Consider the following 56,823-nt stretch of genomic DNA (forward strand, 5'->3'; position numbering starts at 1 on the left):
TTAACATATTTTGGGCTGTTTTTATCGGATTTCTCTTAACATTCAACACTTTTGCACCCGTACCAACGGGGATACGAGCAAGCAGGAGGTCAGCACTGCTTTTAACATTACTATTTGGCTCATTAAATAAAGCTTTAGGGTCACGTCCGTCGATAACAGAAACTAAATCTGATAAACGCTGTGTACCAAAGATATATTCTCCCGTTGCTTCGAGTTGAATTTCATTACTTTCAAGCTTAATTTCTCTCTTGATTGGCACAGGGCCAACTCGGTCGATAGTGTTCCTTATCGCTAGAACTAATCGTTTCAACTTCACCAACACTTGTAACGTCTACCCCCCTCGCTCTCAATGCTTTGATAAATCGCTGATCCATTGAGTCTTCATCAATAAATAATCGAATTTGACTCATATTGCTTGCCCCATTTCTGTGGCTAATCGCTTGTAATCTGCTTTTTCAGTGGAAATATACGTCTCAATTTCTTCTCGATTAGCGTGATAATAAGTTAGAGCAGCATAGACTTGTGTAAGATTTACATTTCCCATGCGTTCAGCAATTTCTTCTGCATTCAGCACAAGTTTATACCAAGCTGTAATGCGTTGAACAGAAACTCTAGTACCAGCAATGCGAGGACGACCCCCTAGAGTTTCAGGTGACTTAACAATCAGTGTTCCAATATCAGTAGCCGACATAAATATCTTAATGGGTTTATTTGGATGATTTTTCACCTATAAATCATAGCAAATTATTTAAAACTGGTATGATTCATCAGTAAATTTAACTTTGTTTATAAACCATTTCCATTCTCAACTTTTCAACCTCCAATCTCAACTTATCATTCTCCATCCTCAACTTAGCATTTTCCTCCCTAATCAACTCAACCTCATTTCTCTTACTTAAAGCCTGATTAATCGCCAACTTTCGCATATCTAGCGAAAACCAACGCTGATAAGTTTGGGTATGAACTTGCACACTATGACCCAAATTATCCGCCGCCGCTTTAATTGGTATTCCCAAAATATGCGCCCGAATTGCCCAAGCGTGACGCAAATCATACGGTTTAAAATCCAATCCTATCTTGCGAAACCACCAACTAACTCGCTGTGTTAACGCCGTTATATCAGCATGATTAGTGTTATCTTTTTTAGCGATCGCACCCCTTAACATCTCTACATATTTAGGATTCCTCAAATCAAAGTCATCAATCCATTGCCGATGTAATGGCAATGCTTGTCTCTCACCAGTCTTAGAATCCTTATGAACTTTCCATGTCAAATCTACATTTTCTTGACTCAACCACCAATCAATATCAGGATTAATAAAAAGTTCCCGTGGACGTAAACCAAAAACTGCTAACATTCCATACGTCCAGCGCCAAAGTTGCCAGCTATCTTGAACATTTTGATTAACTTGATTACCTCTGTTATGTTGATAATGTTCAAACTTGAGAATTCCCTCAGATATTTCTGCATCGGTCGGTATATTGCGGGAATTATTCTCCGGCATTTTGGAATATTTTGATAAATCAATTTCGATATTGAATGTCATACAAAATGCTGCGATCGCTCTAGCTGCATTATACTTAGCCCATTCTTTATCGATTTGCTCAATTGAACTTATCAGATTTTCAGCAGTAGCTAAATCTTGAGGATTCGTAAATCTCTTGGTGCGGGAAAAGTAATAAAAAAAAGTATGTTCGCTTTTAGTTGTGCGTTTGTGAGTTTTAAAATACTCTTCTTCAAACTTTTCAAGTAATCCCCCTATAGATTGAAAATCTTTTCTAATTGCCTCATTTCCTAAATACTTATCATTCCATTCAAACGTTTTACGAGCGATTAACTTACCTAATTCATAGGCTTCTTCCTCAGCCGTCTTGAGTCCATCCAAGTTAGCGGGAATATTCAAACTGAGATTGTATTGCTTTCTCCCAGTACCATTACTATCTTTGTCTCCCGGTTTAATTGGTAACGTCGCTCGTAATTGCAGACTTCCATTCGATTCTCTAATTGTCACCTTTGCCTTTGCAGACTTCAAACGCAGATTAACTTTCTCTAATTCCAATAGTACTTTTGTTTTCATCGTGCGTTCTTTGTTGCTGTGATTGCAGAGATAAACATAAACATCAGGCGGTGTTGCATATTTGTGGGATGGGCATCTTGCCCGTCCCTTGTATTTCCAGGCGGGCAGGATGCCATTAGTGTCAACTTAAGGTTAAAACCCATTTGTCAACGATAGGTTTTGTTAGGAACGAAGTATAAAGGGGAACTTTTTCTGACTTATATACACAAGCTGGGAGTGATGCTAATAAACAAAGCATTAATAGTCCCTGAAAAAGTTCGTTTTTTGTCCCTTGAAAACCGAATTTTTAAGCCTAAATACTTATTGACATAGTAAGTTTGAGCTTAACTTGACACCAATGGCAGGATGCCCACCCTACAAGAATCATCACTTTATTCAGCAACGCCTTGGCTCAGGACAACATTTAGATGATGCGTGAGTCCTGAACCTGATTATGCATCGCTGTTTTTAGCCTATATTTAGGCTAAAAATAAATGTGTTCTCAGAAAACAATGTTTAGCAGAGACATTGCTTACTGCAAACATTAGGCTGTTGAAAAAAATTAAACCACCAAAAGGATTACTCCGGTCCTTATCACGGTTATGACGGCTTTGCCATCTTCGCACGTGATATGGACTTGGCACTCAACAGCCCAACCTGGTCATTAATTGGCGCTCCTTGGAATGAAAAAGCTCAGGCTAAGAAGGCTGAAGCTAAGGCTAAGGCTGCCGTTTAGGGAAATGGGAGAGTGAGATAAGTAAGGATAACCTGGGGCTAAAACCCCAGGGGGGAGTTGGGAATCCAAAATTCAAAATTGAAAGATTAAAAATTTATTTTGATTTTTGCATTTTGAATTTTGAATCATATTCCCACTCCCTTGTAGAGACGCGATGAATCGCGTCTGTAACGAATTAATCGCGTCTCTATCCCACTCACACCTCAATTAGTAAAGAATTCAGTAAGCTTGGAGATCCAGAAATGCCTCAGAATCCAGAAAAAATTCAAGATCACGTCGAGTTATTCCACCAGCCTGAGTACCAACAGCTATTTGAAAACAAAAAGCAGTTTGAAAACGGTCACGACCCCGAAGAAGTAACACGGGTTGCAGAGTGGACAAAGGGTTGGGATTATCGTGAAAAGAACTTCGCTCGTGAAGCTTTAACCGTTAACCCTGCTAAAGGTTGTCAACCATTGGGAGCAATCTTTGCTGCTGTTGGTTTTGAAGGTACTCTACCTTTCGTTCAAGGTTCTCAAGGTTGCGTTGCTTACTTCCGCACCCACTTAACCCGTCACTACAAAGAACCATTCTCTGGTGTATCTTCTTCAATGACTGAAGATGCAGCCGTGTTTGGTGGTCTGCAAAACATGATTGACGGCTTGGCGAACTCTTACCAACTCTACAAGCCCAAAATGATCGCTGTCTGCACCACCTGTATGGCAGAAGTAATTGGTGATGACTTACAAGCCTTCATCAACAACTCTAAGCAAGCTGGTTCAGTTCCTCAAGATTTCCCAGTACCTTACGCTCACACCCCTAGCTTTGTCGGTTCCCACATCACTGGTTACGACAACATGATGAAGGGAATTCTTTCTAACTTGACCGCAGGTCATAAGAAAGAAACCAGCAATGGTAAAATCAACTTCATCCCAGGTTTTGATACCTACGTAGGCAACAACCGCGAACTCAAGCGGATTGCTTCTTTGTTCGGCTTTGACTACACAATTCTAGCCGACAACAGCGACTACCTCGATTCACCAAACACAGGTGAGTTCGATATGTACCCAGGTGGTACAAAGCTAGAAGATGCAGCAGATTCAATCAATGCGAAAGCTACGATCGCTCTGCAAGCACACTCTACACCAAAAACCCGCGAGTACATCGAAAAAGAATGGAAGCAACCAACCTCAGTTTCCCGTCCTTGGGGCATTAAGGGTACTGATGAGTTCTTGATGAAACTCAGCGAATTGAGCGGTATCCCCATTCCTGAAGAATTGGAAATCGAACGCGGTCGTGCAGTTGATGCCATGACTGACTCTCACTCATGGATTCACGGCAAGCGCTTCGCTATCTACGGCGAACCAGATTTAGTATACAGCGTAGTTGGCTTTATGCTAGAAATGGGTGCTGAACCTGTGCATATCTTGGTTCACAACAGCAACGAAGTATTTGAAGCAGAAATCAAAGAATTGCTTGCTTCTAGCCCCTTCGGTCAACATGCAACTGTTTGGCCTGGTAAAGACTTGTGGCACATGCGTTCATTGTTGTTCACCGAACCAGTAGATTTCTTAGTTGGTAACACCTACGGTAAGTACCTGTGGCGCGACACCAAGATTCCCCTCGTGAGAATCGGCTACCCCATCATGGATCGCCACCACTTACACCGCTACGCCACCATTGGTTATCAAGGCGTGATCAACCTCCTCAACTGGACTGTAAACACCCTGTTTGAAGAAATCGATCGCAACACCAACATTCCTTCTAAGACAGATATTTCCTACGACTTGATTCGTTAGAAATTGCGTAGAAACACAACGTGTTAATTAAAGGGTGAAGAAGGGGAATAGGGAGTAGGGAATAGGGAATAGGGAAATATCCAAACCCAATGCCCAATCCCCAATCCCCAATCCCCAACTCCCCTTTTTCTTGATAGCATTTACCCAAGGAATTTATAGATGGAAACCATCAATCACACTCACGAACATACTCACACTCATCCTCATCCTAATTACCATCCACCTAATCAAAAAAAACCAGGATGGTTCCACAATCTTCTTAATCCGTTGCGTAGTGTAGTGGATGGAATTCAGGTTAAAAATAATCGCATCGCTCATCTAATTTGTCAAACAATTCCTTGTTGTTGTCCCTTTGAGCGACAAATTAAATTATTTGGGAAGACTATTGATATCCCACCACTATGTAAACTCAATCCTTTATATGACGAATTTGTAGGATTGCGTTTCCGCGCTCTATCTTACCTCGCTGATGTATGTGGAGAGGATGTCACAAGATACATTTGTTAGTCATTAGTCATTGGTCATTAGTCATTAGTTATTAGTCATTAGTTATTCAAAGGACAAATGACAAATGACAAAGGACAATTAACAATTAAGAGAAGAGAGATGAAAAGCACCCAAGGCAAAATCAACGAGCTGCTGACTGAGACAGGATGCGAACATAATCAGCACAAACAAGCAGAAAAGAAAAACAAATCATGCGCTCAACAGGCACAACCTGGCGCGGCTCAAGGGGGCTGTGCCTTTGATGGTGCAATGATTGCTTTAGTGCCGATCGCAGATGCAGCGCATCTAGTCCACGGGCCGATCGCCTGTGCTGGTAATTCCTGGGGCAGTCGTGGTAGTCTGTCGTCTGGCCCGCAACTCTACAAAATGGGCTTTACGACTGACTTGGGTGAAAATGATGTCATCTTTGGTGGCGAAAAGAAGCTCTACAAAGCGATTCTGGAACTCAAAGAGCGTTACCAACCAGCAGCAGTATTCGTCTACGCCACTTGTGTTACAGCCTTAATTGGCGATGATATGGATGCTGTCTGCAAAGCGGCGGCTGAGAAAATTGGTATTCCTGTTGTTCCCGTCATTGCCCCAGGATTCATTGGCAGTAAAAATCTGGGCAACCGTTTTGGTGGTGAAGCTTTATTAGAATATGTTGTCGGAACAGCAGAACCGGAACATACAACGCCCTATGATATTAACTTAATCGGTGAATACAACATCGCCGGGGAAATGTGGGGAGTAACACCACTGCTAGAAAAATTAGGCATCCGTATTCTGTCTAAAATTACGGGCGATGCTCGCTACAATGAAATTCGCTACGCCCACCGTGCCAAGCTCAACGTCATGATCTGCTCACGAGCGCTGCTCAATATGGCAAGAAAGATGGAGGAGCGTTACAACATCCCTTACATTGAAGAGTCTTTCTACGGCATCGATGATATGAATCGCTGTCTGCGAAACATCGCCGCTAAATTAGGCGACGCTGATTTACAGGAGCGGACAGAAAAGCTAATTGCAGAAGAAACGGCTGCTTTAGATTTGGCATTAGCTCCCTATCGCGCTCGACTCAAAGGTAAGCGGGTTGTGTTGTATACAGGTGGTGTTAAGAGTTGGTCGATTATATCGGCTGCTAAAGACTTAGGCATTGAAGTTGTTGCTACTAGTACTCGAAAAAGTACTGAAGAAGATAAAGCCAAAATCAAGAAGTTGATTGGCAACGATGGCATCATGCTGGAGAAAGGCAACGCTCAAGAATTGCTACAACTGGTTAAAGACACTCGCGCAGATATGCTGATTGCTGGTGGACGTAACCAATACACAGCTTTGAAAGCTCGGATTCCTTTCCTTGATATCAACCAAGAACGCCACCATCCTTATGCAGGTTATGTGGGAATGATTGAAATGGCGCGGGAACTGTACGAAGCTTTGTATAGCCCGATTTGGGAACAAATACGCAAACCCGCTCCTTGGGAAGAAGAGGAGGAAGTTTAATGGCGATCGTTACCGCTTCTAACAAAGCACTGACAGTTAATCCCCTCAAGCAGAGTCAAGCTTTGGGCGCAACCTTAGCCTTTTTGGGATTGAAAGGGACAATGCCCTTATTCCACGGTTCCCAAGGTTGTACTGCTTTCGCCAAAGTTGTCCTAGTGCGGCATTTCCGGGAAGCGATTCCTTTAGCTACCACAGCAATGACGGAAGTCACTACAATCTTAGGTGGCGAAGAGAATGTGGAGCAAGCAATTCTCACTCTGGTAGAAAAAGCTAATCCAGAAATTATTGGTTTATGTAGCACTGGGTTAACGGAAACTAGAGGCGATGATATTGAAGGGTTTCTGAAGGAAATCCGCGATCGCCATCCCGAATTGAATGATTTAGCGATCGTTTTTGCACCAACCCCAGATTTTAAAGGTGCGTTGCAAGATGGCTTTGCTGTCGCTGTCGAAAGCATAGTTAAGGAAATTCCTCGCGCGGGTGGACTCAGAACTGAACAAGTCACAATTTTGGCGGGTTCTGCTTTCACACCTGGGGATGTACAGGAAATCAAAGAGATGGTAACGTCCTTTGGATTAGTGCCGATCTTTGTACCTGACCTTGGCGCTTCTCTAGATGGACATTTAGAGGATAATTATAGTGCGGTTACAGTCAGTGGAACTACCTTAAAACAGCTACGAGAAGTCGGTAGTTCTGCCTTTACCCTGGCATTAGGTGAAAGTATGCGGGGGGCTGCCAAGATTCTGGAAGAACGCTTTGGCACACCTTATGAGGTGTTTGGCGAACTAACAGGATTAGAACCAGTAGATGAATTTATCCAAGCATTGGCGATTCTGAGCGGTAATAGCGTACCCGAAAAATATCGCCGCCAACGTCGTCAGTTGCAAGATGCAATGTTGGACACTCACTTTTACTTCGGTGCAAAACGAGTTTCTTTAGCATTGGAACCAGACTTGTTGTGGTCAACAGTGCATTTCCTGCAATCGATGGGTAGTCAAATTCATGCTGTGGTGACAACCACGCGATCGCCTCTCTTAGAAAAACTCCCAGTTAAAAGCATTACCATCGGCGATTTAGAAGACTTTGAGAGTCTAGCGGGCGGTTCTGATTTGCTGATTGGTAACTCGAATGTGGGTGCGATCGCAAAACGCCTCTCGATTCCTCTTTATCGTTTAGGATTGCCCATTTATGACCGCTTAGGTAATGGTCAATTTACCAAAGTTGGCTATCGAGGCACGATGGAGCTTTTATTTGGTATCGGCAACCTGTTTTTAGAGGCAGAAGAAGCGAGAGTTAAGCAGTTCCAAGAGTTCGGAATTGTCGGCGCTGAGTTTTGAATTCACACTTGAAATTCAAAACAGTTCAGTTAAGAATTGATCCTCCCTAACCCTCCTTAAAAAGGAGGGAATAGAGCAAGTCTTAAATTAGCCCCCCTTTTTAAGGGGGGTTGGGGGGATCTTCCAAAGCTAAATATCACTAACTGAACCGTATTGCTTCAAAATTCAAAACTTTAGAGAGGAGAATTACAATGAAAATAGCCTTCACGACGAGCGACCGAGTTCATATTAACGCCCACTTTGGATGGGCAAAAATGATTGATGTTTACGAAATTACCGATGAGGGATATCACTTCGTAGAAACCCTCACCTTTGAAGGCGAACTCAAAGAAGATGGTAATGAAGACAAAATCACCCCAAAACTTGAGGCAATAGGTGACTGTACGATTGTTTACGTAACAGCAATTGGTGGTAGTGCCGCCGCTCGGTTAATCAAGAAAGGTGTCACCCCAGTGAAGGCGCGATCGGAAGAAGAAGAAATTAGTGAAGTGCTAAATAAGCTAGTGAAAACCCTCAAAGGTAATCCTCCACCTTGGTTGCGTAAAGCTTTGCAGCCAAAAACCACAAACTTTGCTGATGAAATTGAAGACGAAGCAACAGTATGACCGCAAATAATAGTGTTAACGGAACCGCTACAACTGAAGTCTTGAACTCACCTTTTCTTAAGGTATTAATCAAACAAATCCGTGGTCAAGACAGTTATGGAGTTTATCGTACTTGGTCGGATGAGTTGATTCTCAAACCCTTTATTGTCACCAAACAAAAGAAACGGGAAATCTCCGTTGAGGGCGAAGTTGATCCGGTAACTCAAGCCCGGATTATGGCATTTTTTCGGGCTGTAGCGGCTGGGATTGAACAAGAAACAGGTTTAATATCCCAGGTTGTAGTTGATTTGAGCCATGAAGGATTTGGCTGGGCCCTAGTCTTTTCTGGTCGTCTTTTGCTAACCGTGAAAACCCTGCGAGATGCCCATCGCTTTGGCTTTGACTCAGTAGAGAAATTAGCAGAAGAGGGAGAAAACTACGTCAAAAAAGGTCTTGATTTGGCGAAACGTTTTCCTGAAGTTGGGAAAATTTAAATAGTTAGGAGTGAGGAGTTAGGAGTGAGGAGTTGAATTAACTATTAACTGATAATTCATGATCTACAGTTCCTGATTTATAACTCATAACTCATAACTTCTAACTCCTAACTTTTAGAAAAGGAGTGGCTGATTGTGCAAGCAGAAGAAACGAGTATTGAGGAACTACAAGGACAAATCAGACGGCTCAACAGTAAAGCAGGTCAAATGAAAATGGATCTGCATGATTTAGCTGAAGGTCTGCCAACAGATTACAAACAACTTATGGATGTTGCCACCGCAACTTATGAAATCTATCGCCAGTTAGATGAACTTAAGCAACATCTGAAACAATTGGAGAATGCTAAATGACTGGAACTATGGATGAATTCAAGAAGCTCGTAGATGCAGAAGAATTTTTTCAATTCTTTAATATGTCCTACGACTTAGAAGTTGTGAATGTGCATCGTCTACATATTCTGAAAAAGTTTTCTCAACACATGCAGGAAATTGATGATAATTCTCCTGACTTGAGTCAAGAAGAGAGACTAAATCAATATTCTTTAGCTTTGCAAAAAGCTTATCAGCTATTTATCGAATCGACAGCTTATGAACAAAAGCTGTTCAAAGTGTTTAACGACAAGCCGAAAAATGTAGTCACACTGACAGAAATCACTTCTGATTAGGAGGTATAAATTGGTTAACCTAACGCCTACCGAATTAGAACGCTATCGTCGCCAAATGATGCTTCCAAATTTTGGCGAAACAGCACAGAAACGCCTAAAGTCAGCGACAGTTTTGGTTACAGGTGTGGGAGGATTAGGCGGTACAGCGGCGCTTTACTTAGCAGTAGCGGGCGTTGGGCGGCTAATCCTAGTCCGGGGTGGTGACTTGCGGCTAGATGATATGAATCGTCAGGTTCTCATGACTGATGATTGGGTAGGTAAGCCAAGGGTATTCAAAGCTAAAGAAACTCTGGATGCGATTAATCCTGATGTCCAAGTGGAAATTGTTCATGATTACATCACCCCGGAAAATGTAGATTCGTTAGTGCAGTCGGCTGATATGGCTCTTGATTGCGCCCACAACTTTACAGAGCGCAATTTGTTAAATGAAGCCTGTGTGCGATCGCGTAAGCCAATGGTGGAAGCTGCAATGAATGGGATGGAGGCTTACCTGACAACGATTATTCCTGGTGTGACTCCTTGTTTGTCTTGTCTGTTTCCAGAAAAGCCTGAGTGGGATCAGCGCGGCTTTTCAGTTCTAGGCGCTGTTTCTGGAACCCTAGCTTGTCTAACAGCACTGGAAGCAATCAAGCTGATCACCGGGTTTAGTCAGCCTCTATTATCGCAATTGCTGACAATCGACTTAAATCGAATGGAATTTGCTAAACGCCGTTCTCACCGCGATCGCTCTTGTCCAGTATGCGGCAATAGTGCGCCTTGGAGACACGCACAATCCAATTCGATGGAACCCACAGGTATTACACAACATAGTCATTAGTCATTAGCAAAAGACAAATGACAAAGGACAATCCCCACCTGAAATCAAAACAACTAATCGCTACAAATCAGGAGACTTAATGGCCGTCATTTTATCAGAAAAAGCAGAATTTCATCTGCGAGCATTCCTCAAAGGTTCAGCACCCGACGCTAATGGCGCAACTAAAGGTGTCCGCATCTCGGTAAGAGATGGTGGTTGCAGTGGCTATGAATATGCGATCGATATCACCAGCAAGCCCCAACCAGATGATCTAGTAAGCCAGCAAGGCAAAGTGCTAGTTTACGTTGATGCCAAAAGTGCGCCCTTATTAGACGGAGTTATCGTTGACTTCGTTGAGGGAGTGATGGAAAGCGGTTTTAAATTCATCAACCCCAATGCAACTGATACCTGCGGTTGTGGCAAGTCCTTTAAAACAGACGATGGTACGCCTACTGGTGTACCTTGCAGCTAAAGCTAACATCATTTCGTTAGTGCTAAGTCAATTGTAGAGATTTCCCATAGACACACTCCGCAGAGTTTCAATGCCCTTGAAATAGCTTCTAGTTCGCTTTGCATCTTTTACCCCTATAAAGAAGCTAACTGAACTTAGCATCTCTGTAAGAAGAAGGGAAGCAAAAAGTAGGATAGGTTGCTCAAAAACTTCAGAAATTACACCAACTGTATAACGTTTGAGGAGAATCGGAAAATGGCTTCCTACCAAGTTAGATTAATCAACAAAAAAGAAGACATCGACACCACAATTGAAGTTGACGAAGAAACGACAATCTTGGAAGCAGCAGAAGAAAATGGTATTGAGTTGCCCTTTTCATGTCATGCAGGTTCCTGCTCTAGCTGTGTTGGTAAAGTTGTCGAAGGTGAAGTTAATCAAGACGATCAAAACTTTTTAGATGACGATCAGGTTTCTAAAGGATACGCTCTACTTTGTGTAACCTATCCTCGTTCTAATTGCACAATTAAGACACATCAAGAAGCATATCTGGTCTAAGTTACTACTTTGGTTGCTGCCTTTAGCGACCAAATAAAACATGAAGGACGAAGGATGAAAATATACTTCCTTCTTCCTTTCACAATTCCTAATTTATAATTAAAATGTTTACCAGCTTTAGTGTTACTGGCTGTTCATTAGAGTTATTGAGAATAGGAGAGCGAGGAATCGTAATTTTCTGTAAAACTCAGGATAAAACAATCTTGAAAAAACTTACATTCATGGGAATAGTAACAGGAACTCATATTAGTTTAAAGCAAGATTTTCCCTCTTTTATCCTCAAGATTGATAACAGAGATTTTGTACTAGATTTAGAAAGTGTCCGAGCGATTTATGTTCGCGTTAGTGATAATTCCACTAATTAGCATTTATGTATATCCTTAATTATTTATGAGAAATAAAATACCCGACTTTTTAAATAAGTCGGGGAACTATGATTTTCAATTCTTAAAAATCTAATATGATTGCTGTAATTACACCAAACTAAGTTATTGCACTCTTTTTGTCACTAAATTATATAAATGCAATTTGATATGAAAAATAGAGTAGCTTGCAAAGGAAGCCACTCTATTTTTTAATCAACAGCAACTATCACATCTGATGCTTTAATCACGGCATAAGCCTGTTTACCTTCTCCAAGTCCTAGCTTTTCTGCTGATGATTTTGTGATGATTGACACTAGCTCTACTCCTGGCGCTAGTTCTAAAGTTATCTCAGTATTAACTGAACCATGTACAACTTTTTTGACAGTACCCTTAAGAGAATTACGAGCGCTAATTTCCATGTTTTTAATTCACTATCTTGAACTATTTATACCTTAGTTAAGTTAGCAAGTTTTGATTTTAAAACTAGCTTTTTTTAAGATATCTTAATAATTTTGAAATAATCCTCATTTACTTAACAGTAGTATCTCTGCTTGACAAGAATTACAAAAATAGGCGTGGTAGTCACTTGCTGCAAAAAGTAAGATAAAAAATTTAAAAAAACTAACTATTGATGGATATGATCATTCATTTAACACAGCTAGTTAATTATGTATAAGTACCGAAGCTAGAAAATATTTATGTACTTATAATGACTAAACTAAAAAGAGGTTTATATTGTGCAGCATCAAGTTAATACAACAAGACCAAATCTATTTTTTGAACATTTAAGTCCAGTTGGAGGTGTAGGATTTCCTGTTCCTAAAGATTGGTTGCCAATAACAAGTTTTCCCTTACTTATTATAGTAGGTATGACTGGTGTGGGGAAAAGCACAATCACAAAAGCTTTGGCTGAAGAAGGCTTGGATTTTACACTTTTACCTAATCGTCGTGTTTTAACCGAACGCGTGATAATTGCGCCAATGTTAAAAATGCAAGAGAAACTCATGCAGCCTCATTGCCGGATTAAACGTTTAACTTATACTCGCCTTTATCGAGAATACTTTCCTGGTGGAATGGGTCACATTTTAGCTTCTCTACACATCAATCCACAAGAAGTAAACTCTATGTTAGTTTTCGATAGTTTGCGTGGTGAAAATGAGGTTCGCTATGCAGCTACAGCTTTAAAAAATGCTAAATTTGTAATGTTGACCGCACCAAATACGGTGCGTTTAGAAAGGCTTCTAAAACGTCATGATTCTTTTGATCGAATTGCTAATCAAGAATTAGACGATCGTATGCAAATTATCCCAGAAGTACTGAGCAATTTTGCTAGTTTAGGCGTACCAGAGGCTTCTGCTTATTTTACTCCTAAAGAAGAACAACAAATCTTAGAACTTGTAAGCAAACAAGTTGTTACAGGTGTAGAATTGCGAGAAAAACTAAAAATATTTGTGGAAGAGAGTCAGAACTATGATTCGGTTCCGACAAAACAGATTTTAGAAGCGATGGATACAAGCGATCGCTCTCTTATAATTGATACTATAACCAGTCCCCAAGAATCAGCCAAAGCAATTATTTCTCAATTATGCAAATCTGTTAATATAAAAACTAACAAGTGAATATCCTTAGTAAGAATTAGTATAGGGATTACTCAATGTCGCTATCTGAATTTGCAATTGTAGAAAGTACTCTCCGTGAAGGTGAACAATTCGTCAAAGCCAATTTCTCTTCAGATGATAAAGTCGAAATTGCTGAGGCCCTTGCTGCATTTGGAGTAGAATATATAGAGTTAACGTCACCAATTGCTTCACCTCAGTCTAGACGAGACTGTGAACGATTAGCTAGGTTAGGCTTGCCATCCAAAATATTAACTCACATTCGCTGTCACTTAGAAGATGCTAAAGTCGCTTTAGCAACAGGCGTCGCTGGGATTAATTTAACTATTGGTAGTTCTTCTTTGATGCGTCAGTTTAGTCATGGTAAAAATATTAATCAAATTATTGATTTAGCATCTGAAGTTTTAACTTTTATTCATCAACAAGCCCCCGATATTGAGTTACGGTTTTCGGCTGAGGATTCGTCACGCACTTCCATAGAAGATTTAATTACAATTTATTCTGAGATTGAAAAGTTAGGAGTTGTCAAACGCATAGGAATTGCCGATACAGTAGGAATTATTACCCCAATGCAAGTATTTGAATTAGTGAAAACTTTGCGCCAATTCACTAATTTAGATATTGAGTTTCATGGTCATAATGATACAGAATGTGCAAATGCTAACAGTTATACAGCACTGGAAGCGGGTGCAACTCATATTGATACTTGTGTTCTGGGTATTGGTGAGCGAAATGGTATTACCTCACTAGCTGGATTTATTGCGAGGTTATATGCTACAAATCCAGAGCAGATTAAGTCTAAATATCGCTTGGATGAACTTGGTTACTTGCATGAATTAGTTGCGAGAAAAGTTGGGATTTCTATTCCTTTTAACCATTGTGTTTTTGGGGAAAGTGCTTTTAGTCATAAAGCTGGTATTCATACTAAAGCTATGCTCAATAACTCGGAGACTTATGAAGCTATTAATCCCCGGAGTTTTGGTGTAACGCGCTCAATTTTAATTAATCATAAATTGGCTGGAAAACAGGCGGTTAATCACCGAGCTAATGAATTAGGACTTTCCTTTAATTTATCCCAGCTTAAAGATATTACCCATAGATTGAAAGCTTTAGCTGATAACCAAAGTCTTACCATCGAAGATGTAGATAATATTTTATATTCTTATCATTGTCAGTCAATTTGAAAATATACACACTTACTGTCCAAGTGCAGATCCCCGACTTCTTCAAGAAGTTGGGGATCTAAATCCACCTATATCTGCTATTAATCTATCTGATGTAAGAAAACTGTAAAAATTACTGCTTTTCCATTATTTTTCAAGCTTTTTTAAGATGAATGTTTGCTGTTCTTTATAAATGATTCATAATTTAAACTTATAAAATTGATAGCATATATGTAAGTTAAAAGGATTTAAATAACATTTTTGCAAAAATGGTGAGCATTGCTCACCATTCTATTTGCCAAGCAAATTTATATTAGTAAAAAAGTTAACTTAGGAGTAGTTATGAATCTAACCAACAGTCAAAAATTGAGTGGCGTAACAACCCAATGGCTAATAGCAAAAGGCTATAATCCTGGCGATTTGAATCAGCCAGGTGAAAATGGTGATACAGCTTTAATGAAAGCGACAAGAGAAGGAGTTTATACAGTCGTCAAAGAGCTAATTGATACAGGCGTAGATATTAATGCTCGAAATAGCGATCGCAACAATGCTTTATGGTTTGCTTGTTTTGGTAATCACTACGATTTAATTAATTTACTCTTGGCTCATAACATTGACATTAACAACCAAAATGATAACGGTGCAACTGTTTTAATGTACGCAGCATCAGCCGGAAAGACAGAAGTCGTCAAGTTACTTTTAGAACATCATCCTAATTTATATTTAAAAAACTTAGACGATTATAAAGCGATAGATTTTGCTAGCAACGTAGAAGTCTTAAGGATAATTAAAAATGCCATCAAGTCAGATATTGGGCAAAGCTTATCATGACGCTACCAAGCATTCTTACTTATCGGTACAACTCGATCCAAATTATGTAGATGCTTCAACACAGCCATCTGCATTTAAAGTTTATCCCAAGTTTTATCGGAGAGTGAAATTAAATCTCAATAATCCTGTTCACTCTTTTATCTCATTAACCAGTGCGATAACACTAGAAAAAGTATATAAAGATGGCCCTTATAAACTGCGAGTGAATCCATCAGCAGGCGCTCTGTATCCTACGGAAGTTTACGTACAGGTTCGTGGAATTGAGGGAATGGTAAATGGTATATACCATCTAGAAGTTGAGAATAATTGTCTAACTCTCATCTATGAATTAATTGATGATGGGTTGGAGAATTATATTATACCGGGTAAATGTATCAACGGATTCATCTTTTTAATTAGTTGTGTTTATTATAGGTCTAGCTGGAAATATCAAAATAGAAGCATAAGATATTGCTTCTTAGATAGCGGACACCATTTAGGTGCGATCGCAGCTTCAGCTTTTCTCCACAACCGAGATATACAACTAATTTTTGACTTTGATAAACTCGCTCTCAATTCTGATTTGGGATTGGAGAATAAAGAGTTTATTACTGCTTGTGCGGTGTCAGGAGAAATACAAGACAAGAAAATCAGAAGCTTAAGGCTGAAAGTTCCTTTTGTCTCTGGTACTGATTATTTTGAATCCAATCAATTTATTGAAGATGCTTATCAAGCAACTACTCTAGAAAAGAGTCGTCAGCAAAAATTAGAGTATCCTCAATTTGATTTCGATCGGGATAAATTTTATCAAACTGTTTGGGATAGACGTTCTATTAGACGTTTCCGGAAAGAGGCTATTTCTCAAGAAGATTATTTATATGTAGTGCAACAACTTCAACAGTCAATACCGACAGAAAACTATGAGGAAATAGAAATTTACTCAGTGGTGCATCGAGTAGAAAAAATGACACCTGGGTTATATAGAGGTACACATCTGGTTAAAGCAGGTAATTTTAGCGAAAAGACAGGTTACTTATGTATTAATCAGGCTATTGCTAGAGATGGCGCAGTAACTTTATTTTTTGTGTCAGATTATTTAAATTATCAAACTGCTATGCAAATAGCTGGTTTTCTCGGACAAAGACTTTATTTAACTAGTAATTATTTGGGAATTGAGTGTAGTGGAATTGGTGCATATTATGATGACGAAACCCAAGAATTATTAGAAACGAATAAAGATGTACTTTATGGAATGGTGATTGGAATATAAGCAGGAAGCTAAAGAGAGATGGCTAAAAAGATGTATTACTTAAATGGTGATGATTCACATCCGATGCAACCGACATCTGCTGATATTATACTGCGGCAGCAATTAGAGTATTCTATTAGCAGATACTTTTATGACGCGTGCGATCGCACCATTCAAAATCTACTGTCTGATTGTCGGTGGTATGTCACAACGCACGCCAATGCTCTGACATTGGTAATTGAATGTCCCGATCAAGTTATTAATTGGCGTGTTTTACAAAAAATTGTGCCAATGGGAACATTGCTATATGGAATTGTTAACAGTGCTAAAATCCGTGTTTGTCCGCCAGAAAGTCAAGGTATACCTTTTGAGATGAGGGTAGATGAACTTTCTGTTTATCGGGATTGGGCATAGATAAGAGAGACGCGATTAATCGCGTCTGTACAAGAGTTAGAAATTTTTACTTATTATTCTGGCTGATGAGTGCAGCTACCTCTTCAAAAACTAAATCAGCAGAATGTTTGATAGCAGGACTTAATTCCAGTCCCAAACTAAGATTTGCCGCTTCAATTAAATAAACTTTCACATCTTCAGGAAAGTCATTTTGAAAGATTTTCCGTCCGGCGGCTAAAGCATTATCCCAACGAAAATCGTGCAAGTTATAACTAGGTTCGGGCATTGCTTCCAGTTCTTTTCCTGGAACTTTAAACACAGCACCCGGTTCAGAACCTGTTGAACTTGCATCAATAATTACTAATTGTTTACTACCTCTAGCTTGAAACATTACTTCCATCCCTGCGGTGCCACAGTCATATACTCGCACATGAGGATGAGGGTTTTCAGCTAGATATTTTTGTAAACGTTGAGCAATGATTACGCCTACTGCGTCGTCACTGCGATTGAGATTTCCGCAACCAATAATAGTGAGCATGGGATAAATTTTATTCGCTTAGTCTATCGATCGCAAACTGGGGGCTAAGTTTGACGATCGCATTGTATTACTAGAATAGAGATAAATGAAAATTTGGAGATAGACGACTAATCAGGAATTCCAGAACCTTACATCCACTGCGATCGCGGTGGATGTAGGTAGTTCACTCTACAATGACAGCCCCCAGTCCGGCTTGTTACGGGTTGTGCGACAACGTGACGGGGAACTGGAGAAGCTGGGCAACGACCTGGTTCGGCGCTCCGACTGGCGCGAGGTCTACTGGTTGCTGTAATTGGTAAACGGCACCTTGCGGCGGAAACATCGTAAGGTTGTCGTTGAGCAGTGTAGCCGTCTTAGTGTTCGACAGCACCAGGGGCGGACCGCCGCCTGGTGGCTTCTCGATTGTCACATTTAAATCCAGAAACATAGTCTGCCGAAAAGTCGGCGGCATATTCTTGGTAACTTCGAGCAGGCTGAGCGGCGTCTCGTCGATATCGGCCTGACTGATGGTAACCTTGCCGAGCACAGGACTATCAGCCGAGAACTCGAGACCGATCACCTTTAGCTTAACGCCACCAAGACCACCTGCGAGGTTGGCCTCTACTCGCACTAGAAGCCCTCCCTTAAAGTCCAGCGTAATGATCCCTAAGACATCCACTCTCAGCGGTGTATTTACCGTGTAGCCACTGAGCGGGATCTGCAAACCGATCGGCGGAAGAAGTCCACCTAGCATCATAATGTTAACCTCTATCTTAAACTAAAAATGATTTGGTTGATTAGTTTGGCTTTTTTAAAGACCGTGTTCGTATCATCTAGCGATCGCTATTCAAGATGCAAGGACAGTTAAGACAGTTAAGACAGTTAATCAATATTTTATATTGACTTAATATATACTTTATTGCTGCTTCATAATAGTATGGATGAAGATAAATTTATCGCTATCCAAAATAATTTATTTTCAGTTGGCTTTGAAAGAACAGCAATCAATTATTCATCGGATGAGATTGACAGCAATAAAATCAGAAATTATGTTTGTCTCATGCAACATAATTATGAAATTTTTGACACTAAATTGTCGTGACTTTGAGCTTGTTCGTTCAAGACACTGCGATTACTTTAAGTTGTTACCATAATCTGCAAAATGCAGGGTTACACAAAAGGCTTTGGCTAATAGTATAGACAAAGCCTCTGAAGAAGTAACTTATCAGCAGGAAACTATAAAGCTACACCATGTTTCTTGGCAACTTCAGTCAGTTTATCATACTGATCTTGTGACACTTTAGTTAATATCTCTTCAGCCTGTTCTTTAGTACTTCCTTCTTTAGGAATTAAGTACTTGACATAAAGAGATACAAAATCAGCAGCGATCGCTAAACCAGATAAACCATGTTTGTCAGCTTCTTTGCCAGCGATCGCAGCTACCAAACCGGCTTTAATTGGGTCTGGTTTAACTTTCATGAACTGCTCTACTAGTTTCGGAACGTAGTCTTCTGGTGGCAAATTATTTAACTTACTTCTATCAGGAGTAAAGTTACATTCTGCGGCTTGAGCTTGCTCTAAAACACACCATTCTATGTATTCTTGCAATGCTGCATCGGGAACGCGAGGAAGATAATTATGTAGCGCTAAATCAGACACAAGCTTACCGTGTAAATTGCTGTTTTATGCAAATGCATTAAGGCAAGCCTAACTCACTATTTCTATAAGTTTTAGTGTGTTACGCTACGAGTTTTGAATATGAGGCATTGGGAATAGGGCATTGGGAATAGGTTATTTCTCTTTCATTTTCCCCAAATTTATCTTTTGGGCGATCGCTTAGGTAGATGGTTAATCCAGTAAGCTGTAAAGTGAGCCTTGTATATGATTATGATATGAAAACTTTTACTGCGATCGTTGAAAGAGATTCTGATACTAAGTTCTATGTGGGCTATGTCCCTGGCTTTCCTGGAGCGCATTCTCAAGGCGAAACCTTGGATGAATTGCAGGAAAATTTGCGTGAAGTTATTGAAATGCTTCTAGAGGACGAGGATCTGGTATTCGAGACAGAGTTTGTAGGTATACAACAGATTGTGGTTCAGTAGACCATGAGTAATATTCCTATTCTGAAACCCTAAGAAGTTGTACGAATATTGGAGAAGCTTGGGTTTGTGGAGGTGCGTCAGAAAGGCTCACACAAACAGTTTCGACACGAAGATGGACGAGGAACAACAGTCCCATTCCACAAAGGGCGTGACATCTCACCAAGGTTGCTACGGCAGATTGCGAGTGATATTGGTTTGACGATTGAAGAAATGCTGGAGTGGCGATGAGGTTTAACACTTAACCAGAAATCAAATGTTAAAATCTCAGGATTTGGCTGCCCAAAGTAGTGAAATGTCGTACTGATTGAACATCGAATCGGCACTCACAAGCGTCATATCTTCTATCTGAGCCTGTGCGATCAACATTCTGTCAAAAGGATCTCGGTGGTGCAAAGGTAACGCAGCCGCTTGTAAAGCATGAGAAGCTGTAATTTCTAGAGAGCGCATTGCCAACACCCCCATCCGACTAGAAATATAACTGTCTATGGGATCTGACAGTGGTAACTTGCCGATCGCAACTTTTATCCCCATTTCCCAAATGCTAGCAACTGAGAGCCACAATTCATTGGTTTCATCGGCAATATGGGTGATCGCTGCTTCATTTAAAAGCTCTGGTTGGGCAAACCACCATAACCAGCACTGCGTATCTAGCAAAAGTTTCACTCCTCACCGCCCTCAAATGCTACCAAAATATCTTCTGGCAAAGGCGCGTTGAAATCATCTGGTACTACGAAACGCCCTTGATCCTGCCCTAAACTATTGAGTCGATTTGATGAGGAGCGAAACGGAACCAACTTAGCAACAGGAATACCTCGGTTGGAAATAATGATTTCTTCTCCAAGTTCTACGCGTGACAACAGCTTTGAGAGATTCGTTTTAGCTTGATGAATATTTACGGTTTCCATAAGATTAAACTAAGCCTGCAAACTAAGTTTAGTCTGATTGTCATAGTGGTGCAAGAGCGATGTCTACGACAGGCTACGCCTACGCTCAGTTGGATAACGGATCTAGTAAGCTATAAGTGAGCCTGGTTGGATAAATGGAGCGCGAAACATGACACTCAGTGAGCTACTTCCTGCTGTCCGCAAACTGTCTGTATCAGAAAAACTTAAGCTAATCCGCATTTTGGCACAAGAATTGGATACTAACGAAGATATTTCGCCTCTAGAACCATTTAAAACCTATGATTTGCCTACTCCCTACAATTCGTTTGGTGCAGGTGAAGTTCTTATGCAGGCATTGAAACAGACAGATCAAATGTGACCAGATGCGATTCAAATACTCGACTATTGATACTTCTCAAAATGAGTTTGACAGTTTGCCACGGATTCCACTGCGTCTTTGTCTAGGAGATAGTGCGGTTGAAGCTCTTGGACTGGTGGACAGTGGTGCAACTGTAAATGTTCTACTCTATGAAATTGGTATTGAGTTAGGTGGGGTTTGGGATGATAGCAGGGCGATTATTCAATTAGCAGGCAACCTGAGCAATCTGCCAGCAATGCCATTCTTGGCAAACGTTGAGATCGGTAATTTTACGCCAGTTCAACTGGTATTTGCTTGGGTGAGAAGAGCGAATGTACCCTTAATTTTTGGACAGACAAACTTTTTCCTAGAGTTTGATGTGTGTTTCTACCGTTCCAAACTTGAATTTGAGATCGAACCAAAATCTTAGTAATAAATATAATCTGTGAAGCGATATCTACGACTGGCTATACCTTAGCGTAGGTATATGGCTAATCCAGTAAGTTGTAAAGTGAGCTTATGACTAACCCACCTGATAATTAAATTAAACGGGTAAGTCCTAGAGATATTGTGATAGTAGTAAGCTAATGATGTTTTTACCAGAAGGTAAGGTGATTATGGCAATCACATTAGATAAAGCTGCATCTGGGAATATGACTCTTGAGGAGTTCTTTAATTATGACGATGGTACAGATGCTCTCTATGAGTTTGAAGATGGAGAATTGCTTCTGATAACGGCTGAGAGTGAGATAAATCGACGAATTGCCATGTTTATCCTTGTCTGCTTTGTGCAACTGGGTATTCCTGCTTATCGGCTGTCGATGAAAACAGAAATTATGACTACTGGCTCACGGGTGCGCGTTCCTGATTTAGTGGTGTTTTCTGAGGAGTTGGCGACGGCGATGGAGGGGGCTAAACGATCTACGGTAATGCCAGAGATGCCACCGCCGTTATTAGTGGTTGAAGTGGTAAGTCCAAATCAGAGTAGTCGTGATTATCGCTATAAGCGATCTGAGTATGCCGCACGGGGTATCGCTGAGTATTGGATTGTTGATCCGATACAACAGCGAGTGACAGTTCTGGAATGGGTAGAGGGTTTTTATGAGGAGAAGGTGTATTTAGGAGATAGTGCGATCGCTTCGCTTGTATTTGCTGATCTAAAGTTGACTGCTGTTCAAGTTTTGCAGTGCCATTAAGCAGCACTCAATGTGGGTTGTGGTAGATGATCTGATATTTTGAGACTTAAGCTGTGCGAAAACGTGCCAACTCCTCACCAGTCTTCGCATCATGGGCGTGGACTGTACACACCAAACATGAATCAAACGATCGCGCCACATGACCAACTTCCACCGGATCGCTAGAATCGTAAATGGGTGTGCCAATTAAAGCTTCTTCAATGGGGCCGCGGATTCCTTCACCGTCACGAGGGCCAATATTCCAAGTACCAGGGGCAATAACTTGGTAATTCTTAATTTTACCGCCCTCTATTTCCACCCAGTGAGATAAGGAACCCCGCGCTGCTTCCGTTGCACCCCAACCGCGTCCATCTTTTTCTGTAGGTTTAATATACCAAGGATCGTTTAACTTGAATTCGCGCAAACAGTGTTCAGCTTGGCGATATAACTTGACAATTTCGTGAACTCGTGCTAGCTGACGCACATGAATACTAGGGCCACCCATCCGTTTGAAGACATCAAGGATGAAGGGGTCGTAGTGTTGCCAAGATTCGCCATGTTTACCGCCAGCTACTAATTGCCGCGCTAAGGGGCCAGTTTCCAAACGTCCGAAGTCTTTGTGAAGGACTGCACTCGACCAAGAGTAGGCGTTATCGAAGTCTTTGGTATTGATTGCAGTGGGTTTAGTGGTGCGATCGCTAGGGTGAATATCCTCTGTCCCTTCATCGTACCAAGAGTGAGTTGTATTCTCGCGGATAAATGACTGATCCATTAAAACGTGAGTGTCTGCGAAGCTATCATACACTCCACTTTTCATAATCATCGCCGCATTTCGTCCTTCAATAGTCGGCTTTTGGTATTTATCTTCATGGGCTAAATATCCCCAAGTGACATATTTACCAACACCAGCGCCATATCTATCTAGACCGATATCTAAACCCATCCGCCAATAAAAACCTAAATCGGAATCTCGATGATTGCGGTCTTCATCTAACCAATCTCTGAAGTCATCATAACTTTGGATTTGTTCGTAGCGTTCTAAAGAACAACCCAACCACACTGGTTCTAACCAATTGGTGCGAAAATATTCGAGAAGCGCCCAAGCACGGGTAATGTCTGTTAAAGTTGGGGCGCACATCACACCACCAGGAACCATGTAGCTAGAATGAGGCCATTGTCCGCCCAATAGTGCATAAATTTCTACAGGTTTAGCGGAAATTGTTATGCCTAGTTCATAAGATTTGCCAGTGAAGGCGGCAAAGCGTCTAACAGCTTCCTCATAATGGCGACTATTGCGGTATTTTTTATTGGTTAAGTCAATGGCAAACAAACCATAAAAATAGCGGGGGATGCTTTGAATTGTCTCGACAATTTGACCAAGATTTCTCGCTAAAATTGCATTGCGGGGAACTTCTGTTTCCCAAGCTGTATCCAATGCCCAAGATGCAGATGTCAGGTGAGAACCGCCGCAAATGCCGCAAATGCGAGGCGTGACAATTAATCCAGCTTGTGGGTCTTTACCACGCAGGATAACTTCAAATCCGCGAAATAATTCAGCGTGTGTCCAGGCGTTGACTACTCTTCCATGTTCAATATCAACTCGAACATCTAAATCGCCTTCAACTCTACCAACGGGCGAAATGTCTAATGATTGAATTGTCATTTGTTATTTGTCCTTTGTCATTTGTTATTTGTCATTTGTTGTTCAATAAAAGGTTGTTTGAAAAATGGTAACTGAGGTATCGAAAACTTTAGATCCTCCTAAATCCTCCTTAAAAAGGAGGACTTTGAGAAGGTTATTCCCCTAAAAAAGGGGGGCTAGGGGGGATCTCAATACAAGCGTAGACTTTTCAAACATTCTCTAATGACTAATGACTAAACAGTAAAAAAGTCTTCTTCTGCCCAAGGTGGTGCTGCGTCTTTGGCGACCATTGTGAGTAAGGCGTAGTCTTTTTTGTTCACCCCTGGCGGTAATTCTTTGGGAACTCCCATGACTGTTTGGGTTTTGAATACGGTTCCTGGTTTGAGGTCAAAGAAGGGAAATTCTGGTTCTGTGCAACCTAAACAAGGCATTCCGGCGCGGGTTTTAGATGAGACGCGGTTCCATAAGATGCGGTTGCAGGAAGAATGAGTCATGGGGCCACGACAACCCAAGTCGTAAAATAGACAGCCTTTGCGCTGACCAAATTCGGCAGTTGAAGCTTTGTAAGCAAAGTGGACGTTGCGAGTACAACCTGTTTGGGTATAGGTGTTGAAGAAGGTTTGGGGACGATTTAGTTCATCAAAAGCAATGTCTGCTATGCGTCCAGTAGCGATCGCAACTAATATCTGCGTAATCCAGTCGGGATGGGCAGGGCATCCAGGTATATTAATTACAGGTAATCCAGCTTGCGATACGAAATCTTTCCCTAAAAAGCCGCCTTCTTGACGTTTGAGAAATTGTAAACCTTCTGATTCGCTGGGGTTGGGTGACATGGCAGGAATTCCTCCCCAGGTTGCACAGTCTCCCACCGCGACGATAAATTTAGCAACTTTGGCGAGGTCTGCTAACCAATCTTTCATAGCGCGATCGGCAAACCGATTCCATTCGCCAGTACCGTTAGGGGCGTTAACAACACTGCCTTCAAATACCAAGATATCTAGGGGAATTGTGCCAGAAATACAATTCCGTAGCAGTGTTTGCAAATCGTTGCCTAGTTCCAGCCCCAAGGAAGGATGCCAAAGTACCTTAATACCAAAGTCAGCAATTAAATCGCAGACTGTCGGTTCTTCAGCATTGAGAAATGACATGGTGTTGCCTGAACAAGCACCACCTTGTAGCCATAGTACGTTAGTCATCGGCTAGGTGTTTTTGTATTGTTTCCCATGCATGATGTAGGTGATAATCCTTGCAAAGTCTCACCTGTTTATCAATATTTATTTTTCAATAGTAAGATATTTTTTTATCTAATTTCCTTTCATTAAAAAAGAATTAATCATTAACAATAAATGAAATGCTCTCAAGATTATTTTCAATAGCTCTGTCTGTTATATACAACACACATGACAAATCTAAAATAGTAAAAATAAACACTGCCTCTTGTTTTTAAATGTTGACATTAAATAAACTCAACATGCTTAACTTCTCTCAACATGCTTAACTTCTCACGGAGAAAACTATGTAATGATTAATGATTACTATCAACTGTTAATGCGTGTGAGGTGATGAGTATTTTAAGTAATCAGATTTTTATGTAATAAATGAGCCAAAAATAGGGGCACTAAACTTTGCGCCCCGTCAACTATATATCAGTTGTTTTAGGATTTTGGTTGTGCAGCTTGCCTAACAACTTGTTCGTCCAAACCCAACGCTTGAGCTATTTGCTCAATACTGAAAGCAAACGCTAATAAGTGCGGTATCACTTCTAACTTAACTTCTTGTTTACCTTCTTGTTTACCTTCTTCAAAAACATCTTGGAAAAATCTAGTTTGCCTCAAGTCATTTAATTCAAACATTTTTCCTATCTCCTCCTGGCTCAATCGCGGCAACTTGTAGATTAATATCGTCTCTATTAAACGCACTGTTAATCCTTCGCGCACCCTATTATTTTAGGATTTTGGTTGTGCAGCTTGCCTAACAACTTGTTCGTCCAAACCTAACGCTTGAGCTATCTGCTCAATACTTAAACCCAACCCTAATAATTGGGGTATCGTTTCTAACTTACCTTCTTGTATACCTTCTTGTCTACCTTCCTGTCTACCTTCTTGTTTCCCTTCTGCAAAAACATCTTGGTAAAATCTAGTTTGCTTTAATTCATTTAATCCAAACATTTTTCCTATCTCCTCCTGGCTCAATCGCGGTAACTTGTAGATTAATATCGTCTCTATCAATTGTATTATTTCCCTAATAGTAGTGACATCAGGAATTTGCTGTCGGGCACTGTTGACTATCTCTACAGCTTTTATTGTCGCAGTTGATTCGGGTTCGATGATGAGTTTAACTGTCTCTATACCAATTGATGATGCCTCAATGGAGCTTAATTCGTCGAGATAGACGCGAGTTACTCGTTGTGAGTTGAGTAATTCTGTATATCTTTCGGTATCTCCAGTATCAACGCTGCGGTTGGGGAAGATGACAACACCACGCCAATTGTTAGTTAATTCGGTTTTATCGAGATAGTTAAAAATTTCAGTAAATAAACGTGAGTAGAATTTTTTATCTGGCTGAAATTGCACTTCGGCAAAATAAATCGGTAAGTCTGGCGTATTTGGGAGGAAAACGCCATCGATTCTAAACGCCAATTGTTTGACTTCTACTGAAGAAAATTGGTAAGCACTAGCTAGTTGTGGTGGTTGATTAATCAGTTCAAAAAAAGTACTGGGGATACTCTGAAAGATTCGATAAAAGATACTGTCTGTTTTCAAAGGAGCTTGTTTTACAGTTGATGAAGATATTTTACACAACGACTAACCCGTGATGACTATTTTGAGTACAATAAATATATGTATGTCAACAATTCAATAAAAAATATTGAAATTGTATAAGACGATGATACAAAAAGTATTTAAAAAATATTAGGTGTTTAAAACTGACATTAATATTAGCAATTTCCCCCTAGAATTTTAGAAATAGGGTGTTTTATAGTATTGTATTGAGCATGGTATAGGACATTAGCTATAGGGGATTAAGTTTTTTCCCTAGTTTCTAGTCTTTAATCCTAGCTCAAATCAAAAAGGGGAATTCCGCCTAAAGGACTCGAAGCCTGCGTAAATCAGTATGGCCCGTGATGAAATGCGATCGCGTGTTTCGATCGTTCATGGGTGTTAACAGACTCAATTCCTAATTGGCTAGAGTACGGCAGAGTTATGGCCCCCAGCATTACAGATTCGGCGGTGAAAGCTGCGGTAGCAGCTGTTGCATCGGAGTCAGCCTCAGCAGAAGAAAAAATCCAAATGCTGATTGAGATCGCACAGGGTTTTCAAAAAAAGCCCAAAGCTGCCCAAGACTTGCGGAATGCAGTTGGTTTATATTACCGGGCCTATGAAATGTGTGGTGAGGAGTATCCCCTACTGAAAGCCAGGGCCAAAGTGGGCATGGCGGGGACGTTACAGGCAATACCGGATGCTGATTACCAACTGTTGATGCAAGCGAAAGCAGGTTATGAAGAAGCACTGCCAATTTTACAAGAATTAGCTTCACTAGAAGAAGTAGCAGAGACGCAGATGAATTTTGGGCTGGTGTTGCAGTCGCTTGTGCCATTCAATCTGGCGCGGATAACTGACAGCATCCAGGCTTATCATGAGGCGTTGCGGGTGTTTACTTGGGAAGATTACCCTCAAGAATACGCGATTTTGTATAACAATATTGCGATCGCTTACCTTTCTATGCCACTAGCATCAGAACGGGAATACTTGCGTCAAGGTTTAGCTGTGCAATCATTTGAGGTAGCGCTAAAGCATATTAACTTGATCGATCATCCGAGAGAATATGCGATGTTGCAAAACAACTTAGGCAACGCTTTGCAATATTTAGTGAGTTCCCATCCTGTGGAGAATAACTTACGTGCGATCGCAGCTTATGACGAAGCGCTAAAAGTCCGTAATCTCCAAGATACACCTCTAGAGTACGCAAACACAATCTCAAACAAAGCCAACGCCTTATTCAACTTACCTGACGACTCAGAAAAGCCAGAACTTGGCAATCCTAAAAATCTTTCACAAGCACGTATTTACTATCAACAGGCTTTAGAAATATTTACCCAAAACCAACAAATGGGACAAGCACAGATAGTAGCCCAAGCCCTACAAGACATTGAAGCAGAAATAGGGAATAAGGAATAGGGCATTGGGAATTGGCTATTCTGCTTGTCCCTTGTCTCTTTCATCCCCCTCATCTTCTTTATCCCCCCACTTCCTTAACGATCAGGAAAAAACAGCATGAGAGATATTTTAACAAACCCTTCTCTGAGAGATTTTCTCACAAGTTTAGCAGATGGTGACTTGAACATAGCAACAGGATTAGTGTGGATAGCCATAGCAACAGTCTTGTCTATGATCGGCGGTGCTATTGGTGGAATGCTGTTAGCTGGAAAAGATATCGGCTATCAGTTTTCAGCAATGCTTGGGGCATTATTTGCTCCGGCTGGTGTAATTCCTGCTATTCTCTTAGGATTTATAATCCTAAATTTACTAACAAAATATTAGGAGTCAATATGTTAGAAATTGGGTGGTTTTCTGCAAAGTTATTTTTCAAAGGAAAATTACTGCGCGATCCAATATATTTTGTTCAACGAACTGCTATTGCTACTACTATAGGTTCGTTCCTGCTAGTGTTGTTTGCCCAAATCGACATTCCCTTTTGTTTACCAATAACATTATCTAGTCTAGTGACAGGCTTGACTATGCCCTTTCTCCTCAAAGATTTCAAAATGAAGTAATTTGTCATTGGTCATTTATGAATAACCAATGCCCCATGCCCCATGTCCAATGACTAATGACTAATGACAAACCTTGAAGAATTAGTTAGGGAAATTAACCGCTTTGAGGCAATTATATCCGAGTGGGATGAAAGCCAACGGTGTGTAGCAGTTGGTCTAAAAAGGGCAATTGAAGCTTTGCATAAGGCAGCATTGACTAATTTAATTAAAAGCCTAAAGCAAGAATCAATGTCAGGTTTGCGTCATGCTGTGACTGATGAAGTAGTGTACGCAGTGCTGCTTTATCACGAACTAGTAAAACCACCAAAACCACCATTAGCACAGCGAATTCAAACAGCCCTTGAAGAAGTTCGCCCAGGTTTAAAAAGCCATAATGGAGATGTAGAACTAGTAGCAATTAAGCCCCCAGATACAGTAGAAGTCAAATTAATCGGCACTTGCAGTAGTTGTCCGGCTTCTACCTTGACTTTATCTCAGGGAGTAGAACAGGCAATAAAAAACCATTGTCCTGAAATTACTAAAGTTGTTGCAGTTAATAATAGCCCTGCTGTTAAGAACGCAAATTCTGGTTTAATCAGTCCATTCTCTTCAAAAATAACTTGTACTTGGATGAAAGTAGCGACCCTTGATGAAGTTCCTGAATTTAGTGTAGTTGCAGTACAACTTGCTGGTACTTCACTAATTTTACATCGTCAAGGCGTTACAGTTAAATGTTACCGTAATGCTTGTACCCATCTAGGATCTCCTTTAGAAAAGGGTAAAGTTGAAAATGGTATTATTACCTGTCCTGCCCACGGATTTCAGTACAAATTGGAGACAGGTAAATGCTTAACCGTGCCTGATGTTTCGCTTCAGTCTTATCCAGTCAAGGTTAAAGAAAATAAGGTTTTTGTAAAACTACAAAAATGATAATGCGAAGGTAAAATTTCAGCAAATCTACTTGGCGATTAGTCAACCACGGCTAATTTGCTTTTTTATTTCAGTAGTTCGCGCATTTATTTTAGTGTTTTGTGCAAGCAAAATGCCCGAATGCTTTCTCAATATCTCTGAATTCATTCTCATTTGTGTAATTCAGGTATTGATTTTAGTGTTTTGAGAAAGTAAAAAGGCATATTACTTTCTCAAAAGGTCATTTTATTTATTCAAACCCCAGTTTGCTTATTTATTTTGGTGTTTTCCGCAAGCAAAAGCAGCTTTGACTTATTCAAACCCCAGTTTGCTTACTCATTTTGGTGTTTTCCGCAAGCAAAAAGCTATTTGACTTACTCATTTTAGTGTTTTCCGCAAGCAAAATAAGCTTTTACTTTCTCAAATCCCAGTTTGCTTTCTCATTTCAGTAAATCGCGCACTCATGTCAAAGATTCGCTATGTAGCAAAACTTACTAAAAGGTTGTTTGAAAAGTATTTTGTTGTGACTTTAGGCACTTTTAGATCCCCCCTAACCCCCCTTAAAAAGAGGGGGAACCGGAATCAAAGTCCCCCTTTTTAAGAGGGATTTAGGGGGATCTAAAACTATTTAATACCGAGAATAGGACTTTTCAAACATCCTCTAAAGGCTATCTTGAGTTTTTTCAGCTTGATTAATACAGAAGTTGATTAGAGGTTTTAACTGAATTTGAAAAAAGCATAATTCAAAACCGTTACTATTGTTACATGCTAATCAGCATTAATGTTTTTAAATAATTATCAGCGTCTATCTGCGGTTCATGGATATCCCAATCATAATTAATCCCGTATCACAATTACCGCTAGAAGCAACAGAAATTTTTAAATATTTACCTCTATCACCTCAAGGTGCAGAGGTAATTTTAGGTAACATTCTCGAACCACAACAATTAGTCATACCTGTAGCACCTAGTCCCATAACAATGTTTGGGCCTCGTGGTGCTTGTTTATTATCAAAAACCGGCCCTTTATGGGTATCAGATACAGGACATCATCGATTATTAGGATGGAAAAAATTACCCACACGAGATAGTCAACCTGCTGATTGGGTAATTGGACAACCTGATTTTTATCATGAAGGACAAAATGCTAAAAGTACACCAGGAAGCGCAACCTTAAGTGTACCAACTGGGATTTGTGCTTGTGGTGAAGGGTTAGCTGTCGCAGATGCTTGGAATCATCGAGTGTTAATTTGGAAAAACTTACCAGAAGATAACAATGTTCCAGCAGATTTGGTGTTAGGACAAGCTAATTTTGTCGATAATGAACCAAATCGGGGAAGTCAAGAAGCATCTGCTAATACAATGCACTGGCCTTATGGTGTTTTCTATCATCAAGGACGGCTATTTATTGCCGATACTGGTAATCGCAGGGTATTAATTTGGCATCAGTTCCCAACAGAAAATGGTCAACCTGCTGATGTAGTTTTGGGACAACCAGATATGATATCTCGCAATGAAAACGGCGGTGCTTCTGCAACCGCAGCGAGTATGCGCTGGTGTCACGATATCACCCTTTGGGGAGAAAATTTAGTTGTCAGCGACGCAGGTAATCATCGAGTAATGATTTGGCAGGGAATACCAACAGAAAATAATACCCCTTGTGCAGTGGTTTTAGGACAAAAAAGCTTTGATTTTGTGGAAATGAATCAAGGAGTCTATTATCCTAGTGCTAGTAGTTTGAGTATGCCTTATGGTGTGAGCGTGGCTGGCGACTGGTTAGTAGTTGCAGATACAGCTAATTCCCGGTTGTTAGGATGGAGAAAGCCAGAATCAATTTTATCACTGCAAGGTGTAGTGGCAGATGGGTTAGCAGGACAAATAAATTTTCAAAGTAAAGGTGAAAATCGTAATTTTGGACTACCTAAGCGAGATAGCTTAAATTGGTGTTACGGGATAAAAATTTGTGACAATACAGCAGTGATAGCTGATTCTGGAAATAACCGAATATTGCTGTGGCAGTTTAACTATGCCGACTGAAGAAATTAGAGTTCGCGGTACTGTTCAGGGAGTAGGATTTCGCCCTACTGTATATCGTCTGGCGAAAGCCTGCGGCTTAAATGGAGATGTTTGTAATGATGGACAAGGTGTATTAATTCGGGTATCTGGTAGTGAGGAAGTAATAACCGAATTTGTTGCCAGATTGCAAGCAGAACTTCCACCATTGGCAAGAATTAATCAACTAACTAGAACTCCTTATGAAGGTGAATTGAAATTTGATAATTTCATGATTTCTAGTAGTGTCAATAATACCATTCAAACAGAAATTACTCCTGATGCAGCTACTTGTCCCCAGTGTCAACAAGAAATATTCGACCCCTTTAGCCGCTTTTATCGCTACCCCTTTACTAATTGCACTCATTGCGGCCCCCGCCTGAGTATTATTCGTGCCATTCCTTATGACAGATGTAATACCAGTATGTCTGCGTTTGCCATGTGTTCAGAATGTGCAAGAGAATACCATGATGTCGAAAACCGTCGTTTTCACGCCCAACCTGTAGCTTGTCATATTTGCGGCCCCGCAGCTTGGTTAGAACGCGCTGATGGGAAATCGGTTACTGCTTCCATGTTTTCGATGTTGGATGATGTCGATGCTGTTTGTAGCTTGTTGCAAAAAGGTGAGATTGTGGCAATTAAGGGGTTAGGTGGGATTCATCTAGCTTGCGATGCAACACAAGAAACCGTTGTACAAAAATTGCGTCAGCGGAAAAAGCGCTATCATAAACCCTTTGCTTTAATGGCGCGGGATATTGAGATAATTGAACAATATTGTATTGTCAACACCAAAGAAAAAGAATTATTAACCAGTTCTGCGGCAGCAATTGTTTTATTACAAGCTTCAGATAAAAAACAATTAGCATCGTCAGTTGCATTAGGGCAAAATACCCTTGGCTTCATGCTTCCTTATACGCCCCTGCATCATTTAATTCTGCGGCGGATGAATCGCCCAATTGTTTTAACAAGTGGTAATCTTGCTGATGAACCACAATGTATTGATAATGAAGAGGCAAGAGAAAAATTAGGAACAATTGCTGATTATTTTCTCTTTCACAATCGAGAGATTATTAATCGGGTAGATGATTCGGTTGTGCGTGTTATTGGTGATAAAGTTCAAACAATTCGCCGTGCCAGAGGATATGCACCAGCATCAATTAGTTTACCATTGGGATTTCACAAAGTACCGCCAATTTTAGCAATGGGCAGTGAGTTAAAAAATACCTTTTGCTTATTGCGTGAAGGAGAAGCGATTCTCTCTCAACATCTGGGAGATTTAGAAAATGCTGCCGCTTTCAACGCTTACCAAGAAAATTTAAATTTATACTTAAATTTATTTGAGTATCAACCAGAAGTAATTGCCATTGATAAACATCCTGAATATCTTTCAAGTAAACTTGGTAAAGAACTTGCAGACACAAATCAAATCAAAATTTATCCAATTCAACATCATCACGCCCATATCGCTGCTTGCATGGCAGAAAATGGGATTCCTTTAGCTGCACCTCCAATATTAGGTATTGCTTTAGATGGTTTAGGTTACGGCAATGATGGTAAACTCTGGGGTGGAGAATTTCTTTTAGCAGATTACCGGAAATTTAAACGACTAGCAACATTTAAACCAGTAGCAATGATTGGTGGTGAACAAGCTATTTATCAGCCTTGGCGTAATACTTATGCCCAATTAGTAGCTGCTAACCTTTGGGATGATTGTGAACAAAAGTATACTGACTTAGAAATCGTAAAATTTCTGAAAAACCAGCCACTCCAACTACTAAATCAACTTATAGAGAAAAGAATTAACTCTCCTCCAGCTTCATCAGTGGGGCGATTGTTCGATGCAGTGGCGGCGGCTATCGGTATTTATAGAGATGAATGTAGCTATGAAGGACAAGCTGCGATCGCAATGGAAGCTATAGTAGATGTTAGCAGCTTAAATAATGATAAAGAAACGCTAATATATCCTTTTAGTTTTAGCATTTCAGATAGTATTTACTGTATAGACCCGCGTCCAATGTGGCAAGCCTTGCTTGATGACTTACAGCAGCAAATCCCACAATCTGTTATAGCTGCCAAATTCCACAAAGGTTTAGCGAATACGATTGTGCAAATGGTTAAGCATCTGTCTCAAGAAAATCTGATTTATCAGGTAGCCTTAACAGGAGGAGTATTTCAAAATTGTATATTGTTAGAGCAAGTTACCAAAAAATTACAAACATTGGGAATAAAAGTACTTACTCACAGTTTAGTTCCAGCTAACGACGGCGGCTTATCTTTAGGACAAGCAGTTATTGCAGCCGCACAATTAATAGATGAGTGTTAATATTTAACAAAATTTCTTTCAACAATAATTCTCTCTGCGTTCTCTGTGGTTCATTTATCTTAAAAAATAAAAAAATGTGCTTAGGAATCCCCGGACAAATTATAGAAATAACCAACGTTGACCACAAATTAGCCATAGTTAACATTGGTGGTGTTAAGCGCGAAGTAAATATTGCTTGTATCGTAGATGAACAACATCCCCCCGAAGCTTGTATTGGGGATTGGGTATTAGTACATGTTGGCTTTGCCATGAATCGAATTAACGAACAAGAAGCAGCAGAGACATTACAACTATTCCAAGAATTAGCAGCAGCACAAGCAGGGATTGGTACTTAATTAATACTTAACTAAGCCATATTGACATAAAACCTATTATTTCCCAATCCTTATGAAATATGTTGACGAATTCCGCGAACCGGAAAAAGCAGAAGCCTTATGCCGCGAAATCGCCAAATTATGCAATCGGCTAGAAAAACCTATCAAAATCATGGAAGTATGTGGCGGACATACACACTCCATTTTTAAATATGGTATCGAAGAAATTTTACCCCAAGCCATTGAATTAATTCATGGGCCTGGTTGTCCAGTATGCGTTATGCCAAAAGGGAGATTAGATGATGCGATCGCAATCTCTCAAAATCATAACGTTATTTTTGCCACCTTTGGCGACGCCATGCGAGTTCCCGGTTCCAAAACCACTTTACTGCAAGCTAGGGCACAAGGCGCAGACATCCGTATGGTGTACTCTCCCCTAGATAGCCTGCAAATTGCCAGAGATAACCCCGACAAAGAAGTAGTATTCTTCGCATTAGGCTTTGAAACCACAGCCCCCAGCACCGCCTTCACTATTCTGCAAGCAGCAGCCGAAAAAATTCCTAACTTTAGTATGTTTTCCAATCACGTCCTTGTGATTCCCGCCCTCAAAGCACTATTAGATAATCCCGACTTACAACTAGATGGATTTGTTGGCCCTGGCCATGTCAGCATGGTGATTGGCAGCGACCCATACCAATTTATTTCCCAACAATATAATAAGCCAATAGTCGTATCAGGATTTGAACCCTTAGATATTCTCCAATCAATTTGGATGCTATTGCAACAGCTAATAGAAAATCGTTGTGAAGTCGAAAACCAATATAACCGAATTGTTCAAAAATCTGGGAATACAGTAGCACTGCAAGCGATAAATAAAGTTTTTGCTGTCCGAGATAGTTTTGATTGGCGCGGCTTAGGTGACATTCCCTATTCAGGATTACAAATCAAACCTGAATATGCTCAATTTGATGCCGAACTTAAATTTACCATTCCTAATCTCAAAGTAGCCGACCATAAAGCTTGTAAATGTGGAGAAATTCTCAAAGGAGTCTTAAAACCTTGGGAATGTAAAGTATTCGGTACAGCTTGCACACCAGAAACACCAATCGGTACTTGTATGGTATCTTCCGAAGGTGCTTGTGCAGCTTATTACAAATACGGGCGACTCTCCACCATTGCCAAAAGAACAATCACCCAAAAACCAAAAATAACTCAAGAACCCCTCCCCGCCTGCGGCTTCTCCTCAGAATAATACATCTCATAAATACTCAGCGTACCTCTGCGCTTCCCTCTGCGTCCCTTTGCGTTTAAAAAAATTTTAATATGAATATTTCCCCCACAAATCCAATCCAAAAAATAGAACAAACCCGCCGCCGCCAAAAGAAAGTACAAGATACTCACATAACTCTCGCACATGGCAGCGGTGGTAAAGCCATGCGCGATTTAATTGATGATATCTTTGTCAACAATTTTGATAATCCAATTCTCTCCCAACTAGAAGACCAAGCTAGCTTCAACCTAACCCCTCTCCTCCAACAAGGAGACAGACTCGCATTTACAACAGATTCATACGTTGTAGACCCGTTATTTTTCCCCGGTAGTGATATAGGAAAATTAGCCGTCAACGGTACAGTTAATGATTTAGCTGTCAGTGGTGCTAAACCTTTATATCTAACTTGCAGCGTAATTTTAGAAGAAGGATTACCAGTAGAAACCTTACGCCGTGTTGCAAACAGTATGAAAGCAGCCGCAGAAAAAGCTGGTATTCAAATTGTCACTGGTGACACAAAAGTTGTACATCGCGGTGCAGCCGATAAACTCTTTATTAATACTGCTGGTATTGGTATTATCCCACGAGGAGTTAACATTTCTGCCCACAATATTAAACCTGGAGATGCAGTAATAATTAATGGTGAAATAGGCAATCATGGAACAGCAATTTTAATTGCCCGTGGAGAATTAGCCTTAGATACTAATATTGAAAGTGATTGTCAGCCGTTGCATAGTTTAGTAGAAACTATTCTCCCTGTATGTCCACAAGTTCATGCTATGCGAGATGCAACACGCGGTGGTTTAGCTACAGTGCTAAATGAATTCGCCCTCAGTTCTAACGTGGGAATTCGTCTCTTTGAAGAATCTATCCCAGTGCGTGAAGAAGTCAACGGAGTTTGCGAAATTCTCGGTTTAGACCCATTGTATTTAGCAAATGAAGGTAAGTTAGTTGTGGTGGTTCCAAAAAAGAATGCTGAAAATGTTTTATCAGCTATGAAATCCCACCCAGCAGGGAAAGATGCTTGTATTATTGGCGAAGTTATTACCTCACCCCCAGGTATCGTTTTATTAAAAACAGCTTTTGGTGCTGAAAGGATTGTTGATATGTTAGTAGGCGACCAATTGCCACGAATTTGTTAATTTTTAATAGATTTTATAATATGCACGAATTTGGAATTACTCAGAATATTGTGGCAATTGTGACTGAACACGCCAAAGGCGCAAAAGTGCAGCGAGTTTTATTAGAAATCGGCAAACTTTCAGCCATTATGCCCGATGCTATCCGATTTTGTTTTGATATTTGCACTCAAGGAACAGTTTTAGCAGGGGTAAAATTAGAAATTTTAGAAATCCCCGGTTTAGCAAAATGTCGTCAATGCGGTGCAGAAATTTATTTAGAGAAACCGTTTGGAACCTGTAATTGCGGTAGCGTGGAATTAGATTTAATTACTGGTGAAGAACTGAAAATTAAAGAAATAGAAATAGAGGAATTATGTGTGTAACCTGCGGTTGTTCTGATGATGGCGAAACTAAAATTATCAATTTAGAAACAGATGAATTTGAGCATCATCATACTCACACTTTATCAGATGGTACTGTTATCACTCACTTCCACAGTCATGATACTCATATAGAAGCGCCTCAAATTCATGCCAAAATACACAACACAACGATATCTTTAGAACAGGATATTTTAGCAAAAAATAACCTACTAGCTGCCCAAAATCGGGGATGGTTTAAAGGTCGAAATATTCTCGCTTTAAATTTAATGAGTTCTCCCGGTGCTGGAAAAACAACTCTTTTAACGCGAACTATCAATGATTTAAAACATCAATTATCTATTAGTGTCATTGAAGGCGACCAAGAAACTGCTAACGATGCCAAAAAAATTAAAGAAACAGGTTCTAAAGTCATCCAAATCAATACCGGAACAGGCTGTCATTTAGATGCCTCAATGATAGAAAGAGGTTTACAGCAACTGAATCCGCCACTAAATTCAGTTGTGATGATTGAAAATGTAGGAAATTTGGTTTGTCCAGCTTTATTTGATTTAGGAGAACAGGCAAAAGTTGTGATTCTCTCCGTTACAGAGGGAGAAGATAAGCCGATAAAATATCCGCATATATTCCGTGCTAGTAACATCATGATTCTCACGAAAATCGATTTGCTACCTTACCTGCAATTTGATGTTCAAAAGTGCATAGAATATGCTAAGGAAGTAAATCCCAAAATTCAGATTTTTCAGGTTTCTGCAACTACTGGTGCTGGCTTAGAGAATTGGTATGCGTGGCTAACTGCATCATTATAGTAAAAACTCTGCGTCCCTCTGCGCTTAAACTAAAACCTGTCAAATCAAGTCACTGACTTACGAAATCCCTGTGGGGGTTCATCAAAACTGGAAGTATTTTTTCTAATAAGATGATCGCTACATCTCTGTAATCTTGCTATCACGTTGAGAAATTTGGAGTAAAAAGCTGAAAAAATGCAAATATGAGAGAATTCTCTCGAATTGTATAATGAACTAGGATGCAGTTAAACATTTACCAAGCTTTTCTGGTTATTAGTGTTAGCACTTCTACTCTTTTAACTACTCCCGGATATGCTGCCAATCCTGAACACGTTAAGCAGCTGCTGAATACCAAAAAGTGTGTGAGCTGCGACTTATCAGGAGCTAACCTTCAGGGAGCTAACCTTTGGGGAGCTGACCTGGCAAAAGCCAACCTTCAGGGAGCTAACCTTCAGGGAGCTAACCTTCAGGGAGCTAACCTTTGGGGAGCTAACCTGACAAAAGCCAACCTTCAGGGAGCTAACCTTTGGGGAGCTAACCTGACAAAAGCCAACCTTCAGGGAGCTAACCTTTCGGGAGCTACTTTGTACCGAACAGAACTTGAGGGAGCTAGCCTTTCGGGAGCTACTTTGACGGAAGCCAAGCTTCAGGGAGCTAATTTGATGGAAGCCAACCTTCAGGGAGCTAACTTGTCGCAAGCTTTTTTGTACCAAGCTGTTTTGTACCAAGCAAACCTTCAGGGAGCTAACTTGTCACAAGCTGAATTGTCGCAAGCTGTTTTGTACCAAGCAAACCTTCAGGGAGCTAACCTTCAGGGAGCTAGATTGTCGCAAGCGAATCTATTAACAGCGAACCTATCAAAAGCGAACCTTCAGGGAGCTAACTTGTTGCAAGCCAACCTTCAAGGAGCCAACCTTCAAGGAGCCAATCTTCAAGGAGCCGATCTTCAAGGAACAAGGATGCCTGATGGGAAAATTCATCCTTGATTTTTGTGGTGGTTTTAGCCTTAACTGAACCGTATTGACTTATGGGGTTAGAACTGGCGGTGCGATTGGGGGTGGGTATTCGTTGCAAAGAGTGCGATAATCGCGCTACGCCAGTTTTAGTTTTTGGCCTTAACCCAAGCGTATTGTGGTATAAATCGCTAAGTGAAAAAATCACAAGTTTTTTTAACCAGTAAATCAATCACAAACTCGCTGTAGTTCCTCAACTGTATTTAGGGTTTTGATAGCCTGTTGAATTACTTTTAATCGCTGTAAATCTGTGATTTGGTAAATGATTGGCATTAAATCTAAGCCAGGAGTCCCAAATTTAATCTCCAGTGCCAATTCAATACCTGAATATAATTCCTCTCGTCGTCCGCGTTCTTCTCCGCGTGCTTCCCCGCGTGCTTCTCCGCGTGCTTCTCCGCGTGCTTCTCCTTCACGTAAAATTTCTTGATACCAAGGCGACTCACGCAACACAGCCATATCCCACCTCATGATTTCTTGGACTAGGGCACTCTCTATTACAAACGTAGCAAAAAAAGCCAAAACTGTTTCAAGTTGATTTAATTGTTCATCCTGACGCAGAATTTGCAAGGCTTCTCGAATTACAACCTCGTTTTCACCGCCTTTGAGAATGGGTACAAATGGAATTAAGGATGGTAATGGTGTCTCAAAGACAGTATTTACATCAACTTCCCATAGGTTAATCACCCGATAATCTTGAGTTGCTCTTAAACCTGCAACATTTGATGTATATGTTGTAGGTATGTCTGTGTTACTTCCTTTAAGAATGTTGATTAATACTGGATAGGTAGGTAAATTATATTTTTCTTCAGCTAGAGCTGCATAAGCACGCATCCGTCGTGGCATTTCCGGTTTATAGCGCAGTTGTAATTCATTGACAACTAGAAATTTTCCATACTGCGGATTCTCGACACGGATAAGTACATCACTTTGTCTACTAACCCACTGAAATTCTGAGTTGAGAATTTCACCTACAATAACATCGGGAATTTGTGTTACCCATTTTACCCAGTTATCAGGAGCAAGACTGATTAGGCGTTTAGTGCTGATATCAGCAGGTTTAGACATAAGCAAGTAGATAAGTTTAGATAATCGCTACTGCACTTTTAATTAGACTACCACTGAGCGTAGACATAGCGATCGCCTAAATATTTCTGTCTCAAAATACAAAAATAAACCAATATTACAGTAGTTATTTCTACTTCAATAACTAACTGTATTCAATTTAAAAAATGAATTCTACTTCTCATAAAATACAACACCCTGCACTTTAAAAGTACAGGGTGGAAAACAGCGATAAGGATGATTCCCAGTTTATATTTACCTCAAAGCCAATCTCGATAAGCTGATATTTCATTTACGCTGATTTCAAACGGCGTTCCTTTACCGAATGGCGGATAAACGCGGATTTTACCATTGCTAGCAAACCGCTCTAACCTATTACCCAACTGGGGAATATTGCTGACAATATGCCAGTAAGATACTAAGTCAGGGCAATCAATAATTAATGTGAGGATGCTAGCATTTGTTGTGAGATACCACTGACAATTAGATAACAGGACTCGCGTAATGCGATCGCAGGCTAGATAAAAGCATCTGCCAGCAGACTGTTCTAACTCCATTTGCAGCATTCCATCCTGTTTTGTTACCTCAGCGGGAGGTAAATCATCGGGAGGAAGCTGGTATAGTTTAGAAGACATAATTTCGCACCTCTTGGTTGTAGCGCGTCAAACTCTCTAGGTTTTTTTGCAAATCCGCAGACGAGGGTTTGAGTGCTAGCGTACCTAAATTTAATTCGTCCTGAAATTTCTTGATTCTGTCTCGACAAGTCTCCACATCACCGATAATTGAATTCTCAATCAAATAATCTTCATCGAAACAAATATTTGTGCGGTCGAATGGTTTTTGGTTGGGATTCGCACTATTTTGCAATACTTCAGCCGAATTAGCTTTCATTTTCTGGCTAAATTTGCGAACGAAAGGTAACGCTTCACTCACCGCCTCATCGTATGTTTTGCCAACAAAAAAGAAGCGTGCCAGCACTAAGTTTTCCGCACCACTAGAATTTAAGGCTCGATATTTGGTAACAGTATCCTTCAATCTGTGTAGGGAGAATGGCGGCCCACCCATCAAGCTGAAGGAATGTTTAGCAGCAAATTCGATACCGTCATCACCGCCAGTGGCAACATACACTGGTATTTGACTCTGCAATGGTTTTGGGTAAATTGTTAAGCGATCGCATTGATAATATCGCCCATTAAATGATACATCAGTTTCATATAAGAGCTTTTGAATCAGTGCGATCGCCTCTAGCATCTTGGGACGGGCTTCACTTGGGAGGGTCGCAAAATGCTTGTTTTGTTGGGGAAAGGGGCCGCCTTTGGCAACTCCAAATAATAATCGTCCATTGCACAGGTTATCCAAAGTGGCAATATCTTCCGCCACCCGAATCGGGTTATGGAATGGCAGCAACACCGCCGCAGTGCCTAATTGGATAGTTGAAGTCAATCCCGCCAAATGTGCCATTAACACCAACATAGACGGGCTGAGATTAGATTCACTAAAATGGTGTTCACTCACCCACGCTTCCTCAAAACCTAAGCTTTCTGCCTGTTTTACCAGTGCAACTTGCTCAAAGATGGCACGACGAGCATCTTGGTGAAAATTATCGTAATTGCAGAAAATTCCAGTTTTCATTACTTGCGTTGATACTTTGTATTCACCGTAGGTGCTGGTTATTCTAGTGGTCGATAGGTTTGTAGTAAGCACAAAGCGTGCTTAAATATTTGAGGAATAAAGTCCTCTCTACAAAAGAATTTACCCCTCTCAATTAATGCGATGAATCACTAAGTTGCAACCCACTGCAACTCCAACCATAGACGTGGGTTGTTCTCTTTGACCTTCGACATCGGATCGCGCAACAATCGCTTGGCATTCATACAGACAACCTGGATTAAACCCATGTTGTCTGCAACTTCTCTGAGTATTTCTTTTTGAGCTTGCACACAGGAAATCATTTCGTCAGAGCAATAAATTCCTATATATTGCAAACGTCTAGCAGGTCGTCCCCAAAAACAGGTGATGACTTTCACATAACACCCATCTAGCAATTCTCCAACTTGCGGGTAGTAATGGTTGACGACTCTTGTGAATTCTTTGGCTAAGATATCTTCAGCAATCATTGGAACTGATATTTCTGTAGCGTCCATCACGCTATTTAATATAACATAATTTTATCAATTAAATATGACAAAATAGCTTATTAAGCTTAAATAAAAGCTTAAATATTACATAAAAAAAGAGGTGTGCCTCATTTGGCATCACCTCAAATTTGCGTAAAGCATCTTTATACAATTAACTCTTGTAGGGTAGGCCGAAAAGCCCGTTTATATGGCGGGCAAGATGCCCACCCCACAATATTGGATAATTTTTTCTTGGATTTTCCTAATCGCCAGGTATATGTGTAAAGGTGAGATGCTCCCAAATCCTATGATGTTGAATTCCAACTTTTGAATTTTAATTATTAGCGAGCATTGCGTTCACAAACTAAGACCTCTGCGATGATTTCCGGTACATTTATAAAGTCCGTAAATCCTTCAGAACCACGAATTGGTGAAATAAATGTATAGTTTGGATCGCACACTCCAGTGTCATATACTTGAATAAACCACCGATCGGGAAATCCTTCTATACCTAGTTCCACAGTGTACCAACTCTCGCCAATCAGACGAGAGCTAAAAATTGTGAACCACTCTCTGTTCTCTTCTGAAATATTCCAATCTGCCATCAGCAGTTCTAAAGCTATTTGTCCTGCATCCGTTGAAGTCAACAGCATTTTTACTCCTTACTTGCAACTTCAGTATTTGCAACTTCAGTACTGGGAACTTCCGGGTATAAACCTAATTCTTTAGCTAGCTCACGCGCCACAAAAAATAAAAATTGGGCACCATCTTGATTGCCTTCATGGGCAAACATAGTAGCTACTTGTAACATTGTTTCTACTAAACCGGAATCAATCAATTCGGGTTTAGATTCCAAAACTTCTGGTTCTTGACCATTAGGACATCTGAGTAACTCATCAATCAGATTAAAATACAGGCTTTGGCGTTGTTCTTGGTCTGTCATGGTAATTTTCTTGATTTTAGTAAATTGTGAATAAGTTACTGTTCGATACTTTGGTGCCACAGCCTTTCCAACATTTCAACTTGTTCTTTTAAAACAGCAGCACGATGAACTAGATATCTGTCATAAAAAAGAATCCCTAACCCAACACAAATCGGGGTTAATAAGAAGAACCATTGTAGGATAGTGGCAAATTTATATTGTTCAGCAACAGCAAGCATTTGATGAACCACATTACGATCGGCGGATTGAATGCTAGTCTGAGGGGAATGTGTACCCTCTGTTTGGGGAGCCAAGGCGGGAGCATCTGTAGTTGTGTTGTTAACTTCGTAAGCTAAATTCTGAGATTTTACTAACTCCAGATGTCGCTCCCAAACGATACCAAATACTACTAATTCTGGTGAAAGCACTGCTAATGTAACGACGCAAACTGTAAGAACATTTAAAAGTTTGGCTTTCATCTTGGCTCTCCCTTGCTAGGTAGTATGCACCCAGTAAGAAAATATCTTTTGCTGTTTATCTAAAGTAGTTATATAATTTCTACCTCTCAAACAGTTTTGATATTAAAATATGTGTAATCGGTAATTTTTACAATCATTAGTTGCCAGTTATTTTTCTCGTTACTACTGACTACTGACTAATAAAAAGTTACCACCCTTTTTGCAAAACATAGGATTATTCAGTCAGAAAAAACGCACTTGATTCGGGAATCTGGTTTCTTCTTACTCTCAAAAGGGAGATTAAGAAGTCCCCCCTAGTTCACTAAGCTTTCGCTCAGGAATGTTGGGGGGTAGAGGGGAATCTCTGCGTAAATCCTATACGATTTATATCAGCCGCTCTCCACCAAACAGTTTACCCCAGCCCTGTTAAGATTATTAAATTCATTAGAGTAGTACTCAAAGCCTGTAATCCGCACCTGATAAGTCTGATAAAAATTCATTGGGGTATGGGTGCTAGTGTTTTTCAGACGGGGTTCTAGTATTTTCGAGGTGGGGTTCTGGAGTTTTTGCACTCAATCTCAAAGCAATGTAGGCAATGGTTAAAGACTGTTTTAGATGTAATTTGGGATTGATAAAATCTGCACTCAAAAGAAAATATCAATGTCTCTTGATAAAGATAGACTAATAAATTAGAAAAAGCAATTAAATATTTGGAAAGTAAATTATATTTCCAGAACAAAGAGAAAATAATTTAAAAAATATTCATATATACAGAATTATAAAAATTTAATCTCAACCAAAGAGACAATAGTTAGCAGTTCCAAATGGTAAACTAGAAGAATAGTGAGCTAGCCTCTTATAAAGTGAGAATCAATGGGAATATCTCATAAAAGTTCTTCCTAAACTTTCATATTTTGTGGTTTAGTTAGAATACATAGTATATGCACTCATTGACATTAAACAACAAAATAAATACATCAAAGCTTATTGTTATAAGTAAATACTCTGTACTAAGATTTAGGATTTTAGGGGTTAAATAATGCGGATTGCTCAAGACATAACAGAACTGATTGGACGAACTCCTTTAGTTCAACTGAACAAGATTCCTCAAGCTGAGGGAGTAGTAGCAAGGATAGTTGTTAAATTAGAAGGGATGAACCCGGCGGCTTCGGTGAAAGACCGCATTGGGTTAAGTATGGTACTCTCGGCGGAAGCTGCTGGTTCAATTTCCCCAGGAAAAACCATTTTAGTTGAGCCTACTTCCGGTAATACAGGTATTGCTCTAGCAATGGTAGCAGCAGCGCGTGGCTATCGTTTAATTTTGACCATGCCAGAGACTATGAGCCAAGAACGACGCGCTATGCTCAGGGCTTATGGTGCAGCTTTAGAGTTGACACCAGGTGCTGAGGGAATGCGGGGAGCAATTCGCAAAGCCGAAGAAATTGTGGCTAATACTCCTAATGCTTTTATGCTGCAACAGTTCCGCAACCCTGCTAACCCCAAAGTTCACCAGGAAACCACCGCTGAAGAAATTTGGACAGATACAGACGGGGAAGTAGATATCGTCATTGCTGGGGTAGGTACTGGTGGGACGATTACTGGGATTGCAGAAGTACTTAAGCAGCGCAAGCCGACTTTTAAAGCGATCGCAGTTGAACCCAGCAATAGCCCAGTCCTCTCTGGTGGTGAAGCTGGGCCACATAAAATTCAAGGTATTGGGGCTGGATTTATCCCAGATGTCCTCCGTTTAGAATTGGTTGATGAAGTAATTAGAGTCAGCGATGAACAAGCGATCGCCTATGGGCGACGTTTGGCAAAAGAAGAAGGCTTATTATCTGGGATATCCTCTGGTGCAGCTTTGTGTGCTGCAATTCAAGTCGGTAAACGTCCAGAAAATGCCGGACGTTTAATCGTGATGATTCAGCCTTCCTTTGGCGAACGTTATCTCAGCACACCCATGTTTCAAGATTTGTCTTTAGAAACTGCTGGCGTGCGTTAGGCAAATAGAGGGACAAGAGAGCAACGAATCATCTCTGTCCTTCTCATTTGGCTCTTATATAAATTAATACAACTTACTTTTTGAGTTACCTTTTGAGGTGCGATCGCATCCCATATTACGTTATTAGTGCTTCTAACTCTTTGACACTCCCACAGCTGCGTAAATATTGCTACGCTCATTCCCCCTAAAAGCAGTGGGATTCTTGTGCGGAATTTGCTTATGTCGGGTTGCCCCTATTACAGGTCTTACAGTTCATGCCTACGCAATTATAGATATAGTGCTTCTGGATTGAGTGCAATACAGACCTAACAAAAACAGCCCTTACCCTGACAAAAAGATTTATTTTATCGAAACTCTTGCTGTCTCGGTGGGTAAAGATTAACATATCTGTGGGCAGAAGCAATATCTCGTTGAATCAACCACAACAATAGTGAAAACCTTGCGCTGTCTATTTTTAATCTTGTTTAGCACCAGTTAAACTTATCTGCATATAGTGACTTAAGACCATTACCTGCTAGGTTATAAATCAAGCACAGACTATACTATAGAAAATTTAGTCAAAATTCTTTACAGCTTTAAAATCAGAGGTATCAATGATTATAACTAATTTTAGCAAACAAAGAAATGAATTTAAGGAATCGAAAGTACTCAAAGCGAAACCACATTGGCAAGGGCAAAATTTGAGCGATACTGCTGTCAAAGGTAAAGATACCAAGATGCGAGATCCTGCACCTGATAGTTCGATTTTGAATAACTTAAATCGTGGTCGAGTTGCTATTTTTATTGATGGCTTAAGCCTGTTCCATACAGCCTTACAACTCGGCATAGAAATTGACTACGTTAAATTGCTTTGTCATTTAACCAGTGGTTCCAGACTATTGCGTGCTTTTTTCTATACTGGGGTTGATATCAGTAATGAAAAGCAACAGGGTTTTCTTTTGTGGATGCGTCGCAATGGCTATCGCGTAGTGGCAAAGGAACTGGTTGTACCAGCAGAGAATTTCAAAAAATCAAATCTGAACGTAGAAATTGCTGTAGATATGATAACTTTAGCTCCTTACTATGACACAGCGGTTTTAGTCAGTGGCGATGGAGATTTAGCTTATGCGGTGAACGCTGTCAGCAGAATGGGGGTTCGGGTGGAAGTAGTCAGTCTGCAAACAACGACTAGTGAAAGTTTGATTGATGTTGCTGACTGCTTCATTGATCTTGATAGTATTAAAACACACATTCAAAAAGATTCTAATCTTGGCTATAGTTACCGCACGTCGTCAAATTCAAACCTCTAAGGATCGTGGATTTAATAACCTGTGTAGGTTGGGTTGAGTCTGCGAAACCCAACATCTCTGGGGCGTTGGGTTTCGTGCCTCAACCTAACCTACAAAAGTCGATGTTATTTAATTCTCATTCCTAATTAAAAAGAGGTGGAGAGTGGGAGACACAGGAACGCATAAAAGATATCTCTGTGTCCCCGTGTATTTCCTGTGCAAATTTTGCTCGACCCTATATTTCAGATGGATATTTTAATAGTTGAAGATGAACCAGAAATTGCTCGTTTAATCGAACTATCTTTAGAAAAAGAAGGATTTTTTTGTCGCACTAGCCGCGATGGCATGAATGCTTTGCGGATGTTTCAAGAGCAACCACCGGATTTAATCATTCTAGATTTAATGATTCCTGGTTTGGATGGGTTGGAAGTTTGTGCCCGAATTCGCCAGAAACCAGGTGCAAAAGATCCTTACATTTTAATGCTCACGGCTAAGGGTGAGGAAATAGATCGCGTCATTGGTCTATCTACTGGTGCTGATGATTATATGGTCAAACCCTTTAGCCCCAGAGAGTTGGTAGCTAGGGTGCGGGCACTATTACGGCGTAGCCTCCGCCAAGGGGGACAACACCAAGTCAATCGTACCCAACACTTTATTGTTGATGTAGACCAGCGCACTGCCAGTCGCCAGATAAATTCTCAAGAAGTTGAAATTTTGGACTTAACTACCCTAGAATTTAACTTGCTAACCACCTTTGTCAGTAATCCTGGTCGAGTTTGGAACCGGACTCAACTAATTGATAAACTTTGGGGAGATAATTTTTTTGGCGATGAACGAGTGGTAGATACTCATGTAGCTCGGTTGCGAAAAAAGATTGAACCCGATCCGGCAAATCCGACTTTTATTAGAACTGTTGTTGGGGTGGGCTATAAATTTGAAGATCTTCTGGTAGCGTAAATGTTATGAAGATGGGGCTGAGAGGACGGCTATTTTTCTCCCATTTAGTAGTAATGATCGTGGGGGTAGCTAGTCTGGTGAGCATCAGCAAAATCTCTTCCCCCCGCTTATTTGTCTTGCATTTGGAAGGATTAGAGAATCAGGGGTTCGACTTAATCGATGTCCGTGCGGAATTGGTTACAGGATTTGAACTTGCTTGGCAGCGCAGCACTATTTGGTCAGTCTTAGTCGGTACTACTGCCGCCGGAGGATTGAGTTACTGGGTGTCCAGACGAATTATGCAGCGATTGACCGAGATGGAACAAATCACCCAAAAATTTGCTGCTGGTCAAATGGATGCACGACTACCTGTGTCTGACATTCCAGAACTAAGTGGACTGAGTGCTAGTTTCAACCGAATGGCTGCCAGTTTAGAAGGGGTAGAAGCACGGCGGCGAGAAGTAATTGGGGACATGACCCATGAACTACGTACACCATTAACTGTGGTGCGCGGTTACTTGGAAGAACTGGCTGATGGGGAAATTGAAGCATCTCCTGAAATCTATCGGCGTTTAGCGAAAGAAACTAGGCGCTTAGAGCGATTGGTGAACGATTTACAAGAATTATCTAAGGCAGAAGCAGGTTATCTACCAATTAATATCCAACGGGTAAATTTATATCCGTTGTTAGAGTCATTAGTGGAGAAATTTACCGACCAACTATTAGAAGATGGGCCAGTTATGCTCTTGCAATGTCCATCAGTGCTACCTCCTGTATTGGCAGATATTGACCGCACGGAACAGGTATTGGTTAATCTGCTAGGTAATGCAGTTCGTTATACTAACGAAGGTTCAATTACCATTACTGTTGGGATTGACGCATCTCAACTCTGGATTGCGGTTAGTGATACAGGCATTGGTATCGCTCCAGAAAATTTGCCTCATGTGTTTGAGCGCTTCTGGCGAGCCGACCAATCGCGCGATCGCCATTCGGGAGGTACTGGTATTGGTTTAACTATTTCCCGCCGTTTGATTGAATTACAAGGCGGTCAAATTCAGGTTGAAAGCGAATTGAAAGTTGGTAGTACGTTTCGCTTTTTTCTGCCTTTGGCTTGAGTTGAGTTTAACCCTCTTTCAAGAAACAGAAATGTTTCTTTACATCCATTGGGAATGTGATCGCTTTCCTTGGGCGCTTTTATCACTCTCGGCAAAGTATAATTAAGGGCGAGTGCCTCCGGCACGCTACGCGAACGCAAAAACACTAGAAAGAGAGTATGGTTGAGCCTCGCCCACCCGCACCCACAGTAAAATTTGTGGACGAATACTGCCAGTTGTATCAAAACCTCTTTCCAGAAGTTATACCATTTCTTTGTGAGGCTGCGCCAAACCCTTTTAACTTCTTTCTTTGTGTCCAACTCTTACGAGACGCTGCGCGAATGCGTCCTTCTCCCAAGGGGAGACGCTAACGCGAATGCGGTTTGTTTCTCTTTCTTATTTCTTGTACTTCAATATGGTTTAGCGCATCTTCATACAGAATTGGTATTAGAAGCTTTGAAGCTTTTAAGTACCTACATATGGGATGTGTTTCTGATATAAAACGTAAAACTCTACCGGAAATAGCGAAAATTTTAGGGCTAGAAAATCATCAAGCATCTCAACTGCTTTGTTGCAGCTTCAAGGCAACTTTTGATTTGGGAGGGAAGGAGTTAAGCACAAAATTTAATTGACAATGGTGGTTATAACTTCACAACTTAAGGAGGTTTGGTGATCGTGCAAAGTCGGATATGATGCATGATAGAAATTTTGCGACAAGGAGTTGGAGTTCGCGCAATTAGAGCGTAGTTGTGTCCAGCAAAGATAACAATACCCAACTTTGGTATTCTAGAAATTAGAGAATGCGAAAACTTTCTGGAGAAATTAGATTATGTCACAGTCATGCAATTTTGATAGCAAAGCACGCACATCTAACTTAGTTTCGTTTAAGTTAGAAGACATTCGACTTCAAGTGGAGAATAAGGAAGTTGTTGATGTTACAGTTAACTTGGATTATATCGATGGGCTGAATCCAAGTGAATTAAAAAATGTTGTACCCATTGCTAATAATATCAAAGATTACTTGACTAATTATCCAAATAATCCTAATAACTTATTTGAAGTTATCAATCGCAATCTCACCAATAAATTGCTAAATGATGAGAATCTAGGGCTTTCTAAAATATTGGACTCATTGAGTGTTAATTTGGATGTGTCACCAAAAGTTATTCCTTTCCCATTTAATAATACAAATACTCGTACCTCAGATGGAGACATTAACGATATTGTCTCGTTTCAGTTAAAAGATATTCAGCTTGATGTTACAAATAGAGAGAATGCGGATGTCACCATTACCCTTGATTATATTAATGGAGTAGACCCTAGTGACTTTAAAGAAGTCGGAGTGATAGCTGATCAAGTCAAAGATTATTTAACTAATTATCCAAATAATCCCAATGACTTGTTTGAAGTCATCAATCGCAATCTCACTCAAGAATTGCTAAGTGATGACAATCTAGGGCTTTCCTCCGTGCTAGACTTTTTAAGTGTGAATCTTGATGTCGCACCAGCCATTATTCCTTTCCCATTTAATAATACAAATACTCGTACCCCAAATGGCGACATAAACGATATTGTTTCATTTCGTTTAGAAGACGTTACATCTCCAATTGATGGTGGTATAGTTACCGATGTCACTGTTAATTTAGATTATGTTGATGGAATCGACCCAAGCGCCTTAAAAGATGTCATACCCATCGGTAATTACATTAAAGATTTCTTGGCAAATTATCCAGTAGAAGCAGGCTTGTATGAAGTCCTCAATCGCGACCTTACCCAAGGGTTACTAAATGATAGCACTATAGGACTATCTGGGGTGTTGGGCTCATTAAGCGTTAATCTGGATGTGTCACCAAAAATTATTCCTTTCCAATTTGACACCACAATTACCCGCACAGCCAATGGTGATATTAACGATATTGTCTCATTTCAATTAGAAGATATTTTACTTCCGATTGATGGTGCTAGTGTTGCTGATGTCGCCGTCAACTTGGATTATATTGATGGAATTGACCCAAGCGCATTCAAAGATGTCATCCCCCTTGGTAATTTCATTAAAGATTATCTCACAAATTATTCTCATCCCAATGACTCTTTTGAAGTCGTAAACAACAATTTAGGCAATGCATTGCTAACTAATTCTAATCTAGGACTTTCCTCAGTGTTAGACTCACTAACTGTTAAGTTAGGTGCATCACCAGGTGTTATTCCTTTTCAATTTAACAATACTGTCACCCTTACCCCAATTGGCACTACAATCTTTGGAGGAAGCGAATTTACTACGATTTTGTGATATCGACGGTGTAATAAACCGGGTTTTGCTATAACCCGGTTTGGCAAATTCCTAAGCAGCTACAGCTTCTTCGTAAGGAACAAACGTTTTCTTCGTAGCACCACAAATCGGGCAACGCCAATCTTCAGGAATAGCCGCAAATGGTGTACCAGGAACAATACCCGAATCAGGATCGCCTTCAACTGGATCGTAAATCATTGAACACTGGCGGCAAATCCATTTCTGAGTCGCCGGATCGTTGCTGCCTTGACTGCACTCGCCACTTCATCTAAAGCTTGGAGTGCTTCTGAATACTGACGGGCATAATGGAGAAGGCAGGAGGTTGAAATTTATCTATTGCGGCCTCTCTGGTTAAAGCCTTTGAGATACAAGGGATTGACACAAGGTAGTCATGGCTGTGTCATAGCCAATTGCTAATTTGAAAGTATCCAAAATCTTGGTTTGTTGATGAATGCCAGGATTTTAGAAATGCATAGAGTGTAACATTATGTCTACTTTTATTTTGGCTGCTTTTTTGGTTAGTTTACTCAGTGCTTGGGGTTATGCTGCGATCGCCTACCTGTTCCCTCAAAATCGTTCATTAAAATAATTCGTAATTCGTAATTCGTAATTCGTAGTTAAGAATTGAATTACGAACTTGTACTGAGCGTAGCCGTAAAGCCTGCGGCATAGCTACGCTTCGGGCACAGCCTCTCGTAGAGAAGTATTAGTAATTAGTTAATCTCCTTTCGCAATAATTCTGGAATCTGAGAAGGGCGTTCGGCTACTGTAACTTCTGCTTCTTTTAAAGCGGCTAATTTACTTTGGGCTGTGCCAAAGTTAGGATCGCGTCCAATAACCGTTGCTAAAGTCCCAGTTTGACGCCAACTTTTTCCTGGCGGTGCAAGTCTACCTGCAATGTAGGCAATTACTGGTTTATCAATTGCCTCAGCAATGTACCGCGCTGCTGCTTCTTCACTACCACCACCGGGTTGACCGACTAAAACGATCGCTTGTGTGGTTTCATCTTCATCGAGAATTTGCAGCCATTGCAAAAACGAGGAACCAACGATCGCATCACTACCAATACTGACACTAATCGACTGCCCTAAACCTGCTTTTGTTAATTCGTAAGCAATTTCGTAGGTGAGGGTGCTGCTACGACTAACGATTCCCACTGTTCCAGGGGTATAAAATTCGCTGGGTTGAGTCCCTAAGAGAATTTTTCCCGGTACGATGATCCCCGGACTATTTGGCCCGATTACCAAAGTTTCACAAGCTTCGGCTTTGCGGAGTAATTGCACCATATCCAAAGGCGGCACACCAGCAGTAATAATAATAATCTGGCGAATCTTAGATGCGATCGCTTCTAATGCCGCATCCAATACGTCGTAAGGATCTACACAAATAATTGTTGTGTCAATTGCCCCAAATTGTTCTATTACCTCCTCTACTAAATCAAATACTGGCAGTCCATGCAGTTCCTGTCCGCCGCATCCAGGATTGACACCAGCTACTAAATTTGTGCCATAAGCTTTCATTTGAGCAACATGAGTGCTTGATATAAATTCACAAAAGCCTTGAATTAAGACTTTACTTTCTGGCGTTAGGTTCATAAAAAATTACCGTAAATTTGGCAACCCAGCGCCTTCAACCACTGGGCATATTGATTCAATTTTTACTGAAATTCCAAAAACTAGTTTTGAAGCCGAGTGTTCCAAAAGTCAGAAAACGCGCCTCTAGATAGGAATATCCAGTTTGAATGTACTATATAATTTAGTTCCAAAAAGCAAAGCTTTACTTGATTTGAGCATCAAATTCAACAATTTATACCTGAAGGTAAAAACTAATAATTTTTGATTTTTGAATTGGAACAAAATGACATTCACTATCTTTTATTAGCCGTTGGTTTAGCAAGGAGAACTGCTGCTGCAACTGCCTCATCTAAATTTTCTACCACGACGAGCGCATCGGTGTGGGTTTTTAGTGTTGTCAAATATTTTCTCGCAGTGTTAAATTCAGAACCCGCAAGACGGACAACTAAGGATGGAAAATTAAGCTGTCGCCGAACTTTACTACCATTAGAACGTACAACCTGTGATTGAAGTTCGCTGTTGTCTTGCTGCACAACTCTAGCTATAACTTCAGCCACTTCCTCAGTTTGCGGAATGCTACCCAGAAAGTTAATTAGTATTACTTGAATGCTTTTATCAGCCTCCAGCATTTTCAAACCTGTTTCTAGGCGATCGCGGAAGGTAGTTGGTGTAGTATCTGTAAGGAAAGCATGACGTAGATTCAAACAAACACCTGGGTTGCCACCAGCATTCGCAACTAAATCTAAAGTTGCCATCACTGAACCAGTACCATTACCTAAAATACCGATTTTTCCATGCATTTGCACACCATCCCAGTCACCCAAAATACCGTTAATTTCAGTAGTGGTATGACGACTGATAATTTTTGCTGCCATCTCGGCCAGATCGGGATGACGCTTGATCGCCCGTTCGTTGACCCTGACTTTACCATTAAGGGCCATAACTTGACTAGTAGTACTGACTGCCAAGGGATTAATTTCGACTAAATCCAGGTCTTTTTGGACAAATAAGTGGTACATCTTCTCCACAACGCTGCTTACCGACTGCATCAGCGTTCCTTGCAAACCCATTTTCAAAGCCAATCGTCGCGCATAAAATGGCGAGAATTCCTGTTCCACAACAACATGGTGCATTCTTTCTCCAGCCGATTCCCAATCGATGTCTGCTTCTTTGCAACCTAAAAGTACCGGTCGGCAGACAGCTGTATCTAAAACTACTGCTAGATAAAATTCTTGGTTGGCGTCGTATCTAGATTCTGCCAGTACAACTTCCGGCAATTCGCCCCATATTGGTAAACTAAAGATATTTTGAGCAGCTGCTATCGCATCGATAGTTGTTTGGGCAAACCTGACTCCGCCCGCTTTTGCCCGTTCTGCTCCGTGGACTTGAGATTTCAGTACAATTGGAAAGCGAATTTTTAACCGTTTCAAATCTGTAGGATGGTCAATTCGTTGGGAAGGCAATACCGGAATGCCTATCTTTGCAAACCATTCTTTAACTTGGTACTCTAATAAATCCATTGATACACCTTGTATTGACACTTTCCAAGATTTTGGTTATTCCTGTCTTGATATTTTGCAGCACCTTTATTGCAGAATTAACCTTTTTGCAGCTATAAAAACTTATTTTTCACGGATCAATTTTATCGAATTCAGCAAATGAAGCATATTAATTTTGATAGTCAACTTGTTTGTGCCGGAGCCACAACACATAATTAATCTCCTCAGCAAGTTTCCCAGCATAGAAGATAACTAGCTTTTTTGTCAAAACCCTCTGACATAGCATCGTTTTCTTAACCTTTAGATAATTTGGTAAAAATTGCTCTGCAACTAGAATTTCGCAAAGCAGTAGCTTTTGTGAATTTAATTATCGCAAAGTAATGCAGTGAAAATACTCAAGCCTTCTATTATTCCCATTTTTTATTTGTAATTTATATCTGAAGACAGATTATTTAATTTTGCATCTAGTGCTGTAAAAATGTATTGTTACGAACAATATTTACTTTTTTAATTTTTGGTGAAAAGTCAGAATTTGTGTTAGAAAGTTGGTCGTTCAGATTCTCAGGCTGTGGTTGGTTAAATTGTGCATTTGCATTCAACAAACCTAAAAAGTTCATTTCATCCCCTTAAAGATAATCAAAACTATATAGAAGTTCAGCGGGAAAGCTCTATGAAAGTAGCAGTCCAGCAGGAAGATTTACAGCTTTTAGCCAAAACTTTGCAAGAACAATTACTTGTAGAAGTCTCAACGGCTGAAGTCTTCGAGGTTAAGTGCGTCGTCAATAAAGGCGAGTTAATGATTTTAACGCAACACGCGTCAGATGTAATCGTTGACGCTCAACTAATTTTTGCAGTCATTGAGGAGGTACTTCAGTCTCTAGCACCCCACAAAGAGCAGCGGGTGCAATGTTTCCTCAGAGTTTTTGGCGAACAACTCCCTTATACTAAATGTTTCTTGGCATTGAAGCCGACGGGGGGATGGGTAACAGAGGGAGATGAGGAAGTACAAGGAGATGAGGAGGTAATATCCCCCTCATCATCTCTGACATATTCTCCATTAATCAATGAGAGCGAAGAAGAAGAAGAACTGTTTGATCCGTTTGCAGATGTGCCGAATTTGTCGGCTTCAAAGCCAGGATTTCAGGTCAAACCTATCCTACTGGGTGCTGTGTTGGTGGGAATTATAGTTTTAGGCGGTGGTGCTTACTTATTGACTCGCCCTTGCGTGATGTCTGAGTGTAAGGAAATACAAAATGCCAAGCAATTAAAAACAAAATCTCCGCAACTGATGCGCCGCGCCAAGTCTGAAAAAGAATTAATCGCTGTACAACAGCAACTTGCAGCAGCCAGCACAGACCTGAATGTAATTCCTAGTTGGTCGCCTCGCTACCAGCTGTCACAGGAACTAAAAGCAAGTTTGTCTGGACGAGCAGAAAAAATCAATCAGGTGGTCAAAGCTTTGCAAATGGCATCTTTGGCGACACAAAAAGTTCAAACTCCAGCATCTAGCTTAGAAGAATTACAAACTAGGCAACACTTATGGCGACAGGCTATAGCGCCACTAGAAAGTATAAGTTCCAGTAGTGAACTTTATGGGCTGGTGCAGGGTAAATTACTGAATTATCGTGTTCGTTTGCACGCTGTAAATCAACAGATATTTATTGAGGAAAAATGGCTGAAAAAACTAACGGCGGCAAAAGGTGTAGCCGTTGCAGCCCAGAAGCGGGAAACTGCTGCTAAATCCTTAAATGACTGGCGAAAGGCGCAGTCTACTTGGCTGGTGGTAATTAATGCCTTGAATACCATTCCCCGAAATAGCGTTGGATACCAAGAAGCCCAAAAGCTGTTGGTAGATTATAAACCTAAGTTAGTATTAGTACGCGATCGCGCTACTAAAGAACAATTAGCTGTTAAAACCTACCAACAGGCCTTTAGCACTGCCAAGCAAGCCAAAGTTTATGAACAACAAAACCAATGGCAAGCAGCGGCGATATATTGGGAACAGGCTTTGCAAACTGCTAAAAAAGTTCCCCAAGATAGCTTGTACTACACTCAGGCTCAGTCTCTCATCGAACCCTATTCATCTGCGCTCAAACAAGCACAAGAAAAACTACAAGTTGTTAGTAGTTTGCAACAAACCCGCACTGACTTGGATAAGACCTGTACTAATGGAATTCGGATTTGCACCTTTAGTATGGACAATGCAGAAATTATTGTCCGACTAACCCCTGAGTATGACCAAATCAGGCAAAATAACTTGGCTAATCCTTATTCTAAGAATTCGGATACTGCTGTTGATGTTACCAATCACTTGCAAATCTTACGCGAAGCCCTAGCCGTAATTGGTGAAAATGCCAATCTATCCCTTTTTCTTTATGATTCCCAAGGTCAGGTAATTTATACGCGGACTTTAGGCGGGTAAGTAGCATCCCCAGTGAAGTATAAGTGCTGATTCGTAAAGAAAATCTTAAGGATACTCAACTTCTTACTAGGTCTGAGTTTCAGCGAATAAGTGCTTTATTGACTCAAATTCTTGAAACCCTTACAAGACAAGTACTTTACTTGAGTTTACAAATTAGCTCTAAGCCTGGGTATTTGGCTACTATCCCAAATTTGTCCATTTGACCGATTATCCTTGGAGTTGCTCCATAACGATTATGATTTTCTGGCACATCAAGGCGTGACTTTCTCTCGTTATATTGCCTATCGCAGTCCTCGTCCCAACTTACCGACTGTTGAGCAGCTCAATGTCTTGTTGATTTCTTCTGGGGCAGGTGATAGAAGGCTGGGGTTACAATCCTTACCTGCTCTTGAGCGAGAAGCGATCGCCCAAGGACTGCAACAAACCAAAAATGAAGGGTTAATCCAACTGGAAATTCTCGCTCCTCCAACATGGAATGCTCTACGAACACGGTTGCTAGAAGTTCCTCACGTTCTCCATTTTGATGGTCACGGTTTTTTTGGAA

General features: G+C 40.5%; 63 protein-coding genes and 3 pseudogenes (1 of these 66 only partly in view). 42 read left to right on the top strand and 24 right to left on the bottom strand.

Annotation, left to right across the window (positions count from 1 at the left end):
- The 4 genes and pseudogenes from RMX69_RS23070 to RMX69_RS23085 all read right to left on the bottom strand — a co-directional run.
- Positions 1-259 (bottom strand): hypothetical protein (locus RMX69_RS23070; protein ID WP_322638821.1); only part of this gene is annotated, 259 nt, incomplete at its 3' end.
- The gene (locus RMX69_RS23075; RefSeq protein WP_322638822.1) at positions 237-410 is read right to left on the bottom strand and encodes a hypothetical protein; all 174 of its coding nucleotides are present in this window, start codon (positions 408-410) and stop codon (positions 237-239) included. The genes RMX69_RS23075 and RMX69_RS23070, both read right to left, overlap by 23 nt.
- Complete coding sequence (locus RMX69_RS23080) at positions 407-691, bottom strand: DUF433 domain-containing protein (RefSeq protein ID WP_322638823.1); 285 nt, start codon at positions 689-691, stop codon at positions 407-409. The genes RMX69_RS23075 and RMX69_RS23080 overlap by 4 nt, the downstream gene beginning before the upstream one ends.
- 85 nt (positions 692-776) lie before the next feature.
- A pseudogene (locus tag RMX69_RS23085) lies at positions 777-2,106 on the bottom strand (site-specific integrase).
- A gap of 519 nt (positions 2,107-2,625) precedes the next feature.
- Here RMX69_RS23085 and RMX69_RS29495 point away from each other — a divergent pair.
- From RMX69_RS29495 to RMX69_RS23145, 13 genes and pseudogenes are all read left to right on the top strand, one after another.
- A pseudogene (locus RMX69_RS29495) lies at positions 2,626-2,793 on the top strand (nitrogenase molybdenum-iron protein alpha chain); the annotation flags it as partial.
- Between the two features lie 242 nt (positions 2,794-3,035).
- Positions 3,036-4,571 carry a nitrogenase molybdenum-iron protein subunit beta gene (nifK, locus tag RMX69_RS23090; RefSeq protein WP_289794960.1) on the top strand — a complete coding sequence of 512 codons (1,536 nt, stop codon included), beginning with the start codon at positions 3,036-3,038 and terminating at the stop codon, positions 4,569-4,571.
- 159 nt (positions 4,572-4,730) lie between these two features.
- Positions 4,731-5,078: a Mo-dependent nitrogenase C-terminal domain-containing protein gene (locus RMX69_RS23095; protein WP_322638824.1), complete on the top strand. Its 348-nt coding sequence runs from the start codon at positions 4,731-4,733 to the stop codon at positions 5,076-5,078.
- Positions 5,079-5,177: 99 nt separating this feature from the next.
- Positions 5,178-6,560, top strand: coding sequence for a nitrogenase iron-molybdenum cofactor biosynthesis protein NifE (gene nifE / locus RMX69_RS23100; protein ID WP_322638825.1), 1,383 nt, complete (start codon positions 5,178-5,180; stop codon positions 6,558-6,560).
- On the top strand, positions 6,560-7,897 hold the full coding sequence (gene nifN / locus RMX69_RS23105; protein WP_322638826.1) for a nitrogenase iron-molybdenum cofactor biosynthesis protein NifN: 1,338 nt from the start codon (positions 6,560-6,562) through the stop codon (positions 7,895-7,897). The genes nifE and nifN overlap by 1 nt, the downstream gene beginning before the upstream one ends.
- 191 nt (positions 7,898-8,088) lie before the next feature.
- Positions 8,089-8,502: a nitrogen fixation protein NifX gene (gene nifX / locus RMX69_RS23110; RefSeq protein WP_012407194.1), complete on the top strand. Its 414-nt coding sequence runs from the start codon at positions 8,089-8,091 to the stop codon at positions 8,500-8,502.
- The gene (locus RMX69_RS23115) at positions 8,499-8,975 is read left to right on the top strand and encodes a NifX-associated nitrogen fixation protein (RefSeq protein ID WP_069069803.1); all 477 of its coding nucleotides are present in this window, start codon (positions 8,499-8,501) and stop codon (positions 8,973-8,975) included. Before nifX ends, RMX69_RS23115 begins: the two co-directional genes overlap by 4 nt.
- Positions 8,976-9,110: 135 nt before the next feature.
- Positions 9,111-9,326 (top strand): CCE_0567 family metalloprotein, encoded by a 216-nt coding sequence (locus RMX69_RS23120; protein ID WP_322638827.1) that lies wholly within the window; start codon positions 9,111-9,113, stop codon positions 9,324-9,326.
- Positions 9,323-9,640 carry a nitrogenase-stabilizing/protective protein NifW gene (nifW, locus tag RMX69_RS23125; RefSeq protein WP_289794963.1) on the top strand — a complete coding sequence of 106 codons (318 nt, stop codon included), beginning with the start codon at positions 9,323-9,325 and terminating at the stop codon, positions 9,638-9,640. Before RMX69_RS23120 ends, nifW begins: the two co-directional genes overlap by 4 nt.
- A 10-nt stretch (positions 9,641-9,650) precedes the next feature.
- Positions 9,651-10,457, top strand: a complete 807-nt coding sequence (locus RMX69_RS23130; RefSeq protein WP_289794964.1) for a HesA/MoeB/ThiF family protein — start codon at positions 9,651-9,653, stop codon at positions 10,455-10,457.
- A 79-nt stretch (positions 10,458-10,536) separates the two neighbouring features.
- Positions 10,537-10,908 carry a HesB/IscA family protein gene (locus RMX69_RS23135; protein WP_069069800.1) on the top strand — a complete coding sequence of 124 codons (372 nt, stop codon included), beginning with the start codon at positions 10,537-10,539 and terminating at the stop codon, positions 10,906-10,908.
- 234 nt (positions 10,909-11,142) lie between these two features.
- Complete coding sequence (locus RMX69_RS23140; protein ID WP_069069799.1) at positions 11,143-11,442, top strand: 2Fe-2S iron-sulfur cluster-binding protein; 300 nt, start codon at positions 11,143-11,145, stop codon at positions 11,440-11,442.
- A gap of 104 nt (positions 11,443-11,546) precedes the next feature.
- Complete coding sequence (locus tag RMX69_RS23145) at positions 11,547-11,807, top strand: FeoA family protein (RefSeq protein ID WP_322638828.1); 261 nt, start codon at positions 11,547-11,549, stop codon at positions 11,805-11,807.
- A gap of 209 nt (positions 11,808-12,016) precedes the next feature.
- On the opposite strand, the gene RMX69_RS23150 is transcribed toward RMX69_RS23145, so the two are convergent.
- Positions 12,017-12,226 (bottom strand): TOBE domain-containing protein, encoded by a 210-nt coding sequence (locus RMX69_RS23150; RefSeq protein ID WP_289794966.1) that lies wholly within the window; start codon positions 12,224-12,226, stop codon positions 12,017-12,019.
- Between the two features lie 318 nt (positions 12,227-12,544).
- Here RMX69_RS23150 and RMX69_RS23155 point away from each other — a divergent pair, with 318 nt between their 5' ends.
- The 5 genes from RMX69_RS23155 to RMX69_RS23175 all read left to right on the top strand — a co-directional run bounded on the left by RMX69_RS23155 (position 12,545) and on the right by RMX69_RS23175 (position 17,059).
- On the top strand, positions 12,545-13,426 hold the full coding sequence (locus tag RMX69_RS23155; RefSeq protein ID WP_289794967.1) for an AAA family ATPase: 882 nt from the start codon (positions 12,545-12,547) through the stop codon (positions 13,424-13,426).
- Between the two features lie 35 nt (positions 13,427-13,461).
- Positions 13,462-14,607, top strand: a complete 1,146-nt coding sequence (gene lysS / locus RMX69_RS23160; RefSeq protein WP_289794968.1) for a homocitrate synthase — start codon at positions 13,462-13,464, stop codon at positions 14,605-14,607.
- A gap of 321 nt (positions 14,608-14,928) precedes the next feature.
- A complete protein-coding gene (locus tag RMX69_RS23165) occupies positions 14,929-15,417 on the top strand; it encodes an ankyrin repeat domain-containing protein (protein WP_289794969.1) in 489 nt (162 codons plus the stop codon).
- Positions 15,380-16,666, top strand: a complete 1,287-nt coding sequence (locus tag RMX69_RS23170; protein WP_322638829.1) for a nitroreductase family protein — start codon at positions 15,380-15,382, stop codon at positions 16,664-16,666. Before RMX69_RS23165 ends, RMX69_RS23170 begins: the two co-directional genes overlap by 38 nt.
- A gap of 18 nt (positions 16,667-16,684) precedes the next feature.
- A complete protein-coding gene (locus RMX69_RS23175) occupies positions 16,685-17,059 on the top strand; it encodes a hypothetical protein (protein WP_289794971.1) in 375 nt (124 codons plus the stop codon).
- A gap of 46 nt (positions 17,060-17,105) precedes the next feature.
- Here RMX69_RS23175 and RMX69_RS23180 read toward each other — a convergent pair whose 3' ends face one another.
- The 3 genes from RMX69_RS23180 to RMX69_RS23190 all read right to left on the bottom strand — a co-directional run bounded on the left by RMX69_RS23180 (position 17,106) and on the right by RMX69_RS23190 (position 19,214).
- On the bottom strand, positions 17,106-17,576 hold the full coding sequence (locus RMX69_RS23180) for a hydrogenase maturation protease (protein ID WP_289794972.1): 471 nt from the start codon (positions 17,574-17,576) through the stop codon (positions 17,106-17,108).
- Positions 17,577-17,772: 196 nt separating this feature from the next.
- Complete coding sequence (locus RMX69_RS23185; RefSeq protein ID WP_322638830.1) at positions 17,773-18,312, bottom strand: hypothetical protein; 540 nt, start codon at positions 18,310-18,312, stop codon at positions 17,773-17,775.
- Between the two features lie 479 nt (positions 18,313-18,791).
- Entirely contained in the window at positions 18,792-19,214 is a 423-nt protein-coding gene (locus RMX69_RS23190) for a hypothetical protein (protein WP_322638831.1), read from the bottom strand.
- A gap of 233 nt (positions 19,215-19,447) precedes the next feature.
- Between RMX69_RS23190 and RMX69_RS23195 the strand changes: the two genes are divergently transcribed.
- On the top strand, positions 19,448-19,657 hold the full coding sequence (locus RMX69_RS23195; RefSeq protein WP_289794978.1) for a type II toxin-antitoxin system HicB family antitoxin: 210 nt from the start codon (positions 19,448-19,450) through the stop codon (positions 19,655-19,657).
- Between the two features lie 45 nt (positions 19,658-19,702).
- Positions 19,703-19,885: a type II toxin-antitoxin system HicA family toxin gene (locus RMX69_RS23200; RefSeq protein WP_289799877.1), complete on the top strand. Its 183-nt coding sequence runs from the start codon at positions 19,703-19,705 to the stop codon at positions 19,883-19,885.
- A 36-nt stretch (positions 19,886-19,921) separates the two neighbouring features.
- Here RMX69_RS23200 and RMX69_RS23205 read toward each other — a convergent pair whose 3' ends face one another.
- Both RMX69_RS23205 and RMX69_RS23210 read right to left on the bottom strand, forming a co-directional pair.
- Positions 19,922-20,320 (bottom strand): type II toxin-antitoxin system VapC family toxin, encoded by a 399-nt coding sequence (locus RMX69_RS23205; protein ID WP_322638832.1) that lies wholly within the window; start codon positions 20,318-20,320, stop codon positions 19,922-19,924.
- The gene (locus tag RMX69_RS23210; RefSeq protein WP_289794980.1) at positions 20,317-20,562 is read right to left on the bottom strand and encodes a type II toxin-antitoxin system Phd/YefM family antitoxin; all 246 of its coding nucleotides are present in this window, start codon (positions 20,560-20,562) and stop codon (positions 20,317-20,319) included. The genes RMX69_RS23205 and RMX69_RS23210 overlap by 4 nt, the downstream gene beginning before the upstream one ends.
- Positions 20,563-20,710: 148 nt before the next feature.
- Here RMX69_RS23210 and RMX69_RS23215 point away from each other — a divergent pair, with 148 nt between their 5' ends.
- From RMX69_RS23215 to RMX69_RS23225, 3 genes are all read left to right on the top strand, one after another.
- Positions 20,711-20,920 (top strand): hypothetical protein, encoded by a 210-nt coding sequence (locus RMX69_RS23215; RefSeq protein WP_289794981.1) that lies wholly within the window; start codon positions 20,711-20,713, stop codon positions 20,918-20,920.
- Between the two features lie 4 nt (positions 20,921-20,924).
- A complete protein-coding gene (locus RMX69_RS23220; RefSeq protein WP_322638833.1) occupies positions 20,925-21,329 on the top strand; it encodes a hypothetical protein in 405 nt (134 codons plus the stop codon).
- 157 nt (positions 21,330-21,486) lie between these two features.
- Positions 21,487-22,095: a Uma2 family endonuclease gene (locus tag RMX69_RS23225; protein WP_409878073.1), complete on the top strand. Its 609-nt coding sequence runs from the start codon at positions 21,487-21,489 to the stop codon at positions 22,093-22,095.
- Positions 22,096-22,141: 46 nt separating this feature from the next.
- Here RMX69_RS23225 and RMX69_RS23230 read toward each other — a convergent pair whose 3' ends face one another.
- From RMX69_RS23230 to RMX69_RS23245, 4 genes are all read right to left on the bottom strand, one after another.
- Complete coding sequence (locus tag RMX69_RS23230; RefSeq protein WP_322638834.1) at positions 22,142-23,737, bottom strand: nickel-dependent hydrogenase large subunit; 1,596 nt, start codon at positions 23,735-23,737, stop codon at positions 22,142-22,144.
- A gap of 212 nt (positions 23,738-23,949) precedes the next feature.
- Entirely contained in the window at positions 23,950-24,912 is a 963-nt protein-coding gene (locus tag RMX69_RS23235) for a hydrogenase small subunit (protein ID WP_322638835.1), read from the bottom strand.
- A 459-nt stretch (positions 24,913-25,371) separates the two neighbouring features.
- Complete coding sequence (locus tag RMX69_RS23240) at positions 25,372-25,569, bottom strand: hypothetical protein (protein WP_289794985.1); 198 nt, start codon at positions 25,567-25,569, stop codon at positions 25,372-25,374.
- A 93-nt stretch (positions 25,570-25,662) separates the two neighbouring features.
- Entirely contained in the window at positions 25,663-26,478 is an 816-nt protein-coding gene (locus tag RMX69_RS23245) for an Rpn family recombination-promoting nuclease/putative transposase (RefSeq protein ID WP_322638836.1), read from the bottom strand.
- Between the two features lie 441 nt (positions 26,479-26,919).
- On the opposite strand from RMX69_RS23245, the gene RMX69_RS23250 reads away from it, so the two are divergent.
- From RMX69_RS23250 to RMX69_RS23305, 12 genes are all read left to right on the top strand, one after another.
- The gene (locus RMX69_RS23250) at positions 26,920-27,894 is read left to right on the top strand and encodes a hypothetical protein (RefSeq protein ID WP_322638853.1); all 975 of its coding nucleotides are present in this window, start codon (positions 26,920-26,922) and stop codon (positions 27,892-27,894) included.
- 96 nt (positions 27,895-27,990) lie between these two features.
- Positions 27,991-28,257: a hypothetical protein gene (locus tag RMX69_RS23255; RefSeq protein WP_289794987.1), complete on the top strand. Its 267-nt coding sequence runs from the start codon at positions 27,991-27,993 to the stop codon at positions 28,255-28,257.
- A gap of 8 nt (positions 28,258-28,265) precedes the next feature.
- A complete protein-coding gene (locus tag RMX69_RS23260) occupies positions 28,266-28,490 on the top strand; it encodes a hypothetical protein (RefSeq protein WP_289794988.1) in 225 nt (74 codons plus the stop codon).
- A gap of 63 nt (positions 28,491-28,553) precedes the next feature.
- Positions 28,554-29,399 (top strand): NifU family protein, encoded by an 846-nt coding sequence (locus RMX69_RS23265; RefSeq protein ID WP_322638837.1) that lies wholly within the window; start codon positions 28,554-28,556, stop codon positions 29,397-29,399.
- Positions 29,400-30,196: 797 nt separating this feature from the next.
- On the top strand, positions 30,197-31,414 hold the full coding sequence (locus tag RMX69_RS23270; RefSeq protein ID WP_322638838.1) for a hypothetical protein: 1,218 nt from the start codon (positions 30,197-30,199) through the stop codon (positions 31,412-31,414).
- Positions 31,404-33,752, top strand: a complete 2,349-nt coding sequence (gene hypF / locus RMX69_RS23275; RefSeq protein WP_322638839.1) for a carbamoyltransferase HypF — start codon at positions 31,404-31,406, stop codon at positions 33,750-33,752. Before RMX69_RS23270 ends, hypF begins: the two co-directional genes overlap by 11 nt.
- 74 nt (positions 33,753-33,826) lie before the next feature.
- On the top strand, positions 33,827-34,087 hold the full coding sequence (locus RMX69_RS23280) for a HypC/HybG/HupF family hydrogenase formation chaperone (protein WP_289794992.1): 261 nt from the start codon (positions 33,827-33,829) through the stop codon (positions 34,085-34,087).
- Between the two features lie 52 nt (positions 34,088-34,139).
- Positions 34,140-35,318 carry a hydrogenase formation protein HypD gene (hypD, locus tag RMX69_RS23285; protein WP_322638840.1) on the top strand — a complete coding sequence of 393 codons (1,179 nt, stop codon included), beginning with the start codon at positions 34,140-34,142 and terminating at the stop codon, positions 35,316-35,318.
- A 71-nt stretch (positions 35,319-35,389) separates the two neighbouring features.
- Positions 35,390-36,478 (top strand): hydrogenase expression/formation protein HypE, encoded by a 1,089-nt coding sequence (gene hypE, locus RMX69_RS23290; protein ID WP_322638841.1) that lies wholly within the window; start codon positions 35,390-35,392, stop codon positions 36,476-36,478.
- A 20-nt stretch (positions 36,479-36,498) separates the two neighbouring features.
- The gene (gene hypA / locus RMX69_RS23295; protein WP_322638842.1) at positions 36,499-36,840 is read left to right on the top strand and encodes a hydrogenase maturation nickel metallochaperone HypA; all 342 of its coding nucleotides are present in this window, start codon (positions 36,499-36,501) and stop codon (positions 36,838-36,840) included.
- Positions 36,831-37,646: a hydrogenase nickel incorporation protein HypB gene (gene hypB, locus RMX69_RS23300; protein ID WP_322638843.1), complete on the top strand. Its 816-nt coding sequence runs from the start codon at positions 36,831-36,833 to the stop codon at positions 37,644-37,646. The genes hypA and hypB overlap by 10 nt, the downstream gene beginning before the upstream one ends.
- Before the next feature lie 218 nt (positions 37,647-37,864).
- Positions 37,865-38,611, top strand: a complete 747-nt coding sequence (locus RMX69_RS23305) for a pentapeptide repeat-containing protein (RefSeq protein WP_322638844.1) — start codon at positions 37,865-37,867, stop codon at positions 38,609-38,611.
- A gap of 195 nt (positions 38,612-38,806) precedes the next feature.
- On the opposite strand, the gene RMX69_RS23310 is transcribed toward RMX69_RS23305, so the two are convergent.
- From RMX69_RS23310 to RMX69_RS23340, 7 genes are all read right to left on the bottom strand, one after another.
- Positions 38,807-39,703 (bottom strand): Rpn family recombination-promoting nuclease/putative transposase, encoded by an 897-nt coding sequence (locus tag RMX69_RS23310; protein ID WP_322638845.1) that lies wholly within the window; start codon positions 39,701-39,703, stop codon positions 38,807-38,809.
- Positions 39,704-39,960: 257 nt separating this feature from the next.
- Positions 39,961-40,335 carry a hypothetical protein gene (locus tag RMX69_RS23315; protein WP_289794999.1) on the bottom strand — a complete coding sequence of 125 codons (375 nt, stop codon included), beginning with the start codon at positions 40,333-40,335 and terminating at the stop codon, positions 39,961-39,963.
- Positions 40,325-41,332 (bottom strand): LLM class flavin-dependent oxidoreductase, encoded by a 1,008-nt coding sequence (locus tag RMX69_RS23320; protein ID WP_289799880.1) that lies wholly within the window; start codon positions 41,330-41,332, stop codon positions 40,325-40,327. The genes RMX69_RS23315 and RMX69_RS23320 overlap by 11 nt, the downstream gene beginning before the upstream one ends.
- A gap of 149 nt (positions 41,333-41,481) precedes the next feature.
- Positions 41,482-41,844 (bottom strand): hypothetical protein, encoded by a 363-nt coding sequence (locus RMX69_RS23325; protein ID WP_069068421.1) that lies wholly within the window; start codon positions 41,842-41,844, stop codon positions 41,482-41,484.
- 314 nt (positions 41,845-42,158) lie between these two features.
- The gene (locus RMX69_RS23330; RefSeq protein WP_322638846.1) at positions 42,159-42,470 is read right to left on the bottom strand and encodes a hypothetical protein; all 312 of its coding nucleotides are present in this window, start codon (positions 42,468-42,470) and stop codon (positions 42,159-42,161) included.
- A gap of 2 nt (positions 42,471-42,472) precedes the next feature.
- Entirely contained in the window at positions 42,473-42,760 is a 288-nt protein-coding gene (locus RMX69_RS23335) for a hypothetical protein (RefSeq protein WP_289795002.1), read from the bottom strand.
- Positions 42,761-42,795: 35 nt separating this feature from the next.
- On the bottom strand, positions 42,796-43,218 hold the full coding sequence (locus RMX69_RS23340) for a hypothetical protein (protein WP_289795003.1): 423 nt from the start codon (positions 43,216-43,218) through the stop codon (positions 42,796-42,798).
- A gap of 1,018 nt (positions 43,219-44,236) precedes the next feature.
- On the opposite strand from RMX69_RS23340, the gene cysK reads away from it, so the two are divergent.
- The 5 genes from cysK (at position 44,237) to RMX69_RS23365 (ending at position 50,784) form a co-directional block, all read left to right on the top strand.
- Positions 44,237-45,196, top strand: coding sequence for a cysteine synthase A (gene cysK, locus RMX69_RS23345; RefSeq protein WP_289795004.1), 960 nt, complete (start codon positions 44,237-44,239; stop codon positions 45,194-45,196).
- Between the two features lie 593 nt (positions 45,197-45,789).
- A complete protein-coding gene (locus RMX69_RS23350; protein WP_194042607.1) occupies positions 45,790-46,485 on the top strand; it encodes an NYN domain-containing protein in 696 nt (231 codons plus the stop codon).
- 225 nt (positions 46,486-46,710) lie between these two features.
- A complete protein-coding gene (locus tag RMX69_RS23355; RefSeq protein WP_289799881.1) occupies positions 46,711-47,421 on the top strand; it encodes a response regulator transcription factor in 711 nt (236 codons plus the stop codon).
- A 5-nt stretch (positions 47,422-47,426) separates the two neighbouring features.
- A complete protein-coding gene (locus RMX69_RS23360) occupies positions 47,427-48,515 on the top strand; it encodes a sensor histidine kinase (protein WP_289795005.1) in 1,089 nt (362 codons plus the stop codon).
- 808 nt (positions 48,516-49,323) lie between these two features.
- A complete protein-coding gene (locus RMX69_RS23365; RefSeq protein ID WP_322638847.1) occupies positions 49,324-50,784 on the top strand; it encodes a hypothetical protein in 1,461 nt (486 codons plus the stop codon).
- Positions 50,785-50,835: 51 nt separating this feature from the next.
- Here RMX69_RS23365 and RMX69_RS23370 read toward each other — a convergent pair.
- From RMX69_RS23370 to RMX69_RS23380, 3 genes and pseudogenes are all read right to left on the bottom strand, one after another.
- Positions 50,836-51,092 (bottom strand): annotated as a pseudogene (locus RMX69_RS23370) (rubredoxin); the annotation flags it as partial.
- A gap of 405 nt (positions 51,093-51,497) precedes the next feature.
- The gene (locus RMX69_RS23375; RefSeq protein WP_289795007.1) at positions 51,498-52,379 is read right to left on the bottom strand and encodes a succinate--CoA ligase subunit alpha; all 882 of its coding nucleotides are present in this window, start codon (positions 52,377-52,379) and stop codon (positions 51,498-51,500) included.
- Positions 52,380-52,651: 272 nt separating this feature from the next.
- Positions 52,652-53,878, bottom strand: coding sequence for a succinate--CoA ligase subunit beta (locus tag RMX69_RS23380; RefSeq protein WP_322638848.1), 1,227 nt, complete (start codon positions 53,876-53,878; stop codon positions 52,652-52,654).
- A 649-nt stretch (positions 53,879-54,527) separates the two neighbouring features.
- On the opposite strand from RMX69_RS23380, the gene RMX69_RS23385 reads away from it, so the two are divergent.
- Together RMX69_RS23385 and RMX69_RS23390 are read left to right on the top strand one after the other, a co-directional pair.
- The gene (locus RMX69_RS23385; protein WP_322638849.1) at positions 54,528-56,279 is read left to right on the top strand and encodes a hypothetical protein; all 1,752 of its coding nucleotides are present in this window, start codon (positions 54,528-54,530) and stop codon (positions 56,277-56,279) included.
- 219 nt (positions 56,280-56,498) lie between these two features.
- Positions 56,499-56,823 carry the start of a CHAT domain-containing protein gene (locus RMX69_RS23390; protein WP_322638850.1) on the top strand. Its footprint extends 383 nt past the window's final position, so 325 of the gene's 708 nt are visible here — the first part of the coding sequence; its start codon is at positions 56,499-56,501; the stop codon falls past the right edge of the window.

This window comes from Nostoc sp. EspVER01 (assembly GCF_034530635.1).
Lineage (GTDB): Bacteria > Cyanobacteriota > Cyanobacteriia > Cyanobacteriales > Nostocaceae > Nostoc.

Coding starts and splice junctions, on each gene's coding strand:
- RMX69_RS23075 (WP_322638822.1), bottom strand. CDS start 410: ATGAGTCAAATTCGATTATTTATTGATGAAGACTCAATGGATCAGCGA.
- RMX69_RS23080 (WP_322638823.1), bottom strand. CDS start 691: ATGTCGGCTACTGATATTGGAACACTGATTGTTAAGTCACCTGAAACT.
- nifK (WP_289794960.1), top strand. CDS start 3,036: ATGCCTCAGAATCCAGAAAAAATTCAAGATCACGTCGAGTTATTCCAC.
- RMX69_RS23095 (WP_322638824.1), top strand. CDS start 4,731: ATGGAAACCATCAATCACACTCACGAACATACTCACACTCATCCTCAT.
- nifE (WP_322638825.1), top strand. CDS start 5,178: ATGAAAAGCACCCAAGGCAAAATCAACGAGCTGCTGACTGAGACAGGA.
- nifN (WP_322638826.1), top strand. CDS start 6,560: ATGGCGATCGTTACCGCTTCTAACAAAGCACTGACAGTTAATCCCCTC.
- nifX (WP_012407194.1), top strand. CDS start 8,089: ATGAAAATAGCCTTCACGACGAGCGACCGAGTTCATATTAACGCCCAC.
- RMX69_RS23115 (WP_069069803.1), top strand. CDS start 8,499: ATGACCGCAAATAATAGTGTTAACGGAACCGCTACAACTGAAGTCTTG.
- nifW (WP_289794963.1), top strand. CDS start 9,323: ATGACTGGAACTATGGATGAATTCAAGAAGCTCGTAGATGCAGAAGAA.
- RMX69_RS23135 (WP_069069800.1), top strand. CDS start 10,537: ATGGCCGTCATTTTATCAGAAAAAGCAGAATTTCATCTGCGAGCATTC.
- RMX69_RS23140 (WP_069069799.1), top strand. CDS start 11,143: ATGGCTTCCTACCAAGTTAGATTAATCAACAAAAAAGAAGACATCGAC.
- RMX69_RS23145 (WP_322638828.1), top strand. CDS start 11,547: ATGTTTACCAGCTTTAGTGTTACTGGCTGTTCATTAGAGTTATTGAGA.
- RMX69_RS23150 (WP_289794966.1), bottom strand. CDS start 12,226: ATGGAAATTAGCGCTCGTAATTCTCTTAAGGGTACTGTCAAAAAAGTT.
- lysS (WP_289794968.1), top strand. CDS start 13,462: ATGTCGCTATCTGAATTTGCAATTGTAGAAAGTACTCTCCGTGAAGGT.
- RMX69_RS23165 (WP_289794969.1), top strand. CDS start 14,929: ATGAATCTAACCAACAGTCAAAAATTGAGTGGCGTAACAACCCAATGG.
- RMX69_RS23170 (WP_322638829.1), top strand. CDS start 15,380: ATGCCATCAAGTCAGATATTGGGCAAAGCTTATCATGACGCTACCAAG.
- RMX69_RS23175 (WP_289794971.1), top strand. CDS start 16,685: ATGGCTAAAAAGATGTATTACTTAAATGGTGATGATTCACATCCGATG.
- RMX69_RS23180 (WP_289794972.1), bottom strand. CDS start 17,576: ATGCTCACTATTATTGGTTGCGGAAATCTCAATCGCAGTGACGACGCA.
- RMX69_RS23185 (WP_322638830.1), bottom strand. CDS start 18,312: ATGATGCTAGGTGGACTTCTTCCGCCGATCGGTTTGCAGATCCCGCTC.
- RMX69_RS23195 (WP_289794978.1), top strand. CDS start 19,448: ATGAAAACTTTTACTGCGATCGTTGAAAGAGATTCTGATACTAAGTTC.
- RMX69_RS23210 (WP_289794980.1), bottom strand. CDS start 20,562: ATGGAAACCGTAAATATTCATCAAGCTAAAACGAATCTCTCAAAGCTG.
- RMX69_RS23215 (WP_289794981.1), top strand. CDS start 20,711: ATGACACTCAGTGAGCTACTTCCTGCTGTCCGCAAACTGTCTGTATCA.
- RMX69_RS23220 (WP_322638833.1), top strand. CDS start 20,925: ATGCGATTCAAATACTCGACTATTGATACTTCTCAAAATGAGTTTGAC.
- RMX69_RS23225 (WP_409878073.1), top strand. CDS start 21,487: ATGATGTTTTTACCAGAAGGTAAGGTGATTATGGCAATCACATTAGAT.
- RMX69_RS23230 (WP_322638834.1), bottom strand. CDS start 23,737: ATGACAATTCAATCATTAGACATTTCGCCCGTTGGTAGAGTTGAAGGC.
- RMX69_RS23235 (WP_322638835.1), bottom strand. CDS start 24,912: ATGACTAACGTACTATGGCTACAAGGTGGTGCTTGTTCAGGCAACACC.
- RMX69_RS23240 (WP_289794985.1), bottom strand. CDS start 25,569: ATGTTTGAATTAAATGACTTGAGGCAAACTAGATTTTTCCAAGATGTT.
- RMX69_RS23250 (WP_322638853.1), top strand. CDS start 26,920: ATGGCCCCCAGCATTACAGATTCGGCGGTGAAAGCTGCGGTAGCAGCT.
- RMX69_RS23255 (WP_289794987.1), top strand. CDS start 27,991: ATGAGAGATATTTTAACAAACCCTTCTCTGAGAGATTTTCTCACAAGT.
- RMX69_RS23260 (WP_289794988.1), top strand. CDS start 28,266: ATGTTAGAAATTGGGTGGTTTTCTGCAAAGTTATTTTTCAAAGGAAAA.
- RMX69_RS23265 (WP_322638837.1), top strand. CDS start 28,554: ATGACAAACCTTGAAGAATTAGTTAGGGAAATTAACCGCTTTGAGGCA.
- RMX69_RS23270 (WP_322638838.1), top strand. CDS start 30,197: ATGGATATCCCAATCATAATTAATCCCGTATCACAATTACCGCTAGAA.
- hypF (WP_322638839.1), top strand. CDS start 31,404: ATGCCGACTGAAGAAATTAGAGTTCGCGGTACTGTTCAGGGAGTAGGA.
- RMX69_RS23280 (WP_289794992.1), top strand. CDS start 33,827: ATGTGCTTAGGAATCCCCGGACAAATTATAGAAATAACCAACGTTGAC.
- hypD (WP_322638840.1), top strand. CDS start 34,140: ATGAAATATGTTGACGAATTCCGCGAACCGGAAAAAGCAGAAGCCTTA.
- hypE (WP_322638841.1), top strand. CDS start 35,390: ATGAATATTTCCCCCACAAATCCAATCCAAAAAATAGAACAAACCCGC.
- hypA (WP_322638842.1), top strand. CDS start 36,499: ATGCACGAATTTGGAATTACTCAGAATATTGTGGCAATTGTGACTGAA.
- hypB (WP_322638843.1), top strand. CDS start 36,831: ATGTGTGTAACCTGCGGTTGTTCTGATGATGGCGAAACTAAAATTATC.
- RMX69_RS23305 (WP_322638844.1), top strand. CDS start 37,865: ATGCAGTTAAACATTTACCAAGCTTTTCTGGTTATTAGTGTTAGCACT.
- RMX69_RS23310 (WP_322638845.1), bottom strand. CDS start 39,703: ATGTCTAAACCTGCTGATATCAGCACTAAACGCCTAATCAGTCTTGCT.
- RMX69_RS23315 (WP_289794999.1), bottom strand. CDS start 40,335: ATGTCTTCTAAACTATACCAGCTTCCTCCCGATGATTTACCTCCCGCT.
- RMX69_RS23320 (WP_289799880.1), bottom strand. CDS start 41,332: ATGAAAACTGGAATTTTCTGCAATTACGATAATTTTCACCAAGATGCT.
- RMX69_RS23325 (WP_069068421.1), bottom strand. CDS start 41,844: ATGGACGCTACAGAAATATCAGTTCCAATGATTGCTGAAGATATCTTA.
- RMX69_RS23330 (WP_322638846.1), bottom strand. CDS start 42,470: ATGCTGTTGACTTCAACGGATGCAGGACAAATAGCTTTAGAACTGCTG.
- RMX69_RS23335 (WP_289795002.1), bottom strand. CDS start 42,760: ATGACAGACCAAGAACAACGCCAAAGCCTGTATTTTAATCTGATTGAT.
- RMX69_RS23340 (WP_289795003.1), bottom strand. CDS start 43,218: ATGAAAGCCAAACTTTTAAATGTTCTTACAGTTTGCGTCGTTACATTA.
- cysK (WP_289795004.1), top strand. CDS start 44,237: ATGCGGATTGCTCAAGACATAACAGAACTGATTGGACGAACTCCTTTA.
- RMX69_RS23350 (WP_194042607.1), top strand. CDS start 45,790: ATGATTATAACTAATTTTAGCAAACAAAGAAATGAATTTAAGGAATCG.
- RMX69_RS23355 (WP_289799881.1), top strand. CDS start 46,711: ATGGATATTTTAATAGTTGAAGATGAACCAGAAATTGCTCGTTTAATC.
- RMX69_RS23360 (WP_289795005.1), top strand. CDS start 47,427: ATGAAGATGGGGCTGAGAGGACGGCTATTTTTCTCCCATTTAGTAGTA.
- RMX69_RS23365 (WP_322638847.1), top strand. CDS start 49,324: ATGTCACAGTCATGCAATTTTGATAGCAAAGCACGCACATCTAACTTA.
- RMX69_RS23375 (WP_289795007.1), bottom strand. CDS start 52,379: ATGAACCTAACGCCAGAAAGTAAAGTCTTAATTCAAGGCTTTTGTGAA.
- RMX69_RS23380 (WP_322638848.1), bottom strand. CDS start 53,878: ATGGATTTATTAGAGTACCAAGTTAAAGAATGGTTTGCAAAGATAGGC.
- RMX69_RS23385 (WP_322638849.1), top strand. CDS start 54,528: ATGAAAGTAGCAGTCCAGCAGGAAGATTTACAGCTTTTAGCCAAAACT.